Below are 54774 nucleotides of genomic sequence, written 5' to 3' on the forward strand. Positions count from 1 at the left end.
GGCGGTGCTCATGCCCTGGGCAAGGGTTCCGGCGATCTTCACCTGTGCCGGGGTCGGATGTGAGGCGGTCGTGGCGGGCCGTGCGGGCATGAGCGGGTCCTTTCGTCTCGGCGGCGGTGTGGTGGTGCAGGTTGGGCAGACTCCGGCCGAGGGGGGAACTCTCCCGGCCGGAGTCTGGTCTTGGTGCGGCGGGGGGGTCAGGCGCGGGTGAACCAGCGGGCCTGTTCTGCGTCGGTGACGATGCCGCGGTGGTGGTCGAGTTCGAGCTGCGCGAGGTGGGCGTAGTGCTCGACCACGCCCTTCCCGAACGCCTCCTGGGCGACGGGGCTGTGTCGGAACGCGGAGCGGGCCTGGTCGAGTGTGAGGGGCAGGAGGGGCGCGTCGGTGGCCTCGTAGGCGTTGGCCGTGCAGGGTGCCGGCGGGGTGAGCTGCCGCTCGATGCCATGGATCACCGAAGCGAGCGCCGCGGAGAGCGCGAGGTACGGGTTCGCGTCCGCCCCCGGAACGCGGATCTCCAGGTGCGCGCCCGCCCCGTGGCCGGTGACTCGCACGGCACAGGTGCGGTTGTCCCACCCCCACGTCATGCGAGTGGGGGCGAAGGAGCCGGGCGCATACCGCTTGTAGGAGTTGACGTTCGGCGCGTACAGCGGGGCGAGGCCCGGCAGCGCCGTGAGCAGCCCAGCGATTGCCTGCTCGCCGATCTCGGACAGCCGTCCGGTCGGATCGGTGATCATCGGGTTGCCGCTGCGGGTGAGGGAGATGTGCAGGTGGAGACCGCTGGCCAGCCCGGTGTGGGGGGAGGCCATGAACGTGGCTGTCATGCCGGACCGGCCCGCCAGGGTGCGCACGGCGTGCTTGAAGACGAGGTGGTTGTCGCACGCGGGCAGCGCGGCACCGTAGGGGAAGGTGAATTCGACCTGGCCCGGGGCGCCTTCGGTCTTGATCGCCTCGACGGGCATGCCCGCCTTGGACAGTGAGCCCTGGAGGCGGCGGAAGAGCCGGTCGGTGTCTGGCGTGTGGTCGAGGGCGTAGTCCAGGTTCTGCTTGGCCACCGGCATGAGTCCGCCCGGGCCGATGTCGGCGGCCGGGGTGTAGGTGCCGCGGTAGAGCATGAACTCGGTCTCCAGGCCAGCCTGGGCGTGCAGCCCGTGGGCGGCAAGCCGGGTCAGCTGGTGGCGCAGGATCTGCCGGGGTGCGACCTCGATGGGATCCTCGTTGAGGTCCATCGCGTTGCCGAGGACGAGCGCGGTGCGCGGCATCCACGGCAGGGTGCGCAGCGTCGAGGGGTCCGGCACGACCGTCATGTCCTCGTACCCGCTCGCCCAGGACGTGAGGGCGAATCCGTCGGCGGGCGTCATGTCGACGTCGGTGGCAAGGAGGTAGGCGCACATTTCCGCACCGCCGTCGAGGACACGGTCGAGGAAGTGCCGCGCCCCATAGCGTTTGCCCTTGAGGCGGCCCTGCAGGTCCGGCACGGCAAGGAGAACGGTGTCGATCACGCCGGCTCCGACGGCCTTGCGTAGCTCGTCGACGCTGAACGCCAGGGTCGGCCGCCGCGGGGCGGTCGAGGCGGCATCGGCATCACGCTGCGACGGGCCGCTCGGGCGCGGCGTGGCTCCGGTCTGGGTGGACAGGGCGGTCATCACACGACCTCTTCCTGGATCCGGGCCATGCCCGAGCCCGCGTCGGCCGCCGCGGTCGGCACCTTGTAGTCCCGTCCCGCAACGCGCCACCACACGGTGGCCAGGGCGAGGACTACCAGCAGAGCGATGGGCGCGTAGTTGAACGTGGTCACGGAGACGAGACCGGACTCGGGCCGGGACTGGGGGAGGCAGAACAGCACGGTCACGAAGACCACCCAGACCACGGCGATCGCGCCGACGGGCACGCCCCAGCGGCCCAGGTTCCAGGGGCCGGGCTGGAAGCGGTGGCGGTTGCGGATCCGCAGATAGATCGGGATGGCGTACGCGGGGGTGATCCCGATGACGTTGATCGCGGTGACGGCGGCGTACGCGGTCGGGCTGTACAGCGACGGCAGTGCCAGGACGGCGGCAGCGCCGACCGACAGCCACACCGCGCGGGTCGGGGTGCCGGTGCGGGCATCGACCTGACGCCACAGCCTCGACCCGGGCAGCGCGCCGTCCCGGGAGAAGGCAAACACCATCCGGCTGGCCGCAGCCGTCTCGGCGTTGCCGCAGAACAGCTGCGCGACGATCACCACCAGCAGCAGGGCCTTCGCGCCGGCGACGCCGAGGGCGTCGAGGAAGATCTGGGCCGGCGGCACCCCGGTGGCGGTGGCCTGGGTTGCGGCGTAGTCCTGGATGGCGAAGGTCAGTCCGGCCAGCAGGACGAACCCGGCCAGCCACGACCAGCCGATCGCCCGCATGATGCCGCGGGAGGCGGAGACCTGGGCGTTGGTGGTCTCCTCCGACAGGTGCGCGGAGGCGTCGTACCCGCTGAAGGTGTACTGGGCGAGCAGCAGCCCGATCAGAACCACGTACAGCGAGCTGGACCAGCCGGTGTTGTTGACGAACTCCCCGAAGACGAAGGACGGCGACTGGTGGTGTGACGGCACGATCGCCAGCGCGCCGACGATCACGGCGACCCCGCCCAGGTGCCACCACACGCTGATCGAGTTCAGGATGCCTACCAGCCGGACACCGAAGAGGTTGAGGGTGGCGTGCAGCGCGAGGATGCAGAAGTAGATCGTCATGATCTTGCCCGGCGTGGGGACGAAGCCGAACTGCAGGTTCAAGAAGGCGCCGGTGAACAGAGCGGCGCCGTAGTCGATGCCGGCGATCGCACCGAGCAGGCCCAGAAGGTTGAGCCAGCCGGTGTACCAGCCCCACTTGCGCCCGCCGAGCTGTTCGGCCTGGTAGTAGAGGGCGCCGGAGGTGGGGTACGCGGAGGTGACCTCTGCGAGGCTGGCTCCGACGAGCATCACCATGGCGCCGACGGCGATCCAGCCCCACATCATCACGGCGGGCCCCCCGGTCGCGAGACCGAAGCCGTACAGGGTCATGCAGCCGCTCAGCACGGAGATCACCGAGAAGCTGATGGCGAAGTTGCCGAACGGGCCCATGCGGCGGGCCAGCACCGGCTCGTAGCCCAGTTCCCGAAGGAACGCGTCATCTGCCTGGGTCCCCGCCGCGCGGCGAGTCGGGCGTGTTCGTAACACTGGACATCCTCCATGGAATGGGTGGAACGAGTACAGAAAGTCAGGTGCATGCCAAGTCGCGTTTTGCTGTGCGTGACGGTCAGCGCACCGGTCCGGCGCGAGGTGCGTGGGTGCGTGCGAAGGACAGGGACTCCCGGCGGGCCCGCAGCAGCAGAGCCTCGCCGCCGTCGGGATGGTTCGGGTCCTCATGGACGGACGCCCACGGCTCCCGCGAGGCGTAGGTGCCCACGGCTGTGAACACCTCGGCCGCCTCCACGAACCGGTGGCCGGCCCACAAGGCGTACGCCAGGTGATGCAGGTCGGTCACCGAACGCGGCGCGGGATCCGGCTGCTTGAACCAGTGGTGGAACGCCTTGACCGTGTGCGTGATCGTCGGCTCCTGCGCCCACTGCCGTCGCCACAGCGGATCGGCGCGGTGCAGGAGGGACTGCTGCCGGCATTGCTCGACGAGCGCGTACAGCGGCAACAGCAGCAACGGGGAACCCGCCGGCGACCACGAGGCCACCCATCGGCCGAAGTCGAAGACAGCGGCGAGTGAGGCCGCCCGTGGGACGGGGCGGGCCAGTATGAACTGCAGGACCCGGTGGTACGCCTCCCGGTTGTACGGGTCGCGCTGGTTGATCCCGTGCAGCAGCCCCCACGGCCCACTCGGCAGCATCGGCTCTGCCGATACCTCACGGTGCTCCCGGCGCACCTGGCGTCCATCGATCTGTGCGAGGGCGAGCAAGCAGATCCAAGGCACCGGATCCCGCGGCTCCCGGTGCGCCATCATCAACGAGGCATGCCGTGCAGCCTCCTCCAATGCCGCAGCGCCTGCGTGCTGCTGGTGATGGGCGCGCAGGGCTCGCTCCACCGAGACGCGGCTACGCATCACCTGGGCGTCGTAACTGTTCGGCTCCTCCGCCAGCCACACGCCCATCACGTCGGAGTGGGCAGCGGTGACCGCCAGCACCTGCGTACGCGACGTCCGCAGCCCCCACTGCCCACCAGTTGCCGCCAGCAAGTCACGCGCCGGTCTCCACCGGCCGGCCTGCAACTCGACCATGGCCATACCGAGGGCTTCATCCGTGCCGGCCGGGTGGTAAACGGGGCGCATCAGTGCACCTCGCGACCGGGGTGGTCGCCGGTCGCAGTCAAGGGCCGGGAAAGCTGAAGCCTCGTGCTCTCGATCGCGGCACAAGGGTGCGTCATGCTTTTCTCGGTCATCGAATGCTTCCTCGGCAGAGAGGGGGGCGTTGGTGCCGGACAGGGATCGCTGCGCGGCCGGATAGAGCCACCGGACTGCCAGCGCCCCGTCTAGAACTTGATCCCGCTGATCAGGCGCGCGACGTTCGTCGCGACCTCGGCGATCGCGGGGGCCATCGAAGAGCTGGCCAGGTAGAACCCCAGGAGGACGCACACGACGGCGTGCCCGGCTTTCAGTCCGCCCTTCTTGACGAAGAGGATGACGAGGACCGCGAGCAGTACGACAGCGGAGATGCTGACCGCCACGGATGTGTCCCCCTTCCGAACCGTCGGTGATGCGGCTCGTTCCCGGCCCAAGTCCCCCGCAGCGGAGCCCAAGCCCATTCCCGACGAACCGGTGCGAGAGGTACACAGGCCCGGATACGTTCGCGCTGCGAGTAGTAATCGGCCCTGAACAGAGGCTGATTGAGGCACAAGGCTGACCGGGAAACGCCCGGTGCGCACATTCCGCCGGTGATATCACTGAGGTGATCTCGGTTTTCGGCGGTCTACGCCGACGGCTGGCGCACTTTCGTTAGGGGAGGTACAGGTGGCCCAGCAGGCGCTGCGACAGTGCGACGACTGCGGCTGCCGGCTCAGCCAGTACAACCCGGACGGTCTCTGCTCCGCTTGCGCGCGATCTCGCATCCCGTCCGCCCCCGCGTTACCCGCCGTGCCGGAGCGTGTGTGGCAAGACGTCGATGTCCGGCAGGCCCTTGCAGCCTTGGACTTCGGCAAGGCCAGCCGTTTGATCAGACAGCGAGGCTCGCTGCGCCAAGAGGACATGGCCCAGCTCACGGGACTGAGCCAGGCCTTCTTGTCCATGCTGGAGTCGGGCAGCCGCCGCCTCACCAACATCGACAAGATCATCGAATTTGTGGCAGGCATCGGCGCACCCGCCGAGCTCGTACAGCTCCCACTCCCACGGTCAGCGGGCAGAGCGCTTCAGCGGCCGGCGGACCAGTCGGCCGGAGATCTCGACCCAACCTTGCCCTGGACCGCGGCCCGTATGGTGGCGGCACTGGACAACGCGGTTGGAGGCGACGTGATTGACCGCCGGCGATTCCTTACGGTGAGCGGCATCGCGCTCACCGCTTTCGTCCACTACTGGGGCACTGCTGAGGCAGAGCCCCTTCAACGCGCTGCGGACGGCAGCCAGCTCACCTCAGACCTATTGGACAACCTGCAGGCGACCACCGACCGCCTGCGCATCATGGACGCCAGCGCCGGCAGCGGCACCCTCACCGAGCTCGGCGACGCGCACCTCGAACTCCTCAAACGCCTTCTGCAAAAGGCTTCATATACCGAGGACATCGGCCGCCGCCTGGCGGCCATTGTCGCCGACACCGCCACCCAGACCGGCTGGTTCGCCTTCGACTCCGGGCGCCACGACCACGCGCAGAGCTACCTGCTTGCCGCGCTCCGCGCGGCCAAGGTCTCCGGCGACGACCGCCTGGGCGCCGGCGCCCTGTCCTACCTGGCCATCCACGGCTACTCCACCGGCCAGCCACGCAACGCGGTCACGGCGGCGCGAGCCGCCCGGGAGCAGATCAGGACTCTGGGCACTCCCGCCCTGGAGGCGATGCTGCTGACCCGGCAGGCACGGGGGCACGCCAAGCTCGGTGAGCGTCAGGCAGCCCTCATCGCGCTCGGCGAGGCCGCCGAACTCTGCGCCCGGGGGCGTTCCGAGTTCGACCCCCACTGGCTGTACTGGGTCAACGAAGGCGAGATCCACGGCCAGTCCGGCAGCGTCTATCTCGACCTGGATGATGCGCCTAGTGCCGCTGTCAGCTTCACCGAGGCACGGAAGGCCCTCAACCCGGCAGACCAGCGCACCAACGCCCTGTTCCTCTCCCGCGGGGCCTCCGCCTACCTCAGGAAGGGCGAGCTCGAAGCCGGCTGCGCCACGGCGCACCAGGCGCTCGACCTTGCCGAACAGCTCCATTCGGCCCGCCTCAACGAGCACATCGAGGACATGATCGGCGAGCTCGCCCCGGTCCGCCGGAGCCCGTACGCTCGGGAGTTGATCGACCGTGCCGCTCTCGTGACGGGTGCAAGGAGCTGACGTGACCCAGGCCCAGCAGGTCCTCGTGCTGTGGGACATCGACCGCACGCTGCTGTACGTCGGCGACATCGACCGGCAGGTCTACCGCGAGACCTTCGCCGAGGTCGTCGGCCGCCCCGCCGAACACCTGCCTGCCCGCGGCACCGGAGTCACCATGCCGCTGGCGATCCGATCACTCCTGATCGACAACGGAGTGCTGGAAGGCGAAATCGCGGGTCTGCTACCGCGCATGGTGGATCTCCTGCCCGTCCATCTCGCCTCACACGCCGAGGATCTGCGTGCACAGGGCGTCCTCATGCCAGGAGCCGCCGCCGCGTTGCGCGCGGTGCGCGAGCACCCCGGCTTGATTCCGACCGCCGTGACCGGGAACCTCAAGCCGAACGCCGTCCTAAAGCTCGCGGCCTTCGGCCTCGACGGCCTCCTTGACATCGAGGTTGGTGGATTCGCCTCCGACGACCACCACCGGCCGACGCTCGTCGCCATCGCCCAGAAGCGTGCCCAGGCCAAGTACGGCATGGTATTCACCCGCTCGAACACCGTGATCATCGGCGATTCGCTGGAGGATGTACGAACCGGCCTCGAAGGTGGTGCCCCGGTCATTGGTATCGCATCGGGCAAGACCACGGCCGCTGAACTTACTGAGGCCGGCGCCGACCTCGTACTCGGCTCCCTCGCGGACGTTGCGCGGGTTCTGGACGGCATCTCGGCGCTCACGAGCCTGCGGGCCAGATAGCAGTCCATGGATGAGTTGATGGCTGGTTGGGCGACGTGGGATGGAGACGCAGAGCTCAGCGTTGTACTTCCGAGGCGGGCGCGCACTCGCAATGGGCGGCAACTCGAGCGGCCGAGTTCATGGCTCAGCCGAGATGGGGGAAGGTGCCAGCGAGGTAGTCACCGATCTGTTGGCGCATGCTGGCGTGGATGTCGTACTGGTCGAGGTCTGCGGGCTGGACGAAGCGGACTCCGTCAGCCTCGTCGTTGATAGTGGGCTCACCGCCGACCGGGCGGCCGATGTAGGTGTTCTCGTACTGCTGGCGGATCTCGCCGTTGGAGTAGGCGACGATGTGGCGGGGGTTGGTGTAGACCCCGAGGAATCCGCTGATCGCGGCTTCGATGCCGGTCTCCTCCAGACATTCACGCACGGCGCACTGGGCTGCGGTCTCGCCGATGTCCTGGGCTCCGCCGGGCAAGGCCCACTGGCCGGTGTCGCGGCGCCGCTGGAGCAGGATGGCGCCGCTGTCGTCGACGACGAGCAGGTTGCTGGCCGGGATCAGGGTGTTCGCCTGTGGCGCGGCGGGGTCGTTGTAGTACTCAGTCCTGCCCATGTGCGGCGGTCCCCTTCTGGTCGGGAATCCAGGACCGTGCGGCGGCCCAGACAGTTTGGAAGCTTTCAGCGTAGTTGTCGAACCACTCTGTGCCGTCCCCTCTCTTGAGGTGGAGGAAGGGCTTGGCGCGGGCGGGCCCCCCAGACTGGCGGTTGACCGGCAGCTCGTCGTAGCGGATCAATGAGGTGTAGAGAGTGGTGCCGTGCAGCTGCACTCCGTAGGCGGCTTCGGGGAGTAAGTGGCGGTAGTAGGTGAGGGAGGCGCGGATTTTCGCGGCGAGAGTGTCGCCGATGCCTTCCTCGCGGTCCTGGATGGCGACTGCTTGGCCGCTTGGGTCGCCGAAGCACAGGCCACGCCCGGAGAACGGGGACGGGAGGAGCACGTTCGCCGTGCCCCTTGGTGCGGGGGTTTCCAGCAGCCGCTGTCTTGGGCGTCGGTGAGGGTCTTGCGGGCACGGGGGAGAGTTGGCTGGGGGCCTCCGCCAGCGCAGACGGTCGGGACGGGGCGATCGGTGTACCCGAACCGAGGCTGCCGCCCTTGCTGGGGGCAATTCCAGAAGCGTGTCTCGATCGTTTCCGTTGCGTCGAGCCGGGACGTATCCGTATCCTCATCTCAACGCGTCGACGGAGACGAGTAGCCACGGATCACGCGAGAAGAGAGAGCCGCCGGCAGCTGTGAAGGCGGACTCGCACCCATGGTGAAGACCCTCCCGAGCGCGGGGAGGAAAGGCCCCCGGGCCCAATGCCCCGCCGGTTTGCCCCCGTCATCGGGCTGAATGAGGCCGCCGCTGTCTGGCGGTGGCAAAGGCGTGGTGGCACCGCGAGTACCCTTCTCGCCCACGCTTCCAAGGGATCATGACGACGCCCCTGGAGGGCTGCGATGATCCACACGACTAGCCGCGTACTGGCATCTGACCTACGCGCACACCTCGACCAGACCGTCACCGTCTCCGGCTGGGTGAACGCACTCCGCCTGCAACGCAAGATGCAGTTCGTCATCCTGCGGGACCACTCCGGCATGGTCCAGGTGACCCACAAGCGCGACGGCGGCCCGATCGAAGCCGCCATCGAATCGCTCACTCCCGAGTCCGCAGTCCGGATCACTGGCCGCGTCGTAGCGGCAGCCCAGGTCAACCTGGGCGGCCTGGAGCTCGTCCCCGAGACGATCGAGGTGCTGAACCGGGCGGAGACGCCCCTGCCGATCGACGAGCACACCGGCCCCGAGCACCGACTCGACTGGCGCTTCCTCGACGTACGCAAGCGGGCCACCGCGCAGATGGTGTTCGCCGCGCAGACGACCCTGGAGCAGGGGCTGCGCGAGTACGCCATGCGACACGGCTGCACGGAGATGCACACGCCGAAGCTGATGGGCACCGCGTCGGAGTCCGGCGCGGAGGTGTTCAAGCTCGGGTACTTCGACCGGTCGGCTTACCTCGCGCAGTCGCCGCAGTTCTACAAGCAGATGGCGGTGGCGGCCGGCATCGACAGAGTCTTCGAGATCGGGCCCGTCTTCCGAGCCGAGCCGTCGTACACCTCCCGGCACGCGACCGAGTTCACCGGCGTGGACGTCGAGCTGTCGTGGATCGACGACGTCGAGGACGTGATGGCGTTCGAGGAGCGGATGCTCGCCCACGCCATTGCGAAGGTCGCCGAAGTCCACGGTGAGGCGATCCGGGAGGTCTTCGGCATCGAGGTCGTCGTGCCGGAGGCTCCGTTCCCCAGGATCACTATGGCCGAGGCGCAGGAGATCCTGCGGGCCGGCGGCTGGGACCCCGAAGGCGTCAAGGAGGACCTGGACCCGGAAGGTGAGCGCACCATCGCCGCCCACATGAAGGAGCTCACGGGCCACGAGTTCGTGTTCATCACGCACTACCCGGCCAGCATCCGGCCCTTCTACCACATGCGTCCGGCGGACCGACCGGACCTCACGCTCAGCTTCGACCTGCTCTGGAAGGGCCTGGAGATCACCACCGGGGCCCAGCGAGAGCACCGCTCCGACGTGCTGCTCAAGCAGGCGGAGGAGAAGAGCATGGACACCGAGCCGATGCAGGACTACATGAACATCTTCCGCTTCGGGTGCCCGCCCCACGGCGGCCTCGGCGCCGGCCTGGGTCGGATCCTGATGGTCATGCTCGGCCTGGACTCCATCCGCGAGGCCGCGTTCCTGTTCCGGGGACCGAACCGACTGACTCCCTGAGCCAGGGGTAGGCGCACCTCTGCCCCACCGCCCTGTCTGGCGGTGGGGCAGCTGGGGCTCGCTCAGTACCGGGTGTGGCCGAGGTCGAGGGTCCACGCCTCGGCGGGGTTCTTGTCCCAGTGGTCGCGCAGGGCCAGCTCGCGGTCGGCGTACCGGCCGCGGTGGGAGAGGCCGCCGTGGGAGAGCGTGACGCTGAGCGCGAGCGGCGATTCGGTGGTGACCCAGTGCGGGGTCAGGGCGTGGCTCCACAGCTGGTCGCCTGGCTGCATGGTCACCGACTGCCGCTGCGCCTCGTCGTGCGGTGGGGGATCTTCGGCGGTGGTCTCACCGAGGACCGCGGCTTCGGGGGACAGGTGCTTGTCGGGGTTGTGGTAGCTGTGGAAGGTCTTGACCCCTTGGACCTGCCACACCAGACCGTGTGAGTTGTCGTTGTGGTAGGTCGAGGCTGCCCCTTCGGTGGACAGGAACAGGATGGGCGCGCACCGCTGCCACGTGAATCCCTGCGACGACAGATAGGTGCGCCAGGGCACCATGACCTCTTCTTGGAAGCCGGCCAGGATATCGCCGTAGAACCGGGCGAGGTTGAAGTGCACCAGGCGGAACGGCCACGTGGCGATCTCCTCGACCGGGGCCGTCCGGAACGCGGCGGTGCGCTCCATGCGCACCGCCCAGTCGTCCTCCCCGAGGACCGTGAAGCGCACCTCGTCGTCCCGGCGGATGTGGTCGAGGATGTCGATTGCGGGCAGGAATAGGTAGTCGAACGGGACCTGCATGCGGAAGTTCGGCGGCTGCCTCCAGTGGGTGCTGAAGTCGTCGGGGTCGGTGACGGAGACCGACGGTTGCACGTGGACCTCCACGGTCAGGCCGCCGCGCAGTCGCGGGATGCGGGTCGGCAGATGGCGGCGCAGTCGGGTACGACGCGGTCTGTGGCCGGTGCGTCGAGGAAGGCTCGGATCTCGGTACGCGGGGCGTGAACGCTGATCTCGGATGCGCCATAGGGGCAGTGCCGCACCTCGCCCTTGGCGGACACGTAGGGGGTTGCCGACCGGCATGGGTGGCTCTCCTCCTCGGACAGCTGCATCCGCCGAAGATCGTCTAGGTAGGACCGATATCCGTTGGACAGACGGAAGTGCCGACCGAGCGACGCCGTGTCGCGCGCCCTCTGCATCAGAGAGTCCTGAACCGATCGACCATCCCGGCGCAGGGCGTCTTCGGAGAGGAGGACGGGGCTCAGCTGGACGTCGATCCCCTTCCCCGCCAGGAGGCCGGCGAGCTGTGTGGCTTCCTCCCCGCCCACATCCCAGTAGGTCAGGTGCAGGACTTTCGAGGGGGTGTCCACGGCGTCCAGCGTCGCGACAGCCGAAGCCGCGGTCCGGGTGGTGCGGCCGAGAGCCATAGCGCCCTGCGAGTCTGCGGAGACAGTCACGTTGGTCAAAAGGTGACCGACCTCCGCGAGGGTGGAGACCTCAGCCTCCGAGCGGGCCGAGGTCACCATGGACACCGTCATGCCGAACTGGAGAGCCAGGCGGACGAGCTGCCGGAGCTCCGGGTGGTGGGTCGGCTCACCACCGGTCAGGCACACGCCCTCCACCCCGGTCTCCTTCAGCCGCGACAGGGCACGCGTGTACGTGGCGGTGGTGAGGAAGCCGCGGGCGCGGTCGGCCCGGAAGCAGAAGCTGCACGCGACCTCGCAGTGCCCCGCCGTCGAGACCAGTGCCGTGCGGACGGGGGCGCTCATTGCACCCCCGTGTTGTCCCATACCGCGATGGCCACGGTGTTGGTGTAGAAGGCGCACATCTGCGGGTCGGGGGTGCTACCGCCGATGAGCGCCTGCTCGTTGCGGGACGGGCCTCCGCAGATGGCCAGCGCCGGGCAGTCACCGCACTCGGGGATCGGCGCGACCTTCTTCGTCGCCCTGGTGAGGAGGCCGGGATCCGAGCGCAGCGCGTCGAGCGTGTGGAGGAACGAGGGCTCGGTGAAGTTGATGTCGCACACGCTGACCCGGTTGCCGGGCAGCAAAGCTGCGTTGAGGCTGCGATCCCCCTGCATGTGGTCGAACAGCATGGGCCGGCGGGTGTCGAGGGCCTGGAAGGCCCGGTCGAGGACGGAGAAGAGCATCCCGCCCTTCCCGAGCGCGGTCAGGCGGGCCTCGTAGAGCTCCCGGGCCAGGTCCGCCCCGTTCACCCGCCACTCACCCCCGGTGGGGATGGGCGTGTTGACGTAGATGAACTTGAGGCCGAGGTCGTCGATGATCCACTGCACACTCTCGGCCAGGCGCCCGATGTTGGACGCCGTGGGGGTGAGGTTGCAGCCGACGTGCAGGCCCTTCGCCTCGACCAGGCGCCGGACGTTGCGGCGGATGCGGTCGTCGGCGGGCTGACCGCCGAGGAGCAGCCGGTTCGCCGAGTTGATGCCCGGAGGGCCGTCGATGGATATGCCCACCCCGTACTCGCGCTGTACGAAGTGGTCGAGGGCCTCGTCCGTCAGTCGGGCGCCGTTGGTGACGACCGTGCGCCGGACCCGCGCTACGCCGTAGCGGGCCGCGAGGGTGTCGGCGAGTGCGTCGCCGTACTGCATGAGGTCGAAGCGGATGGTCGGCTCGCCGCCGAACCACTGGATAGAAACCTCTTCCTGCCCCGCGTTCTGTTCGAACAGGAACTCAAGGCCAGCGGCGAGCTCCTGCTCCGTCATGTCCGGCTTGCCGCTGTTGGTGTCGACGAAGCAGTACGTGCAGGCCATGTTGCAGCGGTCGGTGAGCACCACCCGGAGGCCGCTGATCCGGCGCGGTGTCGGGTCGATACCCAGGGTGTGGAGGCGGTGGTGGAGTGCTTCACGGCGGTCGGCCGCAGGGCCGTCCTGGGTGAAGCCGAGCCCGGCGAGGGCTAAGTGTGTCGCGGTCGGGGGGACCCCGGCGAGGTCAGAGACCTCGCCGGGGTCGAGAAGCACACTCTCCAGCGTGACCGGGTCGAGGAGGACAGCCTCGTCGTCCCGGTCGTACTGGAAGTATTTCCCCCACAGCAGCTGGGGAGTGGCCACTGGGTCAGGCCGCCGTTTCCTCTTCGGCGATGCCCAGCTTGGCCATGACGGCGCGGACCTGCTCCTCGGCGTCGGCCTGGAGTCGGGCGGAGGCCGCGGGGGAACCACCGTCGGAAAGGACGATCACACCGGGGAGTGTCGGGTTCGGTGCGATCACCGTGAGACCGGCCGGCTCGGTGCTGATAACCATGACCGCGCCCTCCAGACTGACCCAGTCGGTACGGTCCTTCAGGGCTTCCAGGATGCGGGCCTGCTTGTCGCGGAAGGAGGCGCGCTCCCCCATCCACACGCCTGCCTTGGACTTGGAGTCCACGACGTCCGCGTAGATCAAGTGGTTCTGCTTCTCTCGCCTGGGCTTCGGCATAACTGATCTCCTTGATGGAAGGGTGACTGCCCGAGGTGGGCCGTTCTGATCCGCTCTGCTAGCCACCGGTCCGGTGCCGTACGCACCTCGCCGGTTTGGTGCGCAGCGCCCTGGGGCGCCGTTCCCCACCTGCTGTCGACCGTTGGCCGACAACGGGCGGGAAGCCTGTTCAGCTGTGCGTGCCACTGTCCGATGCCGGCGGGGAGATCGGCCATAGGGGCTGGAGGGTGTCCGGGTCGGCGGTCCACTCCCGACCCGAGTGGTCCATTGGGCGCATGTGCGCCACCTTCCTGACCGGCCTACCGGTGATCTTCGATACGTAGATCAGGACCGCAGCTACGGTTCCGTGACGTCCGCTGGCAGGGTGCGCAACGCCTTGGCCGAGGAGCCGGTGCCCGGTGTCCTCCGTGACCCAGAGGTTCGCCTCCGTGGTCGCGTTCATTGGGCTCCCCCGAGGCCGAGGAAGGCGTCGAACTGGGCGGAACTCCAGGTGGAGGGATCGCCGTTCCGGCTACGGAACGCCTCGGCGGCCTTGGGCAGATCCCGGCGGTTCGACGTAGTGCCGGCGTCCGTCCCCACATACGGGGCCACCACGGCCTCGTAGCGCGTGCTGGTCTCTCCGGGGGTTCGTCGGGGAAGCCGAGGGCTGCTCACGGTCCACTCCCTTTCGCTGGGTTCTTCGAAGTGGCGTAAGAATCCCCCTGGTGCGGGTGTCACGGCCACGACGCAGGCGGTGTCATCTGGCGCTCACCAGGGTGACCGGGGTGTCATGGAGGTGGCGCCGCCATGTCATCTGCACGGATTCCATTGCGCAGCAGGGGTGTTGGCCAGTAGGCACGAAGTGGAGCGGGGCGAAGTGGCCCGTCTTCTGACCTTGAGGGAGCGACCGATGGACGATCCGGCCACGCTGCTGCGCGTTTTAGTCCAGCAACGGCATTGGCGATACAGGGACTTCGCCACAGCGTTCGAGCGTGCAGCCGCACAAGCAGGCGTGCACGGCATGTCGGTGTCAGAGGCACAGTTCCGGCGCTGGACGTCGGGCCGGATCAAAACCATGCCGGGCCCGGACACCTGCCGGGTACTGGAGCAGCTCTTCGACGTGGAGGCCGCGGCACTTTTCGGGCCGCCACCCGCGCCGTCGACCTCGACATCGGCTCCTCCCACTGCGTACAACCTCGAAAGTGAAATCGCCATGACCGCACGAGACGCTGCTAACGAGGCGGGTGCCGCCGCCGCGCAGTCCGTATCCGACACGACCATTGACCAGCTCCGCGAGGACGCCCTGTCCCTCGCCCGCTCGTACGGCGCCGCGAGCGCCTTCGAGGTGTTCCGGCGGGCCAGGGTCCTCCGCTCGGAGGCCGAGCACCAACGCGGACTCACCAAGGTGCCCGTGCAGCAGCAGGACCTGTTGATCGTGGCGGGACAGGCGTGCGCACTGCTGTCGACCGCCGCGTTCGACCTCGGCGCGTTGGATGACTCGGCTCGCCTCGCCCGTTCGGCGGCCCTGTACGGGGAGATGGCGCGGTTCGATCCGCTACGGGCCTACGCCACTGGCTCCTTGGCGATCTGCGCCTATTTCACGGGTCGGCCTTCGGAGGCCGTACGGCATGCGCGGAGTGCGCTGGCATACGCCGGTCTTGGTGACATGGCCAGGCGGCGGCTGTTGTCCATCGAGGCCCGCGCTCACGGCCATCTCGGGGACCGGGAGCGGGCCACCCAGGCGCTTGTCGCATCCAAACGTCAGGACAGCGGCGAGCGGGACGCCCTGCACGACGACGTCGGCGGTGAGTTCGCCTTCAACGAGGAGCGACTGCTGATGTCCAACGGCACGACCGCTCTGCTCGTCGGCGACGGGGCTGGGGCGGAGGTGACGGCGCAACGGGCGCTGGATCTGGTCGCGTCCCGGCCGCCGGCCCGGCAGTCGGTATCGGTACGGGGCAAGGCCGCGGCCGACCTCGCCGCGGCGCAGGTGCTTCGGGGCGACCTGGACGCGGCAGCGGCGACGCTGGAGACGGTGTGGCTCATCCCGGCGGAACAGCGCGTGGCGGGGCTGCTGGAGCGCACCGGCGGCTTGCGGCGGGCTCTGACCGCCCCCGCGTTCAGGGGGACGCGGGTGGCCGTCAGCCTCGGCGAACAGATCGAGGAATTCGGGCGCCTCTCGGCGCCGCGGCAGCTGGGCACGGGGAGCGGACTCCTCGCTATCGAGCCCTGACACTGCCCAGCCCCCTGTGCCTACGAGTGGCTGAGGGTGGCGAGGATCTGGGCTTCCTTGACCGGGTCCACTCCGTGCTCGTCCCACCGCGGGTGGTCGACCGGTCGGCCGTCGGCCTGCATCCACGCCCAGGTGTCGGCAATGGTGTCGGCGAGCGGACGGCAGCGGAGCCCGGCCGCCACGGCACGGGAGGCGTTGACGGACCACACCCCGGAGTGGGTGCGCCACAACGGAAGCTCCGTCCACTGCTTCACACCGTGCGAGGTGAGCGCCGCCTCATCGGCCCAGACCGGGCTGCCGGTACTGCCAGTGACGGCCAGGCATGTGGCGATAAAGTCAGCCCAGCTGATGCCCTCGGGGTGGGCGATGTTGAACGCCCGACCGGGGCCATCGGTGCCAGCGGCCTGATCGACGGCGAAGGCGGCGACGTCCCGCACGTCCACAGGCTGGATCATCTGGGCGGCCGGCGCCGGGACGACGATCGGGCCGCCGTGCTGGGAACGGGTGAGCCACCAGGGGAGGCGGCCGACGTACTCGCCAGGCCCCAAGATCACTCCAGGCCGCAGGAACACCACGTCGTCCCCGAAGGCCGCTCGTACGGCAGCCTCTCCACCGGCCTTCTGGAACCCGTACTTCGTCGGGCTGCCATCGGCGCCTGTGTGCCCGAACGACTCATCGGCGTCCGGCGGGCACTCCAACAGCGGGGAGCCCTCGGTGAGCGGGTGGTGGGGCCACCCCTGATAGACGGACACGGTGGAGACGTGTACCCACCGGGCGGCGGCCGGGCGCAGGATGTCGGTGGCGAGGAGCACGTCACGGGGTGGGAACTCGCTGCTGGAGGTGTCGATCACGGCATCCCACGGTCCGCGTGAGGCAAGCCGCTTCAGGTCGTCGGGGCTCGTCCGGTCACCCCGGACGGTGTCGGCGCCCTCAACCACACCGGAGCGGCCCCGGTTGAACGTCGATACCTCCCACCCGCGTCGAAGTGCATCGTCAACGATCGCCCGACCAAGGAACCAGGTGCCGCCCATCACGAGAATCCGCATGAGGACGACCCTGCCACGAACTGTCATGCGGCACCATCCCGCCGCTCGCTGCGAGCGGTTGAGCCCGGCGAAGTGTGGGGTGGCCCGGTGGAACCTGACATCCACCGGCGTAAGTAGCCTGCACCACCATGCTGATCGATGCCGCCTGCTCGGGCGGCCCTCTTGGCCCATGGACCAGGGCGCTTTCGAGCACCGTGACTGGTCGACCACAGGCGCCTGTTTTCGAATGATCAAGAACAGCGAAACCGGGAGTGACTATTCGAATGCGGCGGCATCAGCCACGACGATAGGGTCACCACTTCTCATCCACACTGGCCAACCCAGTTGGCAGACACAGGAGCGTATCGGCGCCATGAGCCGTCTGAGCGAGTCCGTCACCCGCGTCATGCAGATCCTCGATGGATCGGACCTGGGCGCGGACTATACGGTCGCTCAGCTCCTGGACGAGACAACAGCCCGGCGCTCTCTCGACCTCTCCGACCTCTCCCCTCAGGAGCAGGCCGCCTTGGTCGAAGGGCGCGCGATCAACATGATCCCCTCAGCCTCGGCACTCGCCGAGAAGATCACCGCTGCCCAGACCGCGGGCCGTCCGTTCGTCGTCAAGTACGGCATCGACCCGACGTCACCCGACGTGCACCTCGGCCACGCGGTACCGATCATCATCGCGAGCCGACTCCAGCGCATGGGTCACCATGTGGTCTTCATCATCGGTGACGTCACGGCGAAGATCGGTGACCCGTCCGGGCGCTCCTCGGAGCGTCCTGCCCTCACTGACGACGACATCACCCGGAACCTCAGCACGTACCAGCAGCAGGTCACACCCTTCATCGACTTCAAGCGGGCCGACCTACGCTTCAACGGCGAGTGGCTCAACAAGGTCAGCCTGCCCCAGCTCGTGAAAATCCTGGCCCGCGTGCCGGTCTCCATGTCCCTCCAGCGCGATGACTTCCGCACCCGGCTCGCCGAGGGGCAGGGCCTGTCCGTCGCCGAGTTCGTCTACTCGGTCGTCATGGCCATGGACTCGGTAGCCATCACAGCGGACGTCGAACTGGGTGGCGTGGACCAGCTCCTCAACCTCCAGATGTGCCGCAAGGTCATGGAGATCTCGGAGCAGACCCCAGAGATCGTCATCACCACCCCGCTGATCGAGGGCACCGACGGCACCGGCGCCAAGATGAGCAAGAGCAAGGGCAATTACGTCGCGCTCACCGCCACCCCGGATGACGTCTACGGCCGCCTCATGTCCATCCCCGACCACGTCGTCGAGCCCTACCTGAAGCTGCTGACCGAGTGGACGGACGACGAGATCCGCGTGGTCACCAAGCGCCTGGAGGAGGGAACCGCGCACCCGATGGCGATCAAGCGCATCCTCGCCGGCGAGGTGGTGGCCGCTCTCCACGGCCTGGACGCCGCTGCCGCCGCCCGCGCTGAGTTCACGGCGCGCTTTTCCAAGCGCTCCTTCGGGGACACCCAGAACCTCCCCGTCGTCTCCCTGAAGGACCACGCCGAGGACACGCTCGGGGCGCTGATCAGCCGCACGCTGGACTTCGCTCCCAGCATCTCCGCCGTGCGCCGCGTGGCCCAGCAGAACGGCCTCCGCCTCATCCGTGAGTCGGACGGAGAGCAGCAGAGCACGCAGCTCACGGAGGCTTCCGTCCAGCAGGCGCTCAGCGCGGTCGTGAGCGAGGTCGGGGCACTCGACGGTGCCGAGCTCTACCTCAAGGTGGGTCGTAAGGTCGCCCGCATCGAGGCCTGAGATTGAGTTATGGCGTCGGCTCACCTGTGTGGGTCGGCGCCGCTCGAACCGAGCGATTACGTCAAGACGGGCAGCGACGCCAGACCGCGGACCAGCCGGGTCCGGCGCCTGACAGGCGGTGGAGGGGTCCGGTAGCCCTGGGTTATGGCGGGTTGACCGACGCGCTATGCCGCGGCCTGGGCTGTCTTGGGTCGGGCCCCCAACGTCTGGCCCATCGCCCGTTCGATCGAGATCAGAAGGACGACGCGCTCAGGGTCCGGGGCAGGCGTACGCCCGTATCGCTGCCCGTAACGGGAAACCGCGTCTTCGACTGCTGCCGCGTCGGTGCAGACCTCAGCCACGCCTTCGAGCGTGGCCCACCGGCCCCCGTCGACTTGGCACACCGCGACCCGGGCCGCACTGCCGCCCGCCAGGATGTTGGCGACTTTCCGGCTGGATTTGCGGGTGATAACTCGGGCGACTCCGGCGGCAGCGTCGACGGTCACACCGACGGGCACAACGTGCGGACGGCCGTCAGGCCGCAGCGTCGTCAATGTGCACAGGTGGTACTCATTCCAGAACTGGCGGTAGTCATCACTCTGGCCGGATATCGCGTTCGACATGACAGGAAGCGTAATGGCTCTAGTTGCCCGAACTGCCCTGAAGTGACCGCGACCACAAACGGCCTGGACGGTTAATTAGCCCGATTCGATGCCATATGTCGTACGACATTCAACGGAAAATATCTCACATTCGTAACGGGCTCGACATGTAATCCGAGAGCTTGAAGCGTCCACGCCAGGACGCAAAAGGCCAGCTCAGGAGTGCACCCTCGTGCACTGATGGCCGATTTAGATCGTTTTGACGGGGCAGGGTTACGTGCGGGCTACACGGATTGATCATGCTTTTCAGACAATGCCTTGTCTGAACCGTCACGTACTGTCCAAGAGTTCCCGGAGGCTCCATTGCGGCAGCTCGCCGGTTGTCTCAGATCGTGTTCGCGTACGTGACATTCGTGGGGTGCGAAGCGCTCTGGAGGCCAGGCATCCGGGCCCCTTGAGGCTTGTGGGGCATGTAGGCATGTCCGACTGCGGTCGATTCCGGCGTAGGAAACCGGACGTCATCGACACGGGCGCGATGTCGCCCCGGCTCGGGGGAGCCATCACCTGCCGGTTGGAGGAGTTACTCAGTGTGGTCAGAGAAGAGTGGCCGAGTCGCGGAGAGGCCGACGGTTCCTGCACAGGGCGGAGCCAGCCGTGGGCGCCTCGGGCGCTGGCGGACAGCCGCGAAACGGACCGTGGAGGGGGATCTGCACCGTCTGATTCGGCGTGAGCTGCAAGACCTCGGGATTACTCCCCCGCTCGACGTCGAAGAACTCTGCCAGGCGCTCAGCCGACGCCGGGGGCGCCCCCTCTACCTGCGGGAGGCTCCGCTGCCGAAGCCGGGGCCCTCGGGGATGTGGGTCGAGTACGAGGGCTATGACGTGATCCTGTTCCAGCAGGAGACAACCCGCCTGCATCAAGATCACATCGTTCTCCACGAGGTAGGTCACATCCTCGTCGCGGAGAACGAAGAGGCCGCGGAGACGACCGAAGTCGAGCAGACGGAAGAGGTCTCCGCGGTCGACTTCGAGGAGGAGGCGGCTGTCTTCGTCGAGGGCTGGGCCACCATGTTGCCGGTCTTCGACCCCGAGACGATCAAGCGCGTCGCGCGCCGGTGCTCGTACGACGACGGTGAAGAGTGCTCTGTCGAGCTGGTGGCCACGATCATCCTGGAGTGGTCTTCCCTGCTGGACGGCGCCACTCCGCTGTCGGATGACCCCTCGCTTCGGCGGGTAGAGGCGGCTCTCGGTGACCGGCGAGGATGGCTGTAACCCGTGGAACTGCTACTCCTGGGGCTCGTGGCTGCTCTCGCCTGGAAGCTCTACCAGCTGAAGCGATCCCCTAATGACGCGCCTCTGCGTTCTGTCACCCTCTGTCTGTTCTGCGCTGCGTTGTCGTACCCGGTGGCTATGCCCGGCGGTGCGTCCGGCGTCGACACGGTCGCCGGCCACGGGACGGCGAAGCTGATCCAGAACGTGCTGTTGCTCCTGACGGTCTACTTCCTCATGTGCTTCTACCTCCACTCCGCCGCTGACGAAGAAGTGGGGCGCCAGCGGGCACGCAGGGAAGCCGTGGTCGTCGGAGTCGTCGCGGTCGCGATCACCGTGGCTGCGGTGTCGGTGCCGCATGAGGTCTTCGCCGGTAGTTTCAGTACGGCCGACATGTCGATTCCGCAGATCGCCTTCTTCTACGGCGGGGCCGGTCTCTACCTCATGTATGCCCTTGGCATGGCGTATCGGTGGACTCGCCGCTACGCGCGCATGTCCCGGCGCCCGCACTCCACCGGGCTCTGGATGACCGCCGTCGGCCTGGGAACGATGGCCGTGGCCTGCGCGATCCGCGCCGTCATCGTCGCCGTTCGCTGGGCCGACGTGGACGTGCCACATCCTCTTATGGCGGCCGTGGCCTTCCTCCTGGTGGCGTCCATCCTGCTGTTCGCAGCGGGTATCACGTACTCCGGTGCGCGAGCCCGGATCTCCTCCCTGCGGCTCTGGCTCCGGCACCGGCGTGATCATCGTCGGCTTGCCCCGCTGTGGAAGCTGCTGGCAGAGGCGTATCCCGAGAACGTGCTGAGGCCGGCGTCCCCGGCCGCGCTGGATCGCTGGCGGGCCCGCGGCGTGCACCGGCGCTACCACCGCCGCATCGTGGAGTGCCGTGATGGCCTGGTGGACATCAGCCCCTACCTGCTCGATGAGGACGACCACAGCGAGGTCCACGGTATCGACTCGGCCGAGCTGGCTGCCCGGCTCCGCCGAGCCTCGGCCCGGATCGGGGAGGGCGTCCCTGCACCCCGTCGAGCGGTCCCCCTCGCCATGGCTCTGGGAAGCGACCGGCAGTCGGATGTGACACAACTGATTGAGGTGTCCGACGCGCTGCGTGATGCCGCATGACTCGTAATGATCAAGGAGACAAGATGCTGATCACCGGTGGACGAGTGCTTGTCGACTCGGGGACCTACCTGGAGGACGGCGCAGTTCTCATCGAGGGCGACTCGATCACTGCTGTCGGGCCGCGCGAACAGATCGTGCAGCAGGCCGGCGCCGATGTTTCACACTTCGCATTCGACGGAACCGTTCTGCCGGGGCTGATCGACGCGCACGTGCACCTCGCTTTCGACGGCGGCCCTGATCCGGTTTCCACGCTCCAGGGCTCGACGGATGAGGTCCTGTTCGAGGACATGCGCCGTCGTGCGGAACAGCTCCTGCTCAGTGGTGTCACCACGGCCCGTGACCTCGGTGACCGAAGTGGTCTGGCGCTTCGTCTGGCTGCGGAGATCAACGATCGTCGTACGCCTGGTCCGAGGATCGTGTCCGCGGGCACACCCGCGACCACCGTGGGCGGGCACTGCCACTTCCTCGGCGGCGAGGTCTCCGGTGAAGCCGAGATCCGCGACCTCGTCCGCCGCAACCTCGCAGCGGGGGCCGGGGTCATCAAGGCCATGGTCACCGGCGGCGGCCTGACGAAGGATGGCCCCAAGAGCCACCAGTCCCAGTTCACCGCAGAGGAACTGACCGCCCTGGTGGACGAAGCCCATAAGGCAGGGATCCCCGTCGCAGCCCACGCACACGGTGCCGACGGCATCACCGCGGCTGTGGTGGCCGGTGTGGACACGATCGAGCACTGCACATGGATGGCAGACGGTGGCCTCGACTTCCGGCCGGACGTGGTGCAGCAGATCATCGACCGGGGAATTACCGTCTGCCCGGCGGTCAGCCCGCACTGGCAGATGCTCCCCCGCATCTTCGGCGAGGAGCGGGCCGCCGCGATGTTCGACCTGGTGCGGCGGATGGCTGACGCGGGCGTACGCCTGGTGGCCGGAACGGACGCGGGAGTGCAGCGCGCGGGCTTCGACGGCTTGGTCCCGGCCCTGTCCTTCTACTCCCACCTGGGCCTGGCGAACGCTTCGATCCTCGACATGGCGACGTCCGAAGCGGCCACGGCGCTGGGGCTGGGCTCCACAACGGGGCGGATCGCTCCCGGCTACCGCGCGGACCTCCTCCTGGTCGACGGAGACCCGCTCGCGGACCTCGACGCGTTGAAGAACGTCCGGGCTGTGTTCGCCTCCGGCCTGCGCCACGAGCCCAACGCAGCACCCGAGTAGAAGGGGCTGTTCAGCGCCCTGCTCCCGCGACTCCCTGAGTCCTGGGAACAGGGCACTACTCGTTGGCGTCGGGGGCGGCCTTCTTCTCGAACTCGATCGCGAGATCGTTCAGGATCGAGAGGACGTCGGCCGACAGACCCTCCGCGCCGAGACCGCGGGCCCGCACTCGTCCCACCTTCCCGCTCTTGGCGGCCGACATCAGGCGAAGTCCTTCGTAGACCTGCCGGGCGACAGCGTCGTCCGGCTCGAAGTACAGGCGCGTGACGCCGAAGAATTGGGCGAGACCTTCCAGGACGACCGGAGCAGGGGCCTCGGCTTCGTCGGTGCCCGTACGAAGGGCCTCCACCTTCTCGGCAGTGGTGACCTGCGACCCCGCGTAAGCGTTCACGGCCTCCGCGATCGCTCCGTCCCCCGGCATCGCCCCCGACGGGTACGAGCGCTCCAGAAGGAGGGTGATCTTCTCAGCCAGCGTTCGGGGCGGCTCCTCGACCGCCGCGATGGCGGCAGCCTCACCCTCCACCTCTTCGCCCCGAGCCTTCGCCATTGACCGTTCCTGCGCTCGCTTCACCTCGTCCACGGTGACGCGATACGCCTCCGCCAGGTCAGGGAGGTACCTGTCCTTGAGGCGCCGGATGCCGTTCTCCGCACCGGCCACTGGACCGTCGCTCTTGGTACCAATGACCGCTGCCATCTCGTACCGGTAGAGGCCGGCGTCGCACCGTAGGTCAGTGAGGTCGGGCAAGCCGTCGCGGGGGAACAGGACGTCCAACGGCTGGTTGAGCACCCCGGCGAGGGCGGGCAACTTTTCCTGATCCGGCACGGATGAGCCCAGCTCCCACCCTGCCACTGTCGAATCCGCAGCTCCGAGGGCAGATGCCACGTCCGACTGCGAGATCTCGGCGGCGCGACGTACCGAGCGCACACGAGTCCTATCGAAGTGTCGAGCTGGCATGAGACCTCATCTTTGTGTGAACCGAAGAAACATCGGTCCGTTGACCTTTCTCATGAACCAAGATAGCTTCAGGCTACCGAAAAACACGGGGATTCGCATCCCTGCCCTCGGCAGCCAGGCCGTGCGCCTGCCGAGGAGAACGTCGGTCAGAGACACACCGGGGAGGAGACGGGGCGATGCAAGCGAGCGGTCCGTGACGCGACCAGGCAACGAAAACCGGCGCCCGGGAGCTACCAACTCCCAAGCGCCGGGCCGGCACCCCAAGGGGCGCAATTCACATCTCGCGGGCGGCGGGGCTTTTGCACGAGAACCGCCGCACCGCACTCCTACAAACAACGGAGTATCGCATGCTCGCCATGCCGAGCGGAACCCTGGCCTGCCCGGATATCGACCGCCAACACCGCCTCGCCGCCCAGCTCGCCGACATGATTCCGGGCGCGGCCACCATCCGGGTCAGCCTCAACGACCCGAAGCAGGCGTGGCCCCACCCGCACGCCATCGTCAGGGACGAGGCCGGGGAGACCATGGAGCTGGGCCGGACGACCGCCAGGGTCGCAGCCCGCTGGATCCTGCGGGTCTGGCCGGAGGCGGACTGGACACGACCGCACACCTTCGACCTCGCCGACGCGACCCTCACCCGCAGCGACCTGATCGCCGCCGGTCGGGGCCGCTGACATGGCGCGGATACGAACCATCAAGCCGGAGGCTTTCGTCTCCGAGTCGCTCGCCGAAGTGAGCGTCGAGGCAGAGCGGACCTTCTTCGGCCTGCTCACCCAGGCCGACGACCATGGTCGCCACCGCGACAACGCCGCGATCATCGCCGGGCTGCTCTGGCCCCTGCGCGCCGAGCACACCTCGGTCCACGTCGAGGACGACCTCCACCAACTCGCGAACGCTGGCCTGATCTGCCGGTACACCGGCTGCGACGGCCGCCGCTACCTCCACATCGTGACCTGGTCCGAGCACCAGAAGATCGACAAGCCGAGCCAGTCCCGCCTGCCCTCCTGCCCGCAGCACCATGGTGCCGACCGGTGCGGCCCCTGCAAGGCGACCTGCACCAAGCGGGCCGAGGAGTCGCCCACCCTTCCCCGAGGGCTCGCCGAGGCTTCGCCGAACGCTCCCCGAGCCCTCGATCTGCCCGCGAAGCCCGCCGCGACGCCTCGCAGCCACGCAGACCAGGCTCCCGCCGCCCAGCAGGACGCCTTCGACGGCATGGCTGGCACCCCTAGCGGCGCGGATATGAAAAGCGCAGGTCAGGGCGCATTCGCCGAGGGTTCCCCGAACCTTCCCCGAAGCCTCGGAGAGGGCTCGGCGCCTGGATCTAGGATCTTGGATCCTGGATCTTCTATCCCTACGGGGCGCGCAGCGCCCGCAGCCACCGCCTCAGCCAACCAGCTCGTCGGCGAATACATCGCTGCCTGCGACGAGCGCCCGCCCAACGACGTGATCGGACACCTCGGTCGGATCACCAAGAAGCTCCTGGGCGAGGGCATCGCCCAGGAGCACATCCGGGCCGGGCTGCAGAACTTCGCAGCCAACCCCAAGCACCCGAGCGTGTTGACCAGCATGGTCAACGAGGCCATGAACGCACGCTCCGGCGGTTTGGCGCGGCCGGGAAACCGTCCTAACGTGCCCGCTCACCAGGCGTGGGCCAACCCGGTCAACGCTGCCGCCGCCTACGCCGAGGAGCTGTGATGCGCACCCGCAACCGCGAACCGCAGACCCTCGGCGAGGGCACCCTGGACCGGATGGCCCGGATTCTGGCCGCCCGCAACATCGACCCGGCCGCCGTCGCCGCACTGGCCGACGAGCCCGAGCCGTTCTCCCCGCTGGACGCCCTGTCGGCGGGGATGCCCCCGCGCTACCAGGCCGCCGTCGCCGACCACCCCCAGGTCCTGGCCTGGGTCCGGGACGTCGCCGAGGCGGCCGTCGCCCCCAGCCCGGGAGCCCGGCGGCAGGTCACCACCGGACCCAGCCTGCTGATGGCCGGGGTCGTCGGCGCGGGCAAGACGCACCAGGCGTACGGCGCGGTCCGGCGGCTGGTGCAGAGCGGAGTCGGCGTCCGCTGGCGCGCGACCACCGCCGCCGACCTGTACGCCGACCTGCGGCCCCGGCCCGGGGTCGACAGTGAGCGGGAGCTGGCGGCCGTCAGCCGCTGCCCGCTGCTGATCATCGACGACCTCGGTGCGGCCAAGGCGTCCGAGTGGGTCGAGGAAGTGACGTATCGGCTGATCAACCGCCGGTACAACCACATGCTCCCGACCTTGATCACCACCAACCTGGCGATCAAGGACCTCCGCGCCTACCTCGGCGACCGCGTCACCAGCAGGCTCGCGCAGATGACCACTCGGGTCGAGTTCGAGCCGGTCGACCGCAGACGCCACCGCGCCGCAGCCTGATCCACCGCAGGCCGCCACGCCGGGCCGCGCCCTCAGCGCGCCGCCCCACGCACTTCCCGACCCAGCGCACCCCTCCGCCGACGCCCCTGCGCGCGGAGAGCGATCGGAGCAACCCGCATGACCACCATGACGATCAGCCCTGCCCGCCACCGGTCGCTCGGCGACCACACCTGGCAGGACCAGGCCGTCTGCCAGAGCACCGAGTACAACCCGGTGGACCCCGAAATCTTCTTCCCGGAGCCCGACGAGACCGACAAGATCACCGCCGCGAAGTCGCTGTGCGGCCAGTGCCCGGTCCGCCGCTCCTGCCTGGACGCCACCCTGGAAAGCGGCGACACCGACGGCATCCGGGGCGGACTGACCGAGGAGGAGCGCGGGCCGCTGCACGAGAAGCTCGCCAACCGCCTCGACTACAGCCGCGTCAATGACACCATCGCCGGCCGCGACGTCCACCTCACCAAGGCCGAGCGCCGCGCGGTCGTCCACGCCGCCTACCGCCACGGGGTGACCGAGCAGCGCCTGGCCTGGCTCCTGAAGATCACCGAGGAGCACGCCCAGAAGCTGTACCGCGAACTCCGCCGCGCCCTGCGCAACCGAGACCTGGAGCAGACCACGAAGACCACCCCGCCCCCCGAGACCGACGGCGAGCGCCTGGGTCGCGACGACTTCGGCACGGCGGCGTGAGTACCGCGAGCGCGCCGAAGGCGGCGCACATCACCGGCTGGGACCGCGCGGCCGTCATCGCCCTGGGCGGCGCGGGATGCGCGTTGTCGTACGACGCCCTCCAGCAGATGGCCGTCGCCATCCACGTCCGCGGTTTCCTGACCTACCTCTTCCCGCTGGTGATCGACGGGTTCATCGCCTACGGCATACGGGCGCTCCTGGTCCTGCGCGACGCACCGCTGCGCGCCCGGCTCTACGTCTGGACGCTCTTCGGCACGGCCACCGCCGCCAGCATCTGGGCCAACGCGCTCCACGCGGTGCGACTCAACGAGGAAGTCGTCTCGGACACCGGGCTCCGGCTCGGGGACACGGTGGTCGCAGTGCTGTCCACCATCGCCCCCCTCGCGCTGGCTGGAGCGGTCCACCTCTACATCCTGATCGCCCGGGGCCCGGTCAAGGGCATTGCCCGGGAGGACCTCGGTCAGGCTGACCGGCCCGAGGGCATCGCGGTCACCCGGACTGACCGGGTCGGTCAGCAGCAGCCGCAGGCCGGTCAGGTCAGCGCCGGGCAGCCGGTCGCTGCCCTGACTGACCGGCCCCGACCGTCCCTGAAAAAGCAGGCCCCGAGTCCTCGGTCACTGACCGGGGACAGCGCCCCTGCGGACAGCAGCCCGGTCACCGGTGACCGCGAACAGCCGCACGAGGCCCCTGACCTGCCCGGACAGCCGGACACCGCGCCGCCGGTCACTGACCGCGCGGTCGGCACCGAGCCGGTCACCGGCAACCAGGACAGCCACGCGCCGGACACCGACCGGCCGGTCACTCCGCCGCAGGTCACTGACCGGGACACCCGGACAGCCAGTGACCGGCGGAGTGACCCGGACACCGAGGAGCTGCTGAAGATCGCCCGGTCAGCGGTCAGGGCCGAGGACAAGCTGACCCGCAAGGTGGTCGCCCAGGCGATCCGAGGTCAGCAGATACCGCTGTCCAGCGACACCCTGACCGCCCTGATGGCCCAGCTCCGTGTCCAGCACGGACAGCCGGTCACCTCCGGCCGGAACTGACAGGACAGCACGAGGCGGGTGACCGAGCCGGACACCACGGCCGGTCACCCGCCCCCGGACACGCGCCCCACATCCTTCCGATGCGAAGCGGAGAGCAACCCATGCGCACCCACCCGGCCACACCCATCGAGGTCAACTCCTGGCTGACCGTCCTGCACCAGCGCGGCCACCTGCACCGGGCCCAATCCGGCCCCGACAACACCTGGATCGTGCAACGAACCCGGGAAAGTCGCCCCTGGACCCTCCACCACTCGGTCCTGGCCATGGACTGGATCGAGGAACTCGTCCGCGAACTGCGGCAGGAAAACCCGGAGACGAGCCGGTGACCGCCAACGATCCGGTAATTACCACCGCCGGACAGCAGCGTGACCCCACGACGGCTCCTGGCGGAGCAAGTTGTCGCGTACGACGGTCCTACGGCCCGTCGTACGCACTTGCCCCCGCCCAGGAGGGCAGGGGAAGTCCGGCTGGTCCCCGAGCGAGGGCGCTCGGGGACCAGCCGGACGCCCGGCACCAGGGGGTGCCGGGCGCGGGGGGAGAAGCAGACCGCCACAGCGACCGCGAGCAGCCGAGCCCGAGCGCGTCCCCGTTCCCCGACCGCAAGCCGCGCCGCCGCAGCCGCAACCCGACCGAGCGCACCCGTAAGACGACCACCCGCCTCTCCGACACAGAGAAAGCCGAGATCGTTGCCGCCGCCGCGCAGCGCAGCGTCACCGTCGCGCGATTCCTCGCCGCCGCCGGCCTCGCCGCCGCCCGCGGTTCCACCACCTTGCACACCAACGAACAACTTGACACCGCCATCGACGAGCTGGCCGCCCTGCGCACCGCCCTCTCCCGGGTCGGCAACAACATCAACCAGATCGCCTACGTCCACAACGCCGGAGGGCAGCCCCGACCCGGCGAACTCGAATACGCCCTCACAAAGCTGACCCGAATCCTGGCCCGTATCGACGACGTGGCCGACGCCCTGGTGAAGAAGCGACTCTGATGGTCCCCAAGATCCGACGCGGCTCACGAACGCACGGCTTGCTCGTCTACCTGTACGGCCCTGGCAAACGGGACGAACACACCGACGCGCACCTCGTCGGGAGCTGGGACGGCTTCGCCCCCGACCCCGGACGAGACACCAGCCCCGACCCCGACCCCAAGGTCACCCTCGCCCGCCTGTCCGCAGCACTGGACCTGCGGGTCAAGCAGGCCGGCACCACGGCACCTGCCCAGCACGTCTGGCACTGCTCGGTTCGCACCGACCCCGGCGACCGAAACCTGACCGACGCCGAATGGAACACCGTCGCCCGCCGCCTGGTCCACGCCGTCAACCTCGCCCCTGAAGGCGACCCGGACGGCTGCCGCTGGGTCGCCGTACGGCACGCCGACGACCACATCCACATCCTGGCCACCATGGTCCGAGGCGACCTGCGCCGTCCGAGGATGAACTACGACTTCAAGAAGGCCCAGGCCGAGTGCCGTCGCATCGAGAAGGAGATGGGCTTGCGCCAGCTCAGGTCCGGCGACGGCACCGGAGCCAAGTCCCCCACCAGCGCAGAGCGTTTCAAGGCCGAGCGCACCGGTCGGCCCGAGGCCCCTCGCGAGACTCTCCGCGAAGCCGTCCGCCAAGCCGTCGCCGGGGCGGCCACCGAAGAGGAGTTCTTCACCAGGCTCCGCGAGGCGGGCCTCCGTGTGAAGATCCGAAACGCTCCGTCCGGTGACGCCATCGGCTACAACGTCGCACTTCCCGGCGACCGTAACCGCGACCGCGAGCCGATCTGGTTCGCGGGCTCCACCCTGGCCCCCGACCTTTCCCTGCCGAAGATCCGCATTCGCCTAGCCGACGGCACTGCCGAGCAGACGATGCCTTCGGCCGCCACCAGCGGCCGACCGAACTGGTCGCCGCCCGCGCGGGAACGACGCAGTGCCGCCGGAATCGCCGAGCGCGCCGCAGTCCTGCTCGACAGCGACAGCGACGACGACGAAGCCGCAGCTCAACTCGTAGGGGTCGGTGAACTCCTGGACGCGGTCGCGCAGACCTCCCCGGCCGCCACCCGCGCCGAGCTGAGTGCAGCCGCCCGCGCCTTCGAGCGTGCCACCCGCAGTCACGTCCGAGCGGAGCGCGCCGACACCCGGGCGATCCGCTCGGCGGCCCGGGGCATCATCCAGGCCGGCAGCGCTCTCGGCCGTGGCGAGGACGGCGGCACCACCGCCATGCTCGTCTCCACCTTGGTCCTGGTCGCGCTCGCGGCCGCCCGCTGGCACTCCGCTCGTGGACATGCCCAGCAGGCCCACGCGTCCCGACAGACTGCCGAGCATCTGCGAGCCGCCTACCGTCAGGCTGCCGCCACGCCCATGCGGACGCTGCGCGAACAAGGACGCGCCCTGCCCGAAGCCGAACGCCGATCCCACGAGGCCACCATCCGTGCGGCCCTGCCGGAAGAGGGGCTGCGAGCAGACAACTCGTCGACGAAGACCGATGCCCTGGCCGCCACCCTTGCCCAGGCCGAGCAGGCAGGCCACGACCCCAAGGCCCTCCTGCAGCAAGCCATCGACATGCGCGAACTCGACACCGCCGAGGACGTGAACGACGTCCTGGTATGGCGCCTGCGCCGACTCGCCCAGCTCCCCGCTCACCCGGGCGAAGCGACCCGCCGCCCGCAGGCCGGCATCAGCCAGCCCAAGACCTCGGCCAACCGCACCAGCACCCGGACGGCGCCCACGGCCGCAGCTCGCCCCGCCGCCTCCGACCCGCGCAACCGCCCACCGCGCCGCTGACCAGAGTCCGGCCGGCCGGTCACCGGCCTGCCGGACTCCGCGAAACCCCTGGACAACCGGTTCCACTGGCTGTTACGGATGGAAACAGAAGGCCCTCGACCGGGAGATGACGCTCGTGCTCAGAACCACCGACCGCCCCGCAGAGCGGTCACCCGTACTGCCTGTCCTCCCCGCCGGCACCGACCCCCTGCTGCAACTCGAGTACGAGACGCAGCCACCCAGCGGCCCCGGCGCGACGCGCTGCCTCAGCCACCCGCGCGAGCTGGCCCTGCGCGGGATCCCCGTGATGTGCTCGGCCTGCCGCGCCCGGCGTGACTGGCTGCTCATCAACCATGGCCGCAACGTCTGGGTCTGCTGCCGCTGCAGCAACCAGTGGCTCGAACCCGAGATCAGCCGCGCCGACTTCGACGCCCTGATCGCCGTCCCGGACGGAACGACCTACCCCAGCGTCGAGCAGGGCCTCACCGCGCTCGGCTTCGACGGGGCCTTCGCCGGCACCTACCTGGACTAGGCGAGCGGAATACCAAACGCCGAGGGGCGCCACCGACTACACGTTGGTGGCGCCCCTCGGCGTTGCAGGATGGTCAGCCGCGGTTTCCGTTCTTCGGCAGCCCACCCCGGAAGTCGCAGCCGGGGCACTCGTCCTCGCCCTGGATGTGACCCTCGTACCAGCCGTGGACGGCGGCGTGAAGGATCGCGTCCTCCACAGAGGCTTCGCCGTTGCGGACTGATGCGAGGGCGTTGCCGACGACTACCCGGAGCGCAGCGTTGTCAGGCGAAGGGAACGGTGGGGAGGGCATCGGCGAATCGGACGTCATGGCCGCAGCCTACGGGCGGGCGCGAGCGCCGGTCAGCCGGATGGCGCGATCACCTGTGAGGAGGGGCTGTGCCGGTCGCTACGGAATCCTCGGCCGACCGGGTTCCAGTTCTGGAACGTGGCGGGTCTCCAGCGTGGCCGGTCCGGCACGGTGGTGTCGTCGGGCGCGGGCAGGCTGCCCCGGCTTTTGCGGTTACGGGCGGCCCCAACGCTGATGCCCAGGTGGGCGGCGACCTCGGGGTACCCCCAGAGCTGCTGGTCGTCGGCCATCGTGTCCTCCTCGTTCGTCGGTGATGAGCGTACGCAACACGCGGCTGGGCGTACGGCAAGGCCGCCCCTGCCTGATCGGCGCGGGGCGGCCTTTTGCGGTTCGGTCAGACCTGGGCGAGTCGGTTCGAGAGGTCGAGGGCGGCGGTCGCGACCGCGAGGGCGGCGCAAAGGCCAAGCACTTCGTGAAGTGTCGGGCGAACCAGGCGCGGCCAGTCGTCTGGGGCAGCAGGCCAGGAGGCGAGGTGCACCTCGGTGGTGGCCAGGCCCAGGTGGGCGGTGACGTCCCAGCCTGCGAGGGAGGCGGGCTCCCAGTGAAGGCGAATGCGGCCAAGGGGGAGTCTCGGGGTTTCGACGGCGAGCCAGGTGACGTCGAGCGGCCCGTCGGGCAGGGCGGAGACGCGCTGGACCAGCGCGCCGCGCATGGCGCTCGGTATGGGGCGTACGGCCAGGTTGTGCAGGGGAAGGGCCTGCGAAGGGCGGGATCGCGACGAGATAGGGAGCCTCCGGGTTTTCTCGGTGGGACAGGTCAGGCCCAGGCGAGGGCGTTGCTGACCGTCGCCGGGAGGTAGTCCTCCTGGCCGTCGTCGGCGATGAACGCCGTGCCGTCCCGGACGATGACCTCCGCCCCGAGATAGTGGGTGAAGGGGAAGTCCGGGTTGATGGCGAGGCGGATCGGCAGGCTGGGGTCAAGGTCCTGGAGCTGGCGGAGCAGGTGGCCGACGGTCAGGTAGTGGGGCACGGGTTCCTCCGAGGGCGGTGCGGAACGGCACGGCGGGGTTGATGAGTGAGCGTCAGGACACGTCAAGGCGAAGCAGGTCGCGAAGGACCTTCGGCCCCTGGGTGTGGCTGGCGAGGTGCCGCTTGCGGCTCTCGTTGACGTAGCCCTTGCCGGACTGCTTCATGTCCCAGCCGCCGCACGAGCAGATGGCTTGCGTGTACGCGCGGCCGGGGCACTCGGGGTGGAGCGGCTTGCCGGAACTTGTGTGCTTGTGGTCCGCCGGGCAGAGAGTGCCGTCGGCGTGGTGGTTGGTGAGCGGGGCGCGGTGTGCCACGGGGTTCCTCCGAGACAGGGGTCGGTAGCGCGGTCAGCGGGTGGGGGTGGCGATGAGCGCGGCGAGGAATCCAGCAACGGCCTCGGAGGGGGTGTAGAGGCCGAACTCCTGCACCCACTTGTCGCCTTCGGTGGGCTGCACTCGGACCTGCCAGACGATGCCGCGCTTCCAGGCGGCGGTGTCCTCGGGGAGCCAACCGACGTAGACACGGCCGTCCGGGCTCGTCGCGTGGACGTTGGCCTCCGGGGTGTCAACGACCGCCCAGCCGAGGGCGTCGAGGAGGTCGAGCACCGGTCCCGCGCAGTGGTCGGAGGAGAGCCAGCGACGGTCTTCCACGGCCGGGCGGATGACGGCGGGCAGGAGGGTGGGGGAGGTGTTCACGGTGGACGGTCCCTTCGTTGACCTGCGGTTTTTCCCAACACCCGTACGTTGACATGCGGTGTGCCGAAGTTCGTAGTCCTTTCCCGGGAAGCGGCGTCTGCCGTGGGCGAACTGGCGGCCGTCGGTGGGGACTCTGACGCCGGGAATGGATCGGTGGACGCGGTTGTCGTAACTGGGTTGCGGCAACGGGCCGCACGGGACCGAAGGGGGAGCAGGGATGGCGGAGCCGAGCAGACACTGGGACGGGGCCGGGCTGGAACGCAAGATCCGCGCCGCCGGGCGGCCGTGGACGGTGGGCGACATCGCGATGGTCGCTGACGGCCAGTGGGCTGTCGGTGTGCAGTCCGACGGACGGCGAGACGAGGACGCCGTGGTGGAGGACCGGATCGCGGATGGGCGTCGCGTCGAGTTGACGTTGGAGGACCTGGCCCGCGCGGTGGGCTCCCGCATCGGGGATGCCCACCGCGACGAGGACCTCAGCTGACCGATCAGCGGTGCGGCCCCAGTGCGGCCACCGACGGGCCGGAAACGGCCGAAGGAGCGGGCTGATCGGGCGACTGGCCCAGGGTGCGTGGAGCGCGCCCGGAGCGGGCGACAGCGGCCTGGGCCAGCCGGGCTGCCGGGGCCCGGTCCGCGGTCGCGGCGGCTTCACGTGCTTCGATCACGTGGCTGATGGCCTGAAGGGAAGTCCGGCTCTCGGCTTGAGCGACGCGAAGGTCCGCCGCCGAGCCGGTTATCCGCTCCAGGTCGTAAAAGGCCGGCACACGGCCGGACCGGGTAAGGGCGTGCAGACGGTCTTGGTGAACAGCCACGGCGTTGTCGGTGACGACCAAGGATGAGCGGATGTGCATGGCCGAGCGCAGGAGCGGGTCGTCGCTAGGGCGGCGGACCGCGAGGGATTCCAGAGCTTCAATCGGGCGGCCCCAGGCTTTCTCGATCATGGCCGTGGCCTGATCGAGTGCGGTGGCGTCGGGCATGGTGGAACTCCCGGCATTCGGAGTGGTGCTTCGGGCAGAGGTGCTGTCCCAGAGGGACCGGAGCCGATAGTCAGCGGCTATGGCGTGGGGGCGTCGGGGTGGCCGGCGGCCTGGCCCCGAGAGCGGACGCAGGATTGCTCGACCGGTTCTGCGCCGAGGCCGCTGTACGGCTGCGGGCGGCCCTGACCCGCAGGTCGGCGGCCGTCCGAGGGAAGCGTGCGGCGCGGTGGACGGCCTGCGTGACGGCAGTGCGGCGTACGTCAAGGGGAGTGGGAGCCCGAGGAACCCGGTTGGCGGTCGGGCCGACGGAGCTGAGCGAGACCAGGTGCTCCACCTCGCGGTGGATCTGGTGCAGCTCACGTGCCGCCGGGGCTGGATCGGCCATGGCCGCTGCCGTTGCGGCGATCAAGTGGGAGGGAGTACGGGCGGAGAAGACCGCCTCCGCGCGAGTGCCCCAGCCAGGTGGACCCGCCCAGAGCGTCACGGCTTCGTCGTCCAGACGGGAGCGACGGTTGTCGATGAGGACGCCTGCCTGTCCGTCCGGGGCGATGATCTCGACGGTGCCCAGCTCGGCTCCGCCGTCGCGGGTCCAGCCGGCATCGGTCAGGGGCTGGACGGCGTCGGTCCAGCGATACGAGGGGCTCGCCAGGAAGCGCCCGTTGCCCTCGTAGGCATTCGCTTCGGCGTAGTCGTGAGCGAGAGCGGTGGTGAGACCGGCAACGATCTCGGCCGGGGTGACATGGTTGAAGGTTGCCGTCCAGCGGGGTGCGGAGACGGCCTCCTCGGCTGCGGTGATCTTCCACAGCTCGAAGTCGTCGCCGAACCAGCCGATACGGATCCTCTGATCGGGCGAGGTGACAAGAAGCTGGCAGGGGCCCTCGTCGAGGTAGTGATGGGGCCAGTGAGCGACGGGGGCGAAGCCAGCGTCTCCGGTCCCGTTGGAACCGGCCAGATACATGGGGCTGACCAGTACCTCTTGGTAGGGATCCTGGGTGTAGGGCTGAGGGAGGGGAACGCGCCCGCGTGCGCAGCGGAACGGGCTGCTCGACTGCACGCGGGCGCCGTGGCAACGGGGAGGCGTGGCTGGCTCTCAGGGCCACCCGGATCACCGGCCCCGAGAGGGGGTCGACTGGGAGGTGACGGTTGCGGGCACCCGCGGTTGCGGCTGCGGTGCGTGGCTGAACAGAGCGCTCGGCGCGGCGGCGCTCCGGCGCAGGGCCGCTGAAGTTCGGATGTTGTCCGACCCCAGCGAGACGCCGGCGTGGGTCCGGGTGGCCGCCGCGACAGGGGTCAGCGGCGCCGAGCGATTCCGTGTGGCGACGGGGTCACTCCAGTGCTCGACGGCTGCGTAGACGGGGCCCAGCGCCCGCCCCGCGTCGGTCAGGCCGTACGGGTCGCCGTGGCGGGGCCCGGTACGGGCGACCAAGCCGTCGACCTGAAGCCGGTTGAGCCGCTGCCGGGTGAAGCCGTTGTCCAGGCCGATCTCCTCGGCGATGTGGACGAACCGCATGGGGCCGCCCGCGTCGAGGACCTGGATCACGGCGGTCGAATGCCGCAGGTGCAGACGCCTCACGGCGTCCTCGACGCGTTCAGCACCGGCTACCTGGCCGCCGAGCGAGAGGTTGGCCTGGGACCAGTCGTAAAGGGTGTGGTGCACCCGAGACAGCGATTCGCCGAAGGCGCTGAGCTGATACGGAGCCCCGTGGCGGTGGTCAGCCCGGGTGACCAGTCCATCAGCGTGCATCTGGGCCAGCCGCTTACCGACGAACTGCTCGCTGACGAAGGGAAGCCTGGCGGCGACGTCACGCACACGCATGGGGCTGCCCTGCTGCGCCAGGGTCTGCGCCGACCAGGTGGTCCACTTCGGTGCTATCAGGGAAAGCGCGTCCTCGACACGCTGGGCATCGACCGAGCCGATCGAGGCAGCGGAGGACTGAGAGGTGGCGGACATGGGTCGAACTCCATTAGGACAAAGGGGGTTTGTGGATCCGTGGCGCGACCGAGCGGTCAGCGGGAGGTGCTCTCGGCTCGGAGCCTCTGGAGCACGGCGCCGAGGCGGCGGTTGCTGACGGGGACGCCGCGGCCGCGCAGGCCCTGGCGCAGTGCCTCGCGGTTGAGGCGATGCAGGCCGGCGGCGACCTCGCGGGCGACGTCCAGCAGGTCCTGGTCGTCAGGAGAAGGGGCGGCTCGATGAGCCGACGGCCGCCGAGCGGAAGCGCGGTCCAGGAGGAGGCGGACATCCAGCAGGTCCCAGACCGCTTGCGTCTCGCTCTGTTCCTGGCGTTCGAGGTCGACGACTTCGGTCGCGTACAGCAGCACGAGATCGTCGAGGGCGTGTTCGCCGGAGCGGTGCCGCTGCCAGGCCGCGTCGAGGTTGCGGCGGGCTGACCGGGCATCGGCGCCGGTCTGGGCGAGTCCGTCGAGCCGTCGCAGCAGGATGGGCAGGACAGGGTCGTCGGAACGGCCGGAGGCGCTGCCGCGCCGCAGCTTCTCCAGCGGGCGGCCGTACCGGTGCTCGACCAGGCGGCGGGTGTAGATCGCGGTGGACATGGGGCGTCCTTTCGAGGGAGATCAGCGGGAACGGAACGGCTTGGTGGCCGTGCTTGTCGCAGGTGTGGCGGATGGGTCGACGCCGGGGCCGGTGCCGGAGATCGCTGCAGCGCCGCTGCGGCTGAGGGCGGCGGATACGCGCGGCGTGGCCGTACGGGCGTCTCGGAGGGCCACCTCGCCCTGCGGTGTGAGCGAGAGGAGCTGTCCAGGCCGGTACAGCCCCTCGCTGGTGTCCTGGGCGAGTAGCCCGTCGGTGACCAGCCGCCGGACGGTTTCAGGCCAGACCTCCGGGTTGGGGCGCTGGCCCTGTCCGTCGGAGAGGTAGATGTAGCCGTAGATGGCGCTCTGGTGGAATCGCAGTCCGCCGGCCTCGACGGCTCCGAGGGCCCTGAGGCGGCGATCACCCGAGATGGCCCAGTCATCGTCCCGGCCGGTCGCGTCATGAGGGTTCATTCCGCCGCCTCCATCCGGGCGAGCAGGGAGCGGACCAGAGTGGGCAGGCTCTCGGGACCGTCGCCGATCCATACGTGGTCGTTCGCCTCGCCGAGGACGTACGCGGCGTCTTCGAGTAGGCCGCTGGAGATCTCCATGCAGGCGTCGGTGATGCGGGAGGCTGCGAGCAGGGACTCGGAGAGCACCTCGACGTAGTCGACCGGCGCGAGACCGGCGGCTTCGGCCGCAGTACGGATCGCCGCCAACTCCAGGGCGCTGAAGGCAAAGTCGAACTCGCTGTTCTGCTCCACGCTGGCCCGTGCGGCGAAGGCCGGGTCCGGCGGCTCTGTGGGGATGCCGACGCGCGTGCAGATCCGGTCGACCGAGGCGGTCAGCTCGGCGAGGGACTCGGTGAGCCATCCCAGCGCCGAGGCGTAGGAGGCCAGGGTGAAGAGACCTGCCGGCGTCGTGGGGAGTGGATCGTCGGCCACGAAGCCTTCGAGCCGGTCGTTCAGCTCGCAGACGACCCGGGGCCCGGCGGACAGTGCACCGAGCACGGGGTGCAGGTAGGAACGGCTAGCGGCCGTCGGGTACTCGGCAGTGAGGATGCCGGAGACGCTGTGCGCAACCTCGGTGAGGAGGTCAGCCAGTTCGGTACGGGCCAGGGGGTTGCGGTCGGAGGTCATCGCTGGGGAGCCTTTCGAGGAGCGGCAGCAGCGGGTTGGACTGCTGCGGGAGGAGATGCCGGGACAGCAGTCGGCTGGTCGACCGCGCGGGGAGAGCGGGATCGAGCGGCCTGCACGCGCGCCTCGGAGGCAGAGGCTGTCTCGGCGTCCTGGTGGGGGCCGGTGCGCAGGTGCGCCGCGCGGTAGACCGCGTAGTCCTTCCGGCTACCGGCGGCGACGAGATAGATCTCGCGCTTGTGGTGCGAGGTCGGAGGAGCCGGGCGGAACTGGATGACCATCCGGTAAGAGACGGACGGATCGACGTAGACCTTGTGGAAGCCCGCGAGGCGACCCTTCAGCGGCAGGCAGTCGTCGCTGCCGTGAACCAGGTTCTGCAGCTCCAGCAGAGCCAAGTCACGCATATCGTCGGGAAGCCCCCGCAGGTCCGCGATGGCGTCCGGGTGTGCGGAGAAGGCGAAGCGGGCGCGGCTCACATCGACCGCCCGGGGCTCGGTCGCTGTTCCGTTCCTGTCGACGGCGTGCTGGGGGCGTCGAGGCCGGCCTTCGGTATCGCGGAGGCACCGGCCGACCGCGTGAGGGCAGCGCGGGTCCGGAGGGCAGTGGCGTCTCCGCGGTATTCCGGCGGCTGCGGCAGCGCGGTGCTGCGGTCGTCCAGCCAGTGCCGGGCGGCGTCCTCGTCGGCGAAGGCACCCTCGCGCATCGTGTACGTGTGCGCGTCGAAGTCCCCCTCTTCGAGGAAGACACGGATCGGCGCCTCGGCAGCAATGGAGTCGCGGGTCAACGTCCATGTCTCGCACGGGTCGAAGTCCGAGGTGTAGCTGTCGAGGACCTTGTACCGGTCGCCCGACGTGCGGAGCTTCTGTTCGACCCGCGCGGTGAGGTCGTCGGCGGGCTTCATGAAGTCGTCGCCGACCTGGGAAATCCGCTCGGGCGGGCAACCGCGCTCGGTCAGCCAGTTCTGAGCGAAGGACACGGTGGAGTGATAGGTCGACTCGAACGTGAAGGTGTTCTGGTTGAGGTCCCGGGCGACCTTGATCGCGCGAATCTGGGGCTCGCCAGGTACCCCCCAGGTGACCGAGCCGTCGTGGGCGAGGACGAAGCTGTGGGAGCCGTTGGGGGTGGTGTGGTGCTCGGCAAGGACGGTGAGGTCGCCGGCCCAGAACCGCTGCTCCGCGTACTCCGAGTCTGCGTCGGCGGGCTCGAAGTCGTCCAGACGGAAGTCGAGTTCGTTGCTCATGCCGCCAGCCCCAACTGCTCGGGCGCAGGGGTGGCCAGCACGCGATGGTTGGGTCGGTTCGGGCTCGTCGTGCACGCGGCGAAGGGGCCGTCGGGAGCACGGAGATGGACCAACGCCTGGTCCAGGTGGTCGCGGTGCCATGTCGAAGGGCCAGACAGGCCGGCCTCGGCGTCGGTGAGCTGCTGCCACGCGAGCCAGAGGGCGTGCAGCCGGGCAACGGCCTCGGGGTGTTCGTGCCACTGCGAACACCACGGGCGAGTTGTGCTGATCTCTCGGCCGTACACCGGGAGGAAGAGGTAGTTCACCCAGTCGCTGAGGGCGGCGATCTCGATGGCGTACGCCTCGCCGCCCAAGGCGAGGATGAACACCGAAGCGGGGCCGTCCTCCTGCGCGGAGCCGGTCGCCTCTGCGGCCGGAACGCCGTCCGCAGTCGGGGGTGCGGCGGGGGCGGGAGCGGGCTCGGAGCCCAGGCGGTCGAGGATGACGCCGTGCTGCCTGACCTCGGCCATTGTCTTGGCGAGGATGCTGGCGAGGTCGTCGAGGTCCCCGTCGGGGACGCGGAACGGCTCCGGGTCGGGGGCGGTCGTGCTGGTGTCGGACATGGGGGCGTGCTCCATCTGTGAGACGGCGACATGAGGAAGAGGATCCGGAGGAACCGCGATTTGGTCCGGCCCGGAAAACCCGGTAGTGGGGCGCTACGCCGTCGCGCAGCGAGGGCAGCGCGGGAAGGGCGGCGCCAGCAACTGCACTGCTCGGCTGGCCTGTTGAGGCACGACACCGTTGCCCAGTGCGGTGAGTTGAGCCGGCCGTCCGAGCCCCGGAGTGGCGGTGACCCAGCCGGGCTCCAGTCCCTGCATCCACTCCACGAAGTCGGCACGAAGCCGTCCGGCCGCATCAGTGGGCGGCGGCGCGGGGCGGGTGAGCATCTCCCATCGGGTGATGGCGGCTGCGTACGCCCCCCATCGCTGGTCTGCCCCCCGGTTTCCGGAGCCGATTCCGTCCAGAGCGGCAGAGCCACTGCCGACAGGGGCGGGCGCCAACCCTTGCCCGGTCGGCGTCCCCGCGTGCCCGTGTCGCTGGCCCGCGGTGTGGGCAGCAGCGACGCCGCCGCACTCGGCAGGGTCATGTCCCCGTTGCCGTGCCGCTGGTTGGGCGAGCCCTTGATCCCGTCCGATGCCTTCGGCGTAGGCAGGAGCCACTCCACCTCGTCGGCCAGGTTCGGGCCGTGTCCTCCGCTCTTCCTCTTGGAGGGGTGCTGCGAGCCGCCGTTCTTCGCGATGTTGCTGGTCGGCGTCTTGAACAGAGTGTTCGGCGGGCCAGGCGGCGAGGAAAGTGCGCTCGCGGCGGTGCGGGGCTCCGATATCGGAGGCGCGAAGCACGAGCCACTTCGCGTCGTACCGGAGGTCGGCCAGGGAGCCGAGTACGGCACCGAGTGCCCGCAGAGGAGGCTGACCTGGGGTGTCTCCCAGACACCACGGGCAGAATTCCACGTCGCCAGGGGAACCGGCGGGTGAGGTGAGGAGGCCGCGCACATTCTCGATCACAACCAGGCAAGGTCGGAGGGCTTCGACCGCACGGGCGACGTGCAGCCACAGCCCGGAGCGGGTCTGGGCGTTGAGTCCGGCCCGACGGCCGGCGACCGAGACGTCTTTGACAGGGGAAACCCGCCGTCAGGACGCAGACCCGGGGAACGGTGGACCAGTCGACGGTCGTGATATCGCCCAGGTTCGGGACGCCGGGCCAGTGGCGGGCCAGGATGCGCGAGGCGTTCGGATCGACTTCCGCGTGCCAGGTCAGCGTGCCGCCGAGCGCGGACTGGACACCGAGGTCCAGCCCGCCGTACCCCGAGCAGAGCGAGCCGATCAGCGGAGGGCACGCGATGGCGGTCTGCATGTCACCGACCCCGAGCGATCCGGTCCGCAGGAGCTGCTGCTCCCGGGACAGTAGGCGGAGGTGAAGCGGATGCGGGAGCCGCGGTCCTGGACCGGCTACGGGCTGCCTGCAGTCGCGCGGACGGAGGCGCAACCGTCGCCGACGCGGCGTGAAGGGAATCGGCGGCTTCGCGTAGGGCCGTGTTCGCCATGCTGAGCGCGTCATCCGTCACACGCGCCGCAGCCTCCCGAGCGTCCCGGGCATCGGGCTGGTCGCGGAGGTGCTCGGTCTGGTTCAGGAACGAGAGCTGGTGGGCTACTGCCCCGAGAGCGGATGCCGCCTCGCCGGCAGGCCCTACGGCGGCGGCGAAGCTGGTGATGCCCCGCGCACTGTGGGCCTCTTGGTCTTGGTCGACGACACGGAAGAGGACCTCGTCACCCAAACCACTGATCAGCGTGCCGAGTTCGGAGATGTGCCGGGCGACGGCGACGCTGTTCGGCGAGCGGTGGGGGTCTCCGGGTACCGGGAGCTTGCCGCGCTGGGCATCGAAGGCTGAGGCCGTGGCACGCAGGGCCAAGGCTTCGGAGACGGGGGTGTTGTTCACGGTGAATCCCAAGGAAGAGGACGAGCGACGGAAGGGGGGAGGGTTCAGCCGTGTCCGCGCGAGGGCGGTCGCACGGCGGCCGGGCTGGGGGCAGAGCCAGGCCGGGCCGAGGACGGCAAGACTGAGCGCGGTGTGCTGCGGGCGAGCGCCGCGTGCACCTGCGCAGGGGGCGGCCCGGTTGGCGAGGGAGCCGGGGCCGTCGGCGTCGGTGCGGGGCGGCCGTTCGCCGCCTGCCAGCGGGCACGCACTTCATCGAGTGGACCGAGTGCGTGCAACGCGTGATTGATGAGCCGCCCGGGGGCCAGAGCCTCGTTCTCCGCCAAGGCCCGGATGGCACGCGCTGAGGTCGCCGCCGTGCGGGTGACCGACGAGCGCATCACCAGCTCGCCGAGCCATTCGGCGCTGCCTGGACCCACGCCGTCGCAGATGGCGGCGAGCTGATCGCTGGACAGCGTTCCGTCGGCCAGAAGCCCACGCCGCTGGGCCTCCCAGAGCAAGGTGACCCGATCGATGGGCTCACCCCGGTGGTGCAGCGCGCCAAGGCAGCGGTAGAGCTGCCCGTGGGCGGGGTCGGCGAAGTCGCCAGGCCGCAGCCAGCCGACTACCTCGTCCATGGCCGTCGGTTGCTCAGCGAGGACGGCTAGAAGGAACCGCTCGTCCTCGGCGACATGGTCGGCCCGAACCGGCTGTGGCACGGCCGGGACGGTGGCCGGCGGAGTAGCAGGCGCGACCGGGCGTGGTTCGGTACCCCACCGCTGTGCGAGATCGCTGAGCACGCCGGTAAGGACGTCCGCGTAATGCAGGGCTCCCGCGACTTCGCCTTGCAGGGCGTCGGCGCGAGCAGCCTGGTGAAGGCGGATCGCGTGTTCCGTGATACTGCGATGGATCGCGCCCTCCAGCACCATGCGGCCGTATACCGGAGCGTGCGCGGGACGCGGGCAGGCCGAGATCAGGGTGTGGGCGTACACCGCGGTCAGCCCCCGTACGTGGCTGCTGGCCTCGGCGACCGCATCGGTCACCCATGACAGCGGTACGGACTCTTCGGCCAACGCGGGGTGGTTGTCGTCCCGGAGCTTGCGCAACGCGGTGAACAGCGCCTGGTGGACGGGCCGGTAGAAGTGATCCGGCGCGAGCCAGTCAAGGTGCGAGAGCTGACCCGGGTCGAGCAGCACGGAACCGAGCACCGCCTGCTCCGCCCCCAGCAGCGGGTTCATCGCTGCCCCCCTGCATCGGAAGCGGGAGGTTCGCTCTCCCGGGCGCGGAGGTCGGCGACCGTCTGGTCGGCGGCGACCATCGCCTGGGCGAAACGGTCCAGCGTGCTCGTGAACGTGGGATCGGAGGCGAGTATCGAGCCGGCCCCGCTGACCAACCACCACTGCCCGTCGCGCAGAACGACCGGCGAGCGTACGAACCGCCCGGGACGCGGTGTGGGCGCGCTCATGCCGACAACCCGAAGTCGTCACGGCCGTGGGTCTTCGCGATGGCCCGTTCGGTGATCGCCTTCGTCGCACGGGCTGAAGCCGGGCCGACCACCTTGGCGGACGGCTCCTTGTACCAAGGCCGGAGATCGAGCATGGCGACCCGGATTCCGGTGGCCAGGAGCAGCGCCTTGCCCTTGGGCAGGGCACGGATCGCATCGGGCGGCAGGATTCGCTCGGTGCGCATGCTCACCGAGGTGGACTTGCCGCCGTCGCTGGTCGACACCGAGGTGGTCTGCACGTCGTGGTCGCCGACCTGCCTGCTGAGCCGGTCGGCGAAGTCCGCGTCGTCGATGCCCGAACCGATGATCTTGACGGTGGCCGCAGACCAGAGTGCGTCCATGCCGGCCTCGCCCCAGCACCGCTGACCCTGCCGGTAGGACTGCAGGATCGTCATCGGGATAACGCCTCGACTGCCCAAGTGGCTGTACAGGTCAGGGAGATCCGAGATTTTGCAGACGTTCGCAGCTTCGTCGAGGATGCACAGGGCGGGAGGATCGAGCCGTCCGCCGGAACACTCGGCGACGACCACGGCCGCTCGCATCACGGCGTCGGCCGCCGCGGCGATGATCGCGCTCGCGCTGCCGCCGCCGTCCTTGCTCAGTAGGTACAGGGTGTCGCGGGACGTGGCGAAGGCGAAGGGCTTGAACTCGGGGAGATCTTTGACGGGCGTGACCCAGGCTGCGACGCCCGGGTCGAGCAGACAGCTCGCGTACTGCCGCGCGGTCTCATAGATGCCGTCGCGGGTCTCGGTCGCGCCGGAGACAGTGCCCTGAAGCTGGGCGGCCACCGCGTCGTGGCCGGCATCGGTGAGCAGGTCGACCGGGGTCCGGTCGGCGGGGGAGGCGAGCCAGGCCAGGACATCGGTAATCGGGCGCCGGTGGCTGGCGGCAGCGAGGAACAGCGCGCCGAGGGTGTTACTCGCGGCGGTGGACCAGAAGTCGGAGCCGTTCGACTCGTCCACGCTGGCGGCGACGAAGTGCCCAGCCAAACGTTTCGCCCCGGCCAGGTCGCGGGCGTCGGCCAGGATGTCCCACCACATCTCGCGCGGGTGGTGGGCGATCTGCTGAGGGTCGAGGGTCCAGATCGTGCCGACCTCGGCCCGAGCGTCCACCGTCGCGGTGAAGGCGTCATTCGCGGCCTTGTTACTGGTGAGCAGGACCGGGCCGGGCGCCGCGAGAATCGCGGGGATCGCGAGTCCGGAGGTCTTACCGCTTCGCGGAGCCATGATCGCGACGATCACGTCCTCCCAGGACGCGCGGACATTGGCCCGCCCCGGAGAGAGGGTGCCGAGAAGGATGCCGCGGTCAGCAGGAGCGACCTCTTTTACACTCCCGGCCGCTCAAGGACGGCCGCAGGCTCCTGGCCTTGGCGGTGATCTCCTTGTCCAGCAGCGGAGCGAGGTCGGCCTTCCGGGCGAGGCCGTTCTTCGGGCCGCCGCGCAACCTCATGCACAGCACCAGGCCGAGGATGGTGAGGCAGACGGACAGCAGGCCGGGGACGATCCGCGCGCCGACCAGCAGGGCGGTGGGGCTCAGGTTCGACCACAGCACATCGGGGTGAAGCAGCGCATCCGTGGCCCTGAAGGGAATCCAGGCCCCGCTCCCGAAAAACGAGTTGGTGAGATTCCCGCTCAACCAGGCCAGCGAACCAAAGGCGAGCGCGATGCCGAGCAGGCCGAAGAGGAGGTAGAGAAGCGCGTCCGAACCGGTGGTGGTCGAGGGCGCGCTGGTGCGGGGTGCGGGCATGGTGAGTCCTGGGAGTGAGCGCAGGTGAGTGATAGAGGGCGGGGCGCGTGCGGCTCTTCTGCTGGTCATCGAGACGCTTCCTGTTCGGGATGGGAGTTGGCGGCCGCGCTGTCGGGGAGCTTGGGGCGGCTGGGGCTCGTTGATGCCTCTACGGATCTGGCGCGCTGGTGGTGGTCGATCACGGCCTCTGCCTTGAAGGGGGAGTAGCGAACTGCAACCCGGGGCTCGGGCTGGCAGAGAGACGATCCACAGAATCCGCGATTTGGCCTGGCCGGAATCCGCTGGTAGAAGCCCAGGGCAACACCGTGGCGTTAGCTTCGTGAGCGGCTGTTGTGGCAGTGGTCGAGACTTTCGAACGGGCGGCAGCAGCCCATATAGCCCACGGAAGAAGCAGCAGAGAGGGTCGGTTGCGACATCTGGGACGGATCTTTTTATACCCGGCCCATCCGGCTTGGGCGCATCCCACCACCACCGCCGCGAGTCCGGTGAAACCCTGTCAACGTGTGTTGTTACTCCCGTAGCATTCGTCCCAGGTGGGGCGTGCTGTCCGGAGCGGGTGAGCGCACGTAGTGGTCCCTCTGAGTCGGGGAGCGCGTCCGCCCGGTTTCACCGAGGCGTCGGGACGGTCACGTTCCGGAGGAACGCCGTCATGGGGAAGCAGAACCGGGCACACATGAAGTACGACATCGCCGCCCCCGAACCTGCCGGAATGGTGGCCTCGCTCAGCTCTCTGGGTTACTCGTTGCCGGCCGCCGTCGCCGACCTCGTGGACAACAGCATGTCGGTCGAGGCCCGGACCATCGAGGTGGAGTTCACCTGGGCCGGAGCCGACTCGTGGATCGCGGTGGTCGACGATGGCTGGGGCATGACCGTCAAGGAACTTGTCAGCGCCATGACGGTGGCCGCCCGCGGTCCCGCGACTCCACGGTCAGCCACCGATCTGGGTCGGTTCGGCGTCGGCCTCAAGTCCGCCTCTTTCTCCCAGGCCAGACAGCTCACCGTGAGTTCGGCCAAGGCCGGCGGACAGTGGCACACGCGAACCTGGGACCTCGACGTCGTCGAACAGTCCGGCCAGTGGCGGCTGCTCCACGGCGCGGACACCGACACTGCTGTCGTGCTGGACCGGCTCCGCGCGGATGCCGACCACGGCACGATCGTCCTCTGGCGGCGGCTCAACGGATACCACGCCGCCAACGTCAGCACCGGTGACGAGCGAACCCAGAAACAGTTCTACGCCGAGGTGGCACGCACCCAGTCGCACCTCGGCATGGTCTTCGCCCGGTTCCTCGCCGGTGCCCGGCGCCGTGACCTGAGGATCCGAGGGAACGCGGTGAGACCCTGGGACCCCTTCCTGCGTAACCACCCGTCGGTGCAACCCCTCCAGCCCGAGGAACTCCCACTGAGCGGCGGTCTGGTGAGGGTCGAGGCGTTCATCCTGCCAGGTGCCCACCGTCTCACCTCAGAGGAGTACGACCAGGCTGCCGGTCCTGAAGGGTGGCTCGACCAGCAGGGCTTCTACGTGTATCGACGGAACCGACTGATCCTGGCCGGTGACTGGCTGGGGCAACGTGGGATGCGCCGTGAGGAGAAGTACAACCTTGCACGTATCGCCGTCGACATTCCGGCCGAGACGGACGCTGAGTGGAGCGTCGACGTGAGGAAGTCGAGCGTCGTCCCGCCCGTCGCGCTCCGGACGCATCTAAACCGCATCGCGCGTAAAGCCCGGTCGACCGCCGCGGACGTGCTCCGGCACCGGGGACAGGTTGCTGCCCGTACCCACGGAGACCCTCTCTCGTACGCGTGGCTTGTACGTCGTTCCGAGGACAAGGTCACCTGCAAGATCAACCGCAGCCACCCGCTGGTTCAGGTTGCCACACGGCCGGGTGGAAACAGCAGCGCTGACGTGCGCGCGTTGATCCGTCTCCTCGAGGAGACGATCCCCGTCACCGCGCTGCGTGTGATGCACGAGACCGACAGCAGTGACGACCCGGAACCGTTCGGCGGCCCGGGCCCGGCCGACGACGCGGCGATCGAGGTTGCGCAGCGCATCTACGAGTCCCTGGTCACGGCCGGCCGTTCGCCGTCTGCGGCCAAGGAACGTCTGCGGACCATGCCGCCCTTTGACCAACTGCAAGGCTTCTGGAGTAGATGACAGAGTGTCAGTGACCATCCATAAGCTCTCAGTCCCCGACTTCGCCTGACCGGAGGTTTCACATGAGCGACATTCCCGACGACCCGATGGCCAAGGCCAGGCGCCTGGTTCTCAGTTTCCTGCCCCAGGATCGGCAGCCCAAGTCCGAGGAGATCCACAACGCGGTCAACAGCATCTACGGCATGCTGGCGGCGCAGGGTGCGCCCGTTGACCGGGATCAGCTGGTCAAGGAGATCGAGGCCCTGACTGTGGTGTTCCAGGAGCGATCTCTCGCTCTCACCGAGGGCGAGGGGCACGAACCCTGGCTGCCCGAAGCGAAGAACGACCGAGACTGGGACTTCTGGGAGCGCTACCGCAGGTACCTCGAGGACGTCGTCAGCCTCCCGCCCGGGGTCGTGCGTCGGCTGGACCAGAGCTCGGACGACGTGCTGAGCCAGCTGGAGGATCCACGCCGTACCGGACCGTGGCGTCGCAGGGGCCTGGTCATCGGCCAGGTGCAGTCCGGAAAGACCGGGCAGTACATCGGGCTCACGGCGAAGGCGGTGGACGCCGGATACCGCTTCATCGTGGTGCTCGCGGGTATCCACAACGACCTCCGAAGTCAGACACAGCTACGGATCGACGAGGGGCTCCTGGGCTTCGACACCCAGAACCAGAGCCGCTCGGACGAGAACGGGCGGTCTCGCGCCATAGGCGTGGGCAAGATGCCGTTGGTGAAGAAACTCAAGATCGCCTCACCCACCAACAGCGGCGAGAAGGGGGACTTCGGTCTGGCGACGGCGAAGGCGATCAACTTTCCCCTTGGGGACTTCCCCGTCGTTCTCGTCGTCAAGAAGCACTACAAGATCCTTGAATACGTACGCCAGTGGGTGCTGGACGTGCACGGCGTCGAGGACGAGAACGGCGCCAAGGTCATCAGCGACCTCCCGCTGTTCGTTATCGACGACGAAGCCGACAATGCCTCCATCAACACCGTGCGTGACCCGGAGGCTGACCCGACCAAGACCAACGCGGCCATCCGGAAGCTCATGAAGAGCTTCGACAAGTCGGCCTACGTGGGCTATACGGCCACGCCGTTCGCCAACATCTACATCGACCCCGAGGCGGACAACTCCGAGGCGGGCGAGGACCTCTTCCCCGCCAGCTTCATCCGCAGCCTGCCGTCCCCGTCGAACTACCTCGGCCCCGAGCGGGTCTTCGGGCTCCAGGTGGAGGACGAGGACGAGGCCGACGTTCAGGCCCTGCCGCTCGTTCGCCACGTGGACGACAGTGACGCCTGGCTCCCCTCCAGTCACAAGTCGGGCGACGCTCCCACCGGAGACCTCCCTGACTCCCTACGTGACGCGATCCTCTCGTTCGTGCTCACCTGCGCCGCCCGCCGGGCCCGGGGGCAGACGAAGGTCCACAACTCGATGCTGGTGCACGTCACCCGTTTCACCGCCGTCCAGCACCTGGTGCGGGAGCAGGTGCTGGACTACCGGCACCTCATCGAGGACATGATGCGAGATCGCTACGGAAAGGGGCCGGAGATCCGTGAGGAGTTCCGCGTCCTCTGGGAGCGGGACTTCGGTCCCACCACGGACTGCTTCGAACCCGAGCAGGCCGAGCGCCTGACCTGGGACCAGGTTTCCGACCAGATCCTTCCGGCTCTTCGGAAGATCCAGGTCAAGACCGTGAACGGCTCCTCCAAAGATGCACTCGACTACTACGACAACCGCAGGAGCGGCCTCTCGGTGATCGCCATCGGAGGCCAGAAGCTCTCCCGAGGTCTCACTCTGGAGGGCCTGACGGTCAGCTACTATCTGCGGCCGTCGAAGACGTACGACACGCTGTTGCAGATGGGCCGGTGGTTCGGGTACCGCCCCGGCTACGAGGACCTGTGCCGCCTCTACACCATGCCGGCCCTCGAGGACGCCTACGTGGAGGTCACGGCCGCCACGGACGAACTACGCAGGGAGGTCGAGGAGATGGCGACGCTCGGACTCACTCCGACGCAGTTCGGCCTCAAGGTGCGGTCCTCCTCTCTCAAACTTACCGTGACCGCACCCAACAAGATGCGGAACAGCACGAAGATCACGCTGAGTTACTCCGGCGAGGGGCCGGAAACCGTGATCTTCAAGCTCGCCAAGAGCACCGTCGAGCACAACTTCCAGGCCCTGGAAACGCTCATCCACCGCATGGACACGATTACCGAGCCAATCCCGGCCGAGACGCCGAACGGCAAGGTCAGGTGGAACGGCGTGCCGGCAGAGATCATCTCCGAGTTCCTGAACGCCTACGAGACCGACCGTATGGCCCAGCGTGTCCGACCGAGGCTGATCGCGAAGTACGTGGACCAGTGCACGAAGGTCGGAGAGCTTGGCAGTTGGACGGTCTGTCTGGTCGGCAGCACGAGGTCAGAGCTGCCACCTCACGAAATCGCCGGGCACACGGTCGGCCTCGTGAAGCGTGGGCCGCTTAACCCCAAGTACAGGGCCGAGGGCCGTTACACGATCCGCAGGGTACTCAGCCCGCCGGACGAGATGATCGGCCTCGACCCCGACCAGAAGGATGCCGCCCGCAAGGCCGCTGAGCGGGCGGCGAAGGAGAAAGAGACGCTCAAGACGCCGGCCGGGCCGTACATCCGACGACAGCGGCGTACCGACCAGGGGCTGCTGCTCGTCTACCCCATCGTGGTGCCGGACGCGTCCGAGACCGGCCAGTCGACTCCACTCGTGGGATTCCAGCTGAGCTTTCCGCACTCCGAGTACCAGTCCAAGACCGAGTACGAGGCCAACTCCGTCTGGCTGCAGGAGGACATCTACACCAAGGACGAGGAGGACGACGCGTGACGGTCACCAGCGTCACTGAGGACGAATGGCGGGAGCTGGAAAGTCCGCAGGACACCCCGGGCCGCTCCAGTATCCGCATGTACCCGGACTCCCCCCTCGACATCTTCCTCTCGGTCGCCCACCCCGGTCGGCAGCGCATGCTGGTCCTCCGTACGGACGCGCGTTCTGCGGATCCCGTGGTGCGGTCGGTCGGTCGCCTGCCCCGGGCTGCCGGGATCGAGATGAGCCTGAGCGCGGTGTCCCGCCTGGAGTACGAGCTGCAGGTGATCTTGACCGAGAAGGCTCTGCGGGAGGTGTTCAACCCGCTGGTGGCCGACGTGGCAGCCACCGCCCAGGCGGCGTCAGGAGCTGCTGACGCCCTGAGCGCCGCCGTGGCACGCTTCGGTAGGTGGCAAGACCTGCTGCGCGTCGTCGGCACGGACGGGCTCAGTGTCGAGGCGCGGCGTGGGTTGTACGGCGAACTCCTTCTGCTGGGGGACACTCTGATCGCGGAGCTCTCCCAGTCCGAGGCGGTCGACGCCTGGACCGGCCCCACGGGGGCCAACCAGGACTTCCAGCTGCCGGACGTGGCCATCGAGACAAAGGCCAGCACCTCCAAGCGGCCCCGGAACATCAGGATCGCGAGTGAGCGGCAGCTGGACGACACCGGCACCCCGGCCCTTCTTCTCGCCCTCGCACAGTTGGACGAGCGGCGGGGAGGTTCTGGCGAGAGTCTGAACCGACGCGTCGAACACATCCGGCAACAGCTCACCAACTCCGCAGCTCGTGTCCGATTCGACGGCCTACTCATCCAGGCCGGATACCTGCCGGCGCACCGTGATCGCTACGACGAGCCCCGGTACACCGTGCGGGACCTGCGCTTCTGGCACGTGCGGGAGGGTTTCCCCAGGCTGACCGAGTCCGACCTCCCCGAGGGAGTCGGTGACTGCTCGTACCACGTGAGTACCTCGGGGCTGGACGCCTTCCGTGCCCAGATCGACGAGGTACGGGAGATGATCGGTGGGGCCGATGGCTGAGCTGGACGTGGAGGAGTTCTCCCGCAGCCTGGTCGCCGACGTCCAGGCGACGGCGGACGCCGAGGGGACGACGACTCCCGAGGCGTTCACCCGGCAGGTCTTCGAAGACCTTGAGCAGGCTGGCGTCGTGTCCAACACCTTCACCGCCTATCACAAGGCGCACGGACACGAGGTCCACGGATACGGAACCGGGGAGTCGGGCGCGTCCCTGGACCTGTTCGTCACGGACTTCCATCTGGCGCCGCTGGAGAGCAAGCTCACCAAAGCGCAGACCGAGGCGTTCTTCAGACGACTGCTGACCTTCGCGGTCCGGTGCGGTGACGGGCTGCAGCAGCACATCGACGAGTCGTTCGACGTGTACGACATGTGCGTGGCGGTGGAGAAGTCGCTCACCGAGGTGCAGCGGATCAGGCTCTTCCTGCTCAGCAACCGTGTCGGCACCTTCACCGAGGTACCGGCGTCGGAGCTTGACGGCCTTCCGGTGACCCACGAAGTGTGGGACCTGGCCCGCCTGCATCGCCACGCGACGTCGGGCTCGCTCGGAGAGCCCATCGTGGTTCCCTTCCTCCCGCCTCTTCCCTGCGTCTCCGCGCCCTCCTCGGAGGAGGACCACTCCGTTGCTCTGGCCGTGATACCCGGGCAGATGCTCGCGGAGCTGTACGCCGAGTACGGCACACGGCTCTTGGAGCTGAACGTCCGTTCCTTCCTCCAGACCCGCGGCTCGGTCAACCGAGGAATCCGGGAGACCCTCCTGCACGCCCCTGGCCGCTTCCTGGCTTACAACAACGGGATAACCGCGACGGCGTCACAGGTCGACTTCGTGACGGGCTCGAACGGTGAGCCCACCCACATCTCAGGGATCCACGGCCTGCAGATCGTCAACGGGGGCCAGACGACCGCTTCGCTCCACTACGCGCTCACCCGCGACAAGGTCGATCTGTCCGACGTATGGGTGCAGATGAAGCTGACGGAGGTGGCCCCTGACCGCCTCGCCGAGATCGTTCCAAAGATCTCGGAATACTCCAACACACAGAACCGGGTGACCCAGGTCGACTTCAGCTCCAACCACGACTACCACGTGGAGGTCCAGCGGATCACCCGATCCCTGTGGGCCCCCGCGGCGGACGGCAGTGGTCAGGAGACACACTGGTTCTACGAACGCGCACGTGGCCAGTACACGGACGAGCTGGCCAAGGCCCGGACTCCCGCACGCCAGCGCCAGTTCAAGAAGCTCAACCCGACGAGACAGAAGTTCACCAAGGCGGACCTCGCCAAGTTCGTCCACTCCTGGCACCGGCTCCCGCACCTGGTCAGCCGTGGCGCCCAGAAGAACTTCGTGGAGTTCATGCTGCGCGTCGAGGAGGCCCCACCCCGTGTGGACCTCCAGTACTGCCAGAGGATGATCGCCATGGCGATCCTGTTCAAGGCCGTCGACCGCATCGCCGAGATCCAGGGAGCCGGCAGCCACAAGAGCATGATCACCACTTACACCGCGGCGCGCCTCTCCCTGGCCACGGACCGCCGGATCGATCTGGACCGGATCTGGCGCGACCAGGCGATCACTCCCGTCCTGGAGTCCGCGATCCAGGACCTGTGCCCTCGGGTCATACGGGCGGTCACGACCCCTCTGGAGGGGAACCACGTCGGGGAATGGGCCAAGAAAGCGGTCTGCTGGGACGCCGTCTCCACAGCCCGCTGGACGATGCCACGTGCTCTGTCGGCGGAACTGCTCAACAGTCCACTGGACGAGGCCGCACTCTCCGGGGGTACCGGAACCGAACCGGGAGCAGCCGAGGAGGCGGCGCTGGTTCCGGCCGACGAGTGGTACGCGATCGAACGCTGGGCCAAGGAGACACGCGCACTCGAACCGTGGCAGCGTCAGCTGGCACAGTTCGTAGGCAGGCGACTCGAACTGGAACAGGAGATCCCCGAGGCCCAGGCGGCCCAAGCGATGCACGCTCGTAACGAGGCGCTGCGCCTGGGCTTCAATCCCGTTCCGTAGACGTCGGGTTCGGGTGCGACGCCGCCCCGAACCCGACGCATCACGGGGTCAGAGCGTCCCCTTCTCGACCAGGTCCCGGATCGCGTCCTCGGCACGCCTCAGCATGATGCGCCCGTCACCGTCGCTGAAGGCGACCAGCCCGGTACCCGGCGAGAGGCCGGCCTCTGCCAGCAGTCCCAGCGGCAGCTCGACACGTCCCTGGTCATCCACACTGACTTCGGCTGGTTCACGGAGCATGGGGAGAGTGTGCCACTCTCTCCACCGAAGGACGTCAACAGGCTGGGGACCGGATCATGGCCAGAGAGGCTGGAGGACGGTCGACGGGCCATTGGGTCTCGACCATGAAGAGCGAACACCTTCGCGGTCGACGGACAAGGGACACCGGGCCAGAAGTAACTCTCAGGAAGGCCGTGCACCGGCTGGGCCTGCGATTCCGTCTCCAGCGCCGGGTCGCGCCACGTTGCACCGCCGACTTCGTGCTCCCCCGGTACCGAGTCGCCGTCTTTGTCGACGGCTGCTTCTGGCACGGCTGTCCGGAGCACTGTCCCGACGAGTTCCGGGGCCCCAACGCCGCTCTGTGGAAGCAGAAGATCGCGGTGAACAGAGAGCGGGACGGGCGTAACACCGCAGACGCCGCCGCAGCCGGTTGGACCGTGGTGCGTGTCTGGGAGTGCGAGATCCGTCGTGACCCCGACGCCGCCGCTCAACAAGTGATGGCCGCGGCTCACGAACACCACGGCTCCCTCAAGCCACTCCGTTGACAGTGTGTTCTGGAACGCCGAGGTTCCGGACCTCGCCGGCCGCCGAAATCGCCGACGACGCCCGCGAGAGAGCCCCGTCCGACATCATTGCTCCATGGTTCCCGAATTCGACGTGGAGATCGGCCACCGTCACGAACTGAGCGACCTGCTCAGTGGTCTGACGGCTGCAGACGTGGCCGGCGGCTTCACCGAGCACCACGACTACCACTGCCTCGGCCTGCCAAGTTGGGCGGAAGCGGAAGAGTGCCTTGCCAGGGAAGCCGCGGTCCTTGAGGAGGCGACCTCGTCGGACGCACCTGACGGTGTCGAGGAGTTTCTGGACGCGATCCTCGAGAGTGACGACCTGGGGTACTTCGACCTCATGTGCGTACTGCAAGGAAACGATGTCGGAGTCGCCGGCCTGAGCCTTGCCCTGAGCGCAGCGCGGACAGCTACCTTCTACTCGTGTTCCGGGGGAGTAGACAACAACCACCACGCCAGCTATCCGATGGTGGGTGTGGTTCCCGACGCACTGCGCGGAGCTCTGATCACTGAACTTGCGAAACTCGCCGACTGCGGCATTGACCAACGACGGGGTCGCTGGTACCTGTACGGCCGCTCAGTGACTGCTCTCCACGCCTTGGGACAGGCGATCGTGAAACACCGAAGTGTCTTCGACGCCATGCCGGACCCAGCGTGGGTCGGCGGCCTCGACGAGGAACTCAAGCGGCGCAACGACTCCTGACCGAGGAGTCACTCCCCTGCGACGGCCAGCGTCAGCAGGTCGTCGGACAGCTCTCCGCGACGGGCACAGTGAGCGACGAGCGGGCAGTCCGAGCAGACGGGTTGAGTGTCCCGGCACAGGTCTCTACCGATGAGACGGATCGCTGCCATACGCAGCGGTGCGTCCTTTCCGGCACCCATCAGCTTCACCAGGTTGACACGACCCTCACTGAGACGGTTCACGTGACTGTCGTCGGCTCCGTTGACCCTTGCCGCGACCCGCAGGTTCCCCGTGCCGACGAGCATGCGGTCCTCACCGACCAGCAGCAGGTACAGGGCCTCTTCGGACGGCTTCATGGACAGCTTGGCGGGCACCTTGAGCTTCTGGTCCGCCCGCCAGGCGTTCGGCTTGTCGACCAGTGGCAGCAGACGGTCCACTCGCGCGCGGGCGGGCTTCGTGGGTGCCGCGTCGATCAGCTTCTCGAACAGTGTCGAAGACAGCGTTCTGGACTTCCTGACCGTCTCCATGATCTCCGCCATGGCCTCCGGCCTGACCTTGGTGCCGGACAGTATGGCCACGACCGCGGCGTGGAGTGGCACGGGCTCCTCGCTCGGGAGCTGGAACCAGCTCCCTCCGGCGCGTCGTCGTTCCGCCCAGTCGGTAAGTTCGTTGCGGACCTCTCGCCATCTAGGCTGGAGTCCGGGGGTGTCGTCAGAACCCTCCACGGGCTTCAGCACCTCTGCAGCAGCTTCGCCCAGCAGCGGCGGCACGGCGTTA

60 protein-coding genes and 2 pseudogenes (2 of these 62 running past the window's edge) are annotated in these 54774 nt (G+C 68.7%); 25 read left to right on the forward strand and 37 right to left on the reverse strand.

From position 1 onward, the window contains the following. The 5 genes from OTB20_RS12220 to OTB20_RS12240 all read right to left on the reverse strand — a co-directional run. Nucleotides 1-90, reverse strand: partial view of a LuxR C-terminal-related transcriptional regulator gene (locus OTB20_RS12220; protein WP_267751872.1) — the beginning only. It extends 384 nt beyond the left edge of the window; only the first 90 of its 474 coding nucleotides appear in the window; its start codon is at nucleotides 88-90; its stop codon lies off the left edge, out of view. Nucleotides 91-197: 107 nt separating this feature from the next. Next, the gene (locus OTB20_RS12225; RefSeq protein ID WP_267751873.1) at nucleotides 198-1643 is read right to left on the reverse strand and encodes a glutamine synthetase family protein; all 1446 of its coding nucleotides are present in this window, start codon (nucleotides 1641-1643) and stop codon (nucleotides 198-200) included. Beyond that, on the reverse strand, nucleotides 1643-3178 hold the full coding sequence (locus OTB20_RS12230; protein WP_267751874.1) for an amino acid permease: 1536 nt from the start codon (nucleotides 3176-3178) through the stop codon (nucleotides 1643-1645). Before OTB20_RS12230 ends, OTB20_RS12225 begins: the two co-directional genes overlap by 1 nt. A gap of 79 nt (nucleotides 3179-3257) precedes the next feature. Continuing rightward, nucleotides 3258-4274 (reverse strand): hypothetical protein, encoded by a 1017-nt coding sequence (locus tag OTB20_RS12235; protein WP_267751875.1) that lies wholly within the window; start codon nucleotides 4272-4274, stop codon nucleotides 3258-3260. A 200-nt stretch (nucleotides 4275-4474) separates the two neighbouring features. Further along, on the reverse strand, nucleotides 4475-4669 hold the full coding sequence (locus tag OTB20_RS12240) for a hypothetical protein (RefSeq protein ID WP_267751876.1): 195 nt from the start codon (nucleotides 4667-4669) through the stop codon (nucleotides 4475-4477). A 283-nt stretch (nucleotides 4670-4952) separates the two neighbouring features. On the opposite strand from OTB20_RS12240, the gene OTB20_RS12245 reads away from it, so the two are divergent. Both OTB20_RS12245 and OTB20_RS12250 read left to right on the forward strand, forming a co-directional pair. After that, the gene (locus OTB20_RS12245; RefSeq protein WP_267751877.1) at nucleotides 4953-6467 is read left to right on the forward strand and encodes a helix-turn-helix domain-containing protein; all 1515 of its coding nucleotides are present in this window, start codon (nucleotides 4953-4955) and stop codon (nucleotides 6465-6467) included. 1 nt (nucleotide 6468) lies between these two features. Further along, a complete protein-coding gene (locus OTB20_RS12250; protein WP_267751878.1) occupies nucleotides 6469-7200 on the forward strand; it encodes an HAD family hydrolase in 732 nt (243 codons plus the stop codon). A gap of 124 nt (nucleotides 7201-7324) precedes the next feature. Here the strand turns inward: OTB20_RS12250 and OTB20_RS12255 are convergent, their stop codons facing one another. After that, nucleotides 7325-7792, reverse strand: a complete 468-nt coding sequence (locus OTB20_RS12255; RefSeq protein WP_267751879.1) for an NUDIX hydrolase — start codon at nucleotides 7790-7792, stop codon at nucleotides 7325-7327. Further along, nucleotides 7779-8174 carry a hypothetical protein gene (locus OTB20_RS12260; RefSeq protein ID WP_267751880.1) on the reverse strand — a complete coding sequence of 132 codons (396 nt, stop codon included), beginning with the start codon at nucleotides 8172-8174 and terminating at the stop codon, nucleotides 7779-7781. The genes OTB20_RS12255 and OTB20_RS12260 overlap by 14 nt, the downstream gene beginning before the upstream one ends. 497 nt (nucleotides 8175-8671) lie before the next feature. Between OTB20_RS12260 and aspS the strand changes: the two genes are divergently transcribed. Next, nucleotides 8672-9988, forward strand: coding sequence for an aspartate--tRNA(Asn) ligase (gene aspS, locus OTB20_RS12270; protein ID WP_267751881.1), 1317 nt, complete (start codon nucleotides 8672-8674; stop codon nucleotides 9986-9988). 62 nt (nucleotides 9989-10050) lie between these two features. On the opposite strand, the gene OTB20_RS12275 is transcribed toward aspS, so the two are convergent. The 5 genes from OTB20_RS12275 to OTB20_RS12295 all read right to left on the reverse strand — a co-directional run bounded on the left by OTB20_RS12275 (nucleotide 10051) and on the right by OTB20_RS12295 (nucleotide 14042). Then, nucleotides 10051-10833: a hypothetical protein gene (locus OTB20_RS12275; protein WP_267751882.1), complete on the reverse strand. Its 783-nt coding sequence runs from the start codon at nucleotides 10831-10833 to the stop codon at nucleotides 10051-10053. Between the two features lie 14 nt (nucleotides 10834-10847). Next, nucleotides 10848-11726: a radical SAM protein gene (locus OTB20_RS12280; protein ID WP_267751883.1), complete on the reverse strand. Its 879-nt coding sequence runs from the start codon at nucleotides 11724-11726 to the stop codon at nucleotides 10848-10850. Further along, nucleotides 11723-13024 carry a radical SAM protein gene (locus OTB20_RS12285; protein WP_267751884.1) on the reverse strand — a complete coding sequence of 434 codons (1302 nt, stop codon included), beginning with the start codon at nucleotides 13022-13024 and terminating at the stop codon, nucleotides 11723-11725. The genes OTB20_RS12280 and OTB20_RS12285 overlap by 4 nt, the downstream gene beginning before the upstream one ends. A 4-nt stretch (nucleotides 13025-13028) precedes the next feature. Then, complete coding sequence (locus tag OTB20_RS12290) at nucleotides 13029-13388, reverse strand: hypothetical protein (protein WP_267751885.1); 360 nt, start codon at nucleotides 13386-13388, stop codon at nucleotides 13029-13031. A 438-nt stretch (nucleotides 13389-13826) separates the two neighbouring features. Beyond that, nucleotides 13827-14042: a hypothetical protein gene (locus tag OTB20_RS12295; protein WP_267751886.1), complete on the reverse strand. Its 216-nt coding sequence runs from the start codon at nucleotides 14040-14042 to the stop codon at nucleotides 13827-13829. Nucleotides 14043-14277: 235 nt separating this feature from the next. Between OTB20_RS12295 and OTB20_RS12300 the strand changes: the two genes are divergently transcribed. Next, nucleotides 14278-15600: a DNA-binding protein gene (locus OTB20_RS12300; RefSeq protein ID WP_267751887.1), complete on the forward strand. Its 1323-nt coding sequence runs from the start codon at nucleotides 14278-14280 to the stop codon at nucleotides 15598-15600. A gap of 20 nt (nucleotides 15601-15620) precedes the next feature. Here the strand turns inward: OTB20_RS12300 and OTB20_RS12305 are convergent, their stop codons facing one another. Continuing rightward, nucleotides 15621-16631: an NAD-dependent epimerase/dehydratase family protein gene (locus OTB20_RS12305; protein ID WP_267751974.1), complete on the reverse strand. Its 1011-nt coding sequence runs from the start codon at nucleotides 16629-16631 to the stop codon at nucleotides 15621-15623. Between the two features lie 367 nt (nucleotides 16632-16998). Here OTB20_RS12305 and tyrS point away from each other — a divergent pair, with 367 nt between their 5' ends. Further along, the gene (gene tyrS, locus OTB20_RS12310; protein WP_267751888.1) at nucleotides 16999-18402 is read left to right on the forward strand and encodes a tyrosine--tRNA ligase; all 1404 of its coding nucleotides are present in this window, start codon (nucleotides 16999-17001) and stop codon (nucleotides 18400-18402) included. A gap of 164 nt (nucleotides 18403-18566) precedes the next feature. Here tyrS and OTB20_RS12315 read toward each other — a convergent pair whose 3' ends face one another. Beyond that, a complete protein-coding gene (locus OTB20_RS12315; protein ID WP_267751889.1) occupies nucleotides 18567-19004 on the reverse strand; it encodes a pyridoxamine 5'-phosphate oxidase family protein in 438 nt (145 codons plus the stop codon). A 674-nt stretch (nucleotides 19005-19678) separates the two neighbouring features. On the opposite strand from OTB20_RS12315, the gene OTB20_RS12320 reads away from it, so the two are divergent. Genes OTB20_RS12320 through OTB20_RS12330 form a run of 3 tightly spaced genes read left to right on the forward strand, consistent with a single transcriptional unit; the run spans nucleotide 19679 to nucleotide 22584 of the window. Beyond that, nucleotides 19679-20254, forward strand: a complete 576-nt coding sequence (locus OTB20_RS12320; RefSeq protein WP_267751890.1) for a hypothetical protein — start codon at nucleotides 19679-19681, stop codon at nucleotides 20252-20254. Between the two features lie 3 nt (nucleotides 20255-20257). After that, nucleotides 20258-21373 carry an MAB_1171c family putative transporter gene (locus tag OTB20_RS12325; protein WP_267751891.1) on the forward strand — a complete coding sequence of 372 codons (1116 nt, stop codon included), beginning with the start codon at nucleotides 20258-20260 and terminating at the stop codon, nucleotides 21371-21373. Nucleotides 21374-21396: 23 nt separating this feature from the next. After that, entirely contained in the window at nucleotides 21397-22584 is a 1188-nt protein-coding gene (locus OTB20_RS12330) for an amidohydrolase family protein (protein ID WP_267751892.1), read from the forward strand. Between the two features lie 55 nt (nucleotides 22585-22639). Here the strand turns inward: OTB20_RS12330 and OTB20_RS12335 are convergent, their stop codons facing one another. Further along, a complete protein-coding gene (locus tag OTB20_RS12335) occupies nucleotides 22640-23536 on the reverse strand; it encodes a helix-turn-helix transcriptional regulator (protein ID WP_267751893.1) in 897 nt (298 codons plus the stop codon). 347 nt (nucleotides 23537-23883) lie between these two features. On the opposite strand from OTB20_RS12335, the gene OTB20_RS12340 reads away from it, so the two are divergent. From OTB20_RS12340 to OTB20_RS12380, 9 genes are all read left to right on the forward strand, one after another. Continuing rightward, on the forward strand, nucleotides 23884-24210 hold the full coding sequence (locus OTB20_RS12340; RefSeq protein WP_267751894.1) for a transcriptional regulator: 327 nt from the start codon (nucleotides 23884-23886) through the stop codon (nucleotides 24208-24210). A gap of 1 nt (nucleotide 24211) precedes the next feature. Further along, the gene (locus OTB20_RS12345) at nucleotides 24212-25231 is read left to right on the forward strand and encodes a hypothetical protein (RefSeq protein ID WP_267751895.1); all 1020 of its coding nucleotides are present in this window, start codon (nucleotides 24212-24214) and stop codon (nucleotides 25229-25231) included. After that, nucleotides 25231-25935, forward strand: a complete 705-nt coding sequence (locus OTB20_RS12350; protein ID WP_267751896.1) for an ATP-binding protein — start codon at nucleotides 25231-25233, stop codon at nucleotides 25933-25935. The genes OTB20_RS12345 and OTB20_RS12350 overlap by 1 nt, the downstream gene beginning before the upstream one ends. 117 nt (nucleotides 25936-26052) lie before the next feature. Next, nucleotides 26053-26619: a WhiB family transcriptional regulator gene (locus OTB20_RS12355; RefSeq protein WP_267751897.1), complete on the forward strand. Its 567-nt coding sequence runs from the start codon at nucleotides 26053-26055 to the stop codon at nucleotides 26617-26619. After that, nucleotides 26616-27662, forward strand: a complete 1047-nt coding sequence (locus OTB20_RS12360) for a DUF2637 domain-containing protein (protein ID WP_267751898.1) — start codon at nucleotides 26616-26618, stop codon at nucleotides 27660-27662. Before OTB20_RS12355 ends, OTB20_RS12360 begins: the two co-directional genes overlap by 4 nt. Nucleotides 27663-27763: 101 nt before the next feature. Beyond that, nucleotides 27764-27988 (forward strand): hypothetical protein, encoded by a 225-nt coding sequence (locus OTB20_RS12365; RefSeq protein WP_267751899.1) that lies wholly within the window; start codon nucleotides 27764-27766, stop codon nucleotides 27986-27988. Between the two features lie 194 nt (nucleotides 27989-28182). Continuing rightward, the gene (locus OTB20_RS12370; protein ID WP_267751900.1) at nucleotides 28183-28650 is read left to right on the forward strand and encodes a plasmid mobilization protein; all 468 of its coding nucleotides are present in this window, start codon (nucleotides 28183-28185) and stop codon (nucleotides 28648-28650) included. Continuing rightward, nucleotides 28650-30428 (forward strand): relaxase/mobilization nuclease domain-containing protein, encoded by a 1779-nt coding sequence (locus OTB20_RS12375; RefSeq protein ID WP_267751901.1) that lies wholly within the window; start codon nucleotides 28650-28652, stop codon nucleotides 30426-30428. The genes OTB20_RS12370 and OTB20_RS12375 overlap by 1 nt, the downstream gene beginning before the upstream one ends. Nucleotides 30429-30534: 106 nt before the next feature. Beyond that, on the forward strand, nucleotides 30535-30939 hold the full coding sequence (locus OTB20_RS12380; protein WP_267751902.1) for a hypothetical protein: 405 nt from the start codon (nucleotides 30535-30537) through the stop codon (nucleotides 30937-30939). 73 nt (nucleotides 30940-31012) lie between these two features. Here OTB20_RS12380 and OTB20_RS12385 read toward each other — a convergent pair whose 3' ends face one another. The 6 genes from OTB20_RS12385 to OTB20_RS12410 form a co-directional block, all read right to left on the reverse strand. Then, a complete protein-coding gene (locus tag OTB20_RS12385; RefSeq protein ID WP_267751903.1) occupies nucleotides 31013-31246 on the reverse strand; it encodes a hypothetical protein in 234 nt (77 codons plus the stop codon). Nucleotides 31247-31278: 32 nt separating this feature from the next. Beyond that, nucleotides 31279-31515 (reverse strand): MarR family transcriptional regulator, encoded by a 237-nt coding sequence (locus OTB20_RS12390; protein WP_267751904.1) that lies wholly within the window; start codon nucleotides 31513-31515, stop codon nucleotides 31279-31281. A 104-nt stretch (nucleotides 31516-31619) separates the two neighbouring features. After that, nucleotides 31620-31937, reverse strand: coding sequence for an esterase (locus OTB20_RS12395; protein WP_267751905.1), 318 nt, complete (start codon nucleotides 31935-31937; stop codon nucleotides 31620-31622). A 104-nt stretch (nucleotides 31938-32041) separates the two neighbouring features. After that, nucleotides 32042-32254, reverse strand: coding sequence for a hypothetical protein (locus tag OTB20_RS12400; protein ID WP_267751906.1), 213 nt, complete (start codon nucleotides 32252-32254; stop codon nucleotides 32042-32044). Nucleotides 32255-32306: 52 nt separating this feature from the next. Beyond that, nucleotides 32307-32567, reverse strand: a complete 261-nt coding sequence (locus OTB20_RS12405; protein ID WP_267751907.1) for a hypothetical protein — start codon at nucleotides 32565-32567, stop codon at nucleotides 32307-32309. 33 nt (nucleotides 32568-32600) lie between these two features. Continuing rightward, nucleotides 32601-32948, reverse strand: a complete 348-nt coding sequence (locus OTB20_RS12410; protein ID WP_267751908.1) for a DUF317 domain-containing protein — start codon at nucleotides 32946-32948, stop codon at nucleotides 32601-32603. 217 nt (nucleotides 32949-33165) lie between these two features. Here OTB20_RS12410 and OTB20_RS12415 point away from each other — a divergent pair, with 217 nt between their 5' ends. Then, nucleotides 33166-33432: a hypothetical protein gene (locus tag OTB20_RS12415; RefSeq protein ID WP_267751909.1), complete on the forward strand. Its 267-nt coding sequence runs from the start codon at nucleotides 33166-33168 to the stop codon at nucleotides 33430-33432. A 4-nt stretch (nucleotides 33433-33436) separates the two neighbouring features. On the opposite strand, the gene OTB20_RS12420 is transcribed toward OTB20_RS12415, so the two are convergent. From OTB20_RS12420 to OTB20_RS42415, 11 genes and pseudogenes are all read right to left on the reverse strand, one after another. Continuing rightward, nucleotides 33437-33925, reverse strand: coding sequence for a hypothetical protein (locus OTB20_RS12420; RefSeq protein ID WP_267751910.1), 489 nt, complete (start codon nucleotides 33923-33925; stop codon nucleotides 33437-33439). A gap of 70 nt (nucleotides 33926-33995) precedes the next feature. Continuing rightward, nucleotides 33996-34883 (reverse strand): DUF317 domain-containing protein, encoded by an 888-nt coding sequence (locus tag OTB20_RS12425; RefSeq protein WP_267751911.1) that lies wholly within the window; start codon nucleotides 34881-34883, stop codon nucleotides 33996-33998. Between the two features lie 147 nt (nucleotides 34884-35030). Continuing rightward, entirely contained in the window at nucleotides 35031-35876 is an 846-nt protein-coding gene (locus OTB20_RS12430) for a winged helix-turn-helix transcriptional regulator (protein ID WP_267751912.1), read from the reverse strand. A gap of 56 nt (nucleotides 35877-35932) precedes the next feature. Further along, nucleotides 35933-36475: a hypothetical protein gene (locus tag OTB20_RS12435; protein WP_267751913.1), complete on the reverse strand. Its 543-nt coding sequence runs from the start codon at nucleotides 36473-36475 to the stop codon at nucleotides 35933-35935. A gap of 21 nt (nucleotides 36476-36496) precedes the next feature. Beyond that, nucleotides 36497-36928, reverse strand: a complete 432-nt coding sequence (locus OTB20_RS12440; RefSeq protein ID WP_267751914.1) for a hypothetical protein — start codon at nucleotides 36926-36928, stop codon at nucleotides 36497-36499. Then, the gene (locus OTB20_RS12445; RefSeq protein WP_267751915.1) at nucleotides 36925-37593 is read right to left on the reverse strand and encodes a hypothetical protein; all 669 of its coding nucleotides are present in this window, start codon (nucleotides 37591-37593) and stop codon (nucleotides 36925-36927) included. The genes OTB20_RS12440 and OTB20_RS12445 overlap by 4 nt, the downstream gene beginning before the upstream one ends. Continuing rightward, entirely contained in the window at nucleotides 37590-38066 is a 477-nt protein-coding gene (locus OTB20_RS12450) for a hypothetical protein (RefSeq protein WP_267751916.1), read from the reverse strand. The genes OTB20_RS12445 and OTB20_RS12450 overlap by 4 nt, the downstream gene beginning before the upstream one ends. Further along, complete coding sequence (locus OTB20_RS12455; RefSeq protein ID WP_267751917.1) at nucleotides 38063-38830, reverse strand: glycosyl hydrolase; 768 nt, start codon at nucleotides 38828-38830, stop codon at nucleotides 38063-38065. Before OTB20_RS12455 ends, OTB20_RS12450 begins: the two co-directional genes overlap by 4 nt. Then, the gene (locus tag OTB20_RS12460; RefSeq protein ID WP_267751918.1) at nucleotides 38827-39432 is read right to left on the reverse strand and encodes a DUF4913 domain-containing protein; all 606 of its coding nucleotides are present in this window, start codon (nucleotides 39430-39432) and stop codon (nucleotides 38827-38829) included. The genes OTB20_RS12455 and OTB20_RS12460 overlap by 4 nt, the downstream gene beginning before the upstream one ends. Nucleotides 39433-39525: 93 nt before the next feature. Next, nucleotides 39526-40425: a DNA cytosine methyltransferase gene (locus OTB20_RS12465; protein WP_267751975.1), complete on the reverse strand. Its 900-nt coding sequence runs from the start codon at nucleotides 40423-40425 to the stop codon at nucleotides 39526-39528. A 115-nt stretch (nucleotides 40426-40540) separates the two neighbouring features. Continuing rightward, nucleotides 40541-40927 (reverse strand): annotated as a pseudogene (locus OTB20_RS42415) (hypothetical protein); the annotation flags it as partial. 181 nt (nucleotides 40928-41108) lie between these two features. On the opposite strand from OTB20_RS42415, the gene OTB20_RS12475 reads away from it, so the two are divergent. Next, entirely contained in the window at nucleotides 41109-41258 is a 150-nt protein-coding gene (locus tag OTB20_RS12475) for a hypothetical protein (protein ID WP_267817221.1), read from the forward strand. A 92-nt stretch (nucleotides 41259-41350) separates the two neighbouring features. On the opposite strand, the gene OTB20_RS12480 is transcribed toward OTB20_RS12475, so the two are convergent. The 3 genes and pseudogenes from OTB20_RS12480 to OTB20_RS12490 all read right to left on the reverse strand — a co-directional run bounded on the left by OTB20_RS12480 (nucleotide 41351) and on the right by OTB20_RS12490 (nucleotide 44532). Then, complete coding sequence (locus OTB20_RS12480) at nucleotides 41351-42520, reverse strand: DnaB-like helicase N-terminal domain-containing protein (RefSeq protein ID WP_267751920.1); 1170 nt, start codon at nucleotides 42518-42520, stop codon at nucleotides 41351-41353. Then, a complete protein-coding gene (locus tag OTB20_RS12485; RefSeq protein ID WP_267751921.1) occupies nucleotides 42517-42747 on the reverse strand; it encodes a hypothetical protein in 231 nt (76 codons plus the stop codon). Before OTB20_RS12485 ends, OTB20_RS12480 begins: the two co-directional genes overlap by 4 nt. Next, nucleotides 42744-44532, reverse strand: a pseudogene (locus OTB20_RS12490) (type IV secretory system conjugative DNA transfer family protein). Before OTB20_RS12490 ends, OTB20_RS12485 begins: the two are co-directional and overlap by 4 nt. A gap of 673 nt (nucleotides 44533-45205) precedes the next feature. On the opposite strand from OTB20_RS12490, the gene OTB20_RS12495 reads away from it, so the two are divergent. From OTB20_RS12495 to OTB20_RS12510, 4 genes are all read left to right on the forward strand, one after another. Next, nucleotides 45206-46684 carry an ATP-binding protein gene (locus OTB20_RS12495; RefSeq protein ID WP_267817223.1) on the forward strand — a complete coding sequence of 493 codons (1479 nt, stop codon included), beginning with the start codon at nucleotides 45206-45208 and terminating at the stop codon, nucleotides 46682-46684. A gap of 62 nt (nucleotides 46685-46746) precedes the next feature. Beyond that, the gene (locus OTB20_RS12500; protein ID WP_267751923.1) at nucleotides 46747-49515 is read left to right on the forward strand and encodes a Z1 domain-containing protein; all 2769 of its coding nucleotides are present in this window, start codon (nucleotides 46747-46749) and stop codon (nucleotides 49513-49515) included. Then, nucleotides 49512-50531: a PD-(D/E)XK motif protein gene (locus OTB20_RS12505; RefSeq protein ID WP_267751924.1), complete on the forward strand. Its 1020-nt coding sequence runs from the start codon at nucleotides 49512-49514 to the stop codon at nucleotides 50529-50531. Before OTB20_RS12500 ends, OTB20_RS12505 begins: the two co-directional genes overlap by 4 nt. Beyond that, nucleotides 50524-52533, forward strand: a complete 2010-nt coding sequence (locus OTB20_RS12510) for an AIPR family protein (RefSeq protein ID WP_267751925.1) — start codon at nucleotides 50524-50526, stop codon at nucleotides 52531-52533. Before OTB20_RS12505 ends, OTB20_RS12510 begins: the two co-directional genes overlap by 8 nt. Nucleotides 52534-52581: 48 nt before the next feature. On the opposite strand, the gene OTB20_RS12515 is transcribed toward OTB20_RS12510, so the two are convergent. Beyond that, a complete protein-coding gene (locus OTB20_RS12515) occupies nucleotides 52582-52770 on the reverse strand; it encodes a hypothetical protein (RefSeq protein WP_267751926.1) in 189 nt (62 codons plus the stop codon). Between the two features lie 104 nt (nucleotides 52771-52874). On the opposite strand from OTB20_RS12515, the gene OTB20_RS12520 reads away from it, so the two are divergent. After that, nucleotides 52875-53294, forward strand: a complete 420-nt coding sequence (locus OTB20_RS12520; RefSeq protein WP_267751927.1) for a very short patch repair endonuclease — start codon at nucleotides 52875-52877, stop codon at nucleotides 53292-53294. A 94-nt stretch (nucleotides 53295-53388) separates the two neighbouring features. Then, nucleotides 53389-54018 (forward strand): hypothetical protein, encoded by a 630-nt coding sequence (locus OTB20_RS12525; protein WP_267751928.1) that lies wholly within the window; start codon nucleotides 53389-53391, stop codon nucleotides 54016-54018. Nucleotides 54019-54026: 8 nt separating this feature from the next. On the opposite strand, the gene OTB20_RS12530 is transcribed toward OTB20_RS12525, so the two are convergent. Continuing rightward, a protein-coding gene (locus OTB20_RS12530) for a DNA cytosine methyltransferase (protein WP_267817224.1) crosses the window boundary here: on the reverse strand, nucleotides 54027-54774 show its end. The gene runs 1187 nt beyond the window's last position; 748 of the gene's 1935 nt are visible here — the last part of the coding sequence; the start codon falls outside the window, past its right edge — the gene reads right to left on this strand; its stop codon occupies nucleotides 54027-54029.

The organism is Streptomyces sp. H27-H1 (assembly GCF_026627445.1).
In the GTDB taxonomy this organism is placed as follows: Bacteria; Actinomycetota; Actinomycetes; order Streptomycetales; family Streptomycetaceae; genus Streptomyces.

Bases quoted from the DNA above. Each gene is read 5' to 3' on its own strand.
- OTB20_RS12225 (WP_267751873.1), bottom strand. From the start codon at position 1,643: ATGACCGCCCTGTCCACCCAGACCGGAGCCACGCCGCGCCCGAGCGGC.
- OTB20_RS12235 (WP_267751875.1), bottom strand. From the start codon at position 4,274: ATGCGCCCCGTTTACCACCCGGCCGGCACGGATGAAGCCCTCGGTATG.
- OTB20_RS12255 (WP_267751879.1), bottom strand. From the start codon at position 7,792: ATGGGCAGGACTGAGTACTACAACGACCCCGCCGCGCCACAGGCGAAC.
- aspS (WP_267751881.1), top strand. From the start codon at position 8,672: ATGATCCACACGACTAGCCGCGTACTGGCATCTGACCTACGCGCACAC.
- OTB20_RS12280 (WP_267751883.1), bottom strand. From the start codon at position 11,726: ATGAGCGCCCCCGTCCGCACGGCACTGGTCTCGACGGCGGGGCACTGC.
- OTB20_RS12290 (WP_267751885.1), bottom strand. From the start codon at position 13,388: ATGCCGAAGCCCAGGCGAGAGAAGCAGAACCACTTGATCTACGCGGAC.
- OTB20_RS12300 (WP_267751887.1), top strand. From the start codon at position 14,278: ATGGACGATCCGGCCACGCTGCTGCGCGTTTTAGTCCAGCAACGGCAT.
- OTB20_RS12305 (WP_267751974.1), bottom strand. From the start codon at position 16,631: ATGGGCGGCACCTGGTTCCTTGGTCGGGCGATCGTTGACGATGCACTT.
- tyrS (WP_267751888.1), top strand. From the start codon at position 16,999: ATGAGCCGTCTGAGCGAGTCCGTCACCCGCGTCATGCAGATCCTCGAT.
- OTB20_RS12315 (WP_267751889.1), bottom strand. From the start codon at position 19,004: ATGTCGAACGCGATATCCGGCCAGAGTGATGACTACCGCCAGTTCTGG.
- OTB20_RS12330 (WP_267751892.1), top strand. From the start codon at position 21,397: ATGCTGATCACCGGTGGACGAGTGCTTGTCGACTCGGGGACCTACCTG.
- OTB20_RS12335 (WP_267751893.1), bottom strand. From the start codon at position 23,536: ATGCCAGCTCGACACTTCGATAGGACTCGTGTGCGCTCGGTACGTCGC.
- OTB20_RS12340 (WP_267751894.1), top strand. From the start codon at position 23,884: ATGCTCGCCATGCCGAGCGGAACCCTGGCCTGCCCGGATATCGACCGC.
- OTB20_RS12345 (WP_267751895.1), top strand. From the start codon at position 24,212: ATGGCGCGGATACGAACCATCAAGCCGGAGGCTTTCGTCTCCGAGTCG.
- OTB20_RS12350 (WP_267751896.1), top strand. From the start codon at position 25,231: ATGCGCACCCGCAACCGCGAACCGCAGACCCTCGGCGAGGGCACCCTG.
- OTB20_RS12355 (WP_267751897.1), top strand. From the start codon at position 26,053: ATGACCACCATGACGATCAGCCCTGCCCGCCACCGGTCGCTCGGCGAC.
- OTB20_RS12365 (WP_267751899.1), top strand. From the start codon at position 27,764: ATGCGCACCCACCCGGCCACACCCATCGAGGTCAACTCCTGGCTGACC.
- OTB20_RS12375 (WP_267751901.1), top strand. From the start codon at position 28,650: ATGGTCCCCAAGATCCGACGCGGCTCACGAACGCACGGCTTGCTCGTC.
- OTB20_RS12380 (WP_267751902.1), top strand. From the start codon at position 30,535: ATGACGCTCGTGCTCAGAACCACCGACCGCCCCGCAGAGCGGTCACCC.
- OTB20_RS12385 (WP_267751903.1), bottom strand. From the start codon at position 31,246: ATGACGTCCGATTCGCCGATGCCCTCCCCACCGTTCCCTTCGCCTGAC.
- OTB20_RS12390 (WP_267751904.1), bottom strand. From the start codon at position 31,515: ATGGCCGACGACCAGCAGCTCTGGGGGTACCCCGAGGTCGCCGCCCAC.
- OTB20_RS12395 (WP_267751905.1), bottom strand. From the start codon at position 31,937: ATGCGCGGCGCGCTGGTCCAGCGCGTCTCCGCCCTGCCCGACGGGCCG.
- OTB20_RS12415 (WP_267751909.1), top strand. From the start codon at position 33,166: ATGGCGGAGCCGAGCAGACACTGGGACGGGGCCGGGCTGGAACGCAAG.
- OTB20_RS12420 (WP_267751910.1), bottom strand. From the start codon at position 33,925: ATGCCCGACGCCACCGCACTCGATCAGGCCACGGCCATGATCGAGAAA.
- OTB20_RS12425 (WP_267751911.1), bottom strand. From the start codon at position 34,883: ATGTATCTGGCCGGTTCCAACGGGACCGGAGACGCTGGCTTCGCCCCC.
- OTB20_RS12430 (WP_267751912.1), bottom strand. From the start codon at position 35,876: ATGTCCGCCACCTCTCAGTCCTCCGCTGCCTCGATCGGCTCGGTCGAT.
- OTB20_RS12435 (WP_267751913.1), bottom strand. From the start codon at position 36,475: ATGTCCACCGCGATCTACACCCGCCGCCTGGTCGAGCACCGGTACGGC.
- OTB20_RS12440 (WP_267751914.1), bottom strand. From the start codon at position 36,928: ATGAACCCTCATGACGCGACCGGCCGGGACGATGACTGGGCCATCTCG.
- OTB20_RS12445 (WP_267751915.1), bottom strand. From the start codon at position 37,593: ATGACCTCCGACCGCAACCCCCTGGCCCGTACCGAACTGGCTGACCTC.
- OTB20_RS12455 (WP_267751917.1), bottom strand. From the start codon at position 38,830: ATGAGCAACGAACTCGACTTCCGTCTGGACGACTTCGAGCCCGCCGAC.
- OTB20_RS12460 (WP_267751918.1), bottom strand. From the start codon at position 39,432: ATGTCCGACACCAGCACGACCGCCCCCGACCCGGAGCCGTTCCGCGTC.
- OTB20_RS12480 (WP_267751920.1), bottom strand. From the start codon at position 42,520: ATGAACCCGCTGCTGGGGGCGGAGCAGGCGGTGCTCGGTTCCGTGCTG.
- OTB20_RS12485 (WP_267751921.1), bottom strand. From the start codon at position 42,747: ATGAGCGCGCCCACACCGCGTCCCGGGCGGTTCGTACGCTCGCCGGTC.
- OTB20_RS12495 (WP_267817223.1), top strand. From the start codon at position 45,206: ATGAAGTACGACATCGCCGCCCCCGAACCTGCCGGAATGGTGGCCTCG.
- OTB20_RS12500 (WP_267751923.1), top strand. From the start codon at position 46,747: ATGAGCGACATTCCCGACGACCCGATGGCCAAGGCCAGGCGCCTGGTT.
- OTB20_RS12510 (WP_267751925.1), top strand. From the start codon at position 50,524: ATGGCTGAGCTGGACGTGGAGGAGTTCTCCCGCAGCCTGGTCGCCGAC.
- OTB20_RS12515 (WP_267751926.1), bottom strand. From the start codon at position 52,770: ATGCTCCGTGAACCAGCCGAAGTCAGTGTGGATGACCAGGGACGTGTC.
- OTB20_RS12520 (WP_267751927.1), top strand. From the start codon at position 52,875: ATGAAGAGCGAACACCTTCGCGGTCGACGGACAAGGGACACCGGGCCA.
- OTB20_RS12525 (WP_267751928.1), top strand. From the start codon at position 53,389: ATGGTTCCCGAATTCGACGTGGAGATCGGCCACCGTCACGAACTGAGC.